This window comes from Dongia deserti (genome assembly GCF_003574735.1).
Lineage (GTDB): Bacteria > Pseudomonadota > Alphaproteobacteria > Dongiales > Dongiaceae > Dongia_A > Dongia_A deserti.
Window position 1 is genome coordinate 1 of sequence record NZ_QORW01000022.1, and the last position, 56621, is coordinate 56621.

General features: G+C 64.8%; 53 protein-coding genes. 22 read left to right on the forward strand and 31 right to left on the reverse strand.

Going from position 1 to position 56621, the window contains the following annotated elements; translation table 11 throughout:
• Positions 1 to 168: 168 nt before the first annotated feature.
• The 6 genes from DTX69_RS25345 to DTX69_RS25370 all read right to left on the reverse strand — a co-directional run bounded on the left by DTX69_RS25345 (position 169) and on the right by DTX69_RS25370 (position 7068).
• Positions 169 to 1575, reverse strand: coding sequence for an FAD-binding oxidoreductase (locus DTX69_RS25345; protein ID WP_119304384.1), 1407 nt, complete (start codon positions 1573 to 1575; stop codon positions 169 to 171).
• A gap of 18 nt (positions 1576 to 1593) precedes the next feature.
• The gene (locus DTX69_RS25350; protein ID WP_119304385.1) at positions 1594 to 2067 is read right to left on the reverse strand and encodes a DUF992 domain-containing protein; all 474 of its coding nucleotides are present in this window, start codon (positions 2065 to 2067) and stop codon (positions 1594 to 1596) included.
• 144 nt (positions 2068 to 2211) lie between these two features.
• A complete protein-coding gene (locus tag DTX69_RS25355) occupies positions 2212 to 3165 on the reverse strand; it encodes an L-threonylcarbamoyladenylate synthase (protein ID WP_119304462.1) in 954 nt (317 codons plus the stop codon).
• A complete protein-coding gene (gene cysQ / locus DTX69_RS25360) occupies positions 3158 to 3925 on the reverse strand; it encodes a 3'(2'),5'-bisphosphate nucleotidase CysQ (protein ID WP_119304386.1) in 768 nt (255 codons plus the stop codon). Before cysQ ends, DTX69_RS25355 begins: the two co-directional genes overlap by 8 nt.
• Before the next feature lie 4 nt (positions 3926 to 3929).
• A complete protein-coding gene (locus DTX69_RS25365; RefSeq protein WP_119304387.1) occupies positions 3930 to 6254 on the reverse strand; it encodes a xanthine dehydrogenase family protein molybdopterin-binding subunit in 2325 nt (774 codons plus the stop codon).
• A gap of 28 nt (positions 6255 to 6282) precedes the next feature.
• The gene (locus tag DTX69_RS25370; RefSeq protein WP_119304463.1) at positions 6283 to 7068 is read right to left on the reverse strand and encodes an enoyl-CoA hydratase-related protein; all 786 of its coding nucleotides are present in this window, start codon (positions 7066 to 7068) and stop codon (positions 6283 to 6285) included.
• Between the two features lie 79 nt (positions 7069 to 7147).
• On the opposite strand from DTX69_RS25370, the gene DTX69_RS25375 reads away from it, so the two are divergent.
• The 8 genes from DTX69_RS25375 (at position 7148) to DTX69_RS25410 (ending at position 13162) form a co-directional block, all read left to right on the forward strand.
• Positions 7148 to 7525 carry a DUF423 domain-containing protein gene (locus DTX69_RS25375; protein ID WP_284736066.1) on the forward strand — a complete coding sequence of 126 codons (378 nt, stop codon included), beginning with the start codon at positions 7148 to 7150 and terminating at the stop codon, positions 7523 to 7525.
• Positions 7522 to 8280, forward strand: a complete 759-nt coding sequence (locus tag DTX69_RS25380) for a lysozyme inhibitor LprI family protein (RefSeq protein WP_162917552.1) — start codon at positions 7522 to 7524, stop codon at positions 8278 to 8280. Before DTX69_RS25375 ends, DTX69_RS25380 begins: the two co-directional genes overlap by 4 nt.
• The gene (locus DTX69_RS25385) at positions 8281 to 9213 is read left to right on the forward strand and encodes a histone deacetylase family protein (protein ID WP_119304390.1); all 933 of its coding nucleotides are present in this window, start codon (positions 8281 to 8283) and stop codon (positions 9211 to 9213) included. It abuts the gene before it with no gap.
• Positions 9214 to 9342: 129 nt separating this feature from the next.
• Positions 9343 to 9609, forward strand: coding sequence for an exodeoxyribonuclease VII small subunit (locus DTX69_RS25390; protein ID WP_119304391.1), 267 nt, complete (start codon positions 9343 to 9345; stop codon positions 9607 to 9609).
• Between the two features lie 24 nt (positions 9610 to 9633).
• Positions 9634 to 10527: a polyprenyl synthetase family protein gene (locus tag DTX69_RS25395; RefSeq protein ID WP_407643999.1), complete on the forward strand. Its 894-nt coding sequence runs from the start codon at positions 9634 to 9636 to the stop codon at positions 10525 to 10527.
• Between the two features lie 33 nt (positions 10528 to 10560).
• Positions 10561 to 11961 carry an MATE family efflux transporter gene (locus DTX69_RS25400; protein ID WP_119304392.1) on the forward strand — a complete coding sequence of 467 codons (1401 nt, stop codon included), beginning with the start codon at positions 10561 to 10563 and terminating at the stop codon, positions 11959 to 11961.
• Positions 11961 to 12731, forward strand: a complete 771-nt coding sequence (locus DTX69_RS25405; RefSeq protein WP_119304393.1) for a TlyA family RNA methyltransferase — start codon at positions 11961 to 11963, stop codon at positions 12729 to 12731. The genes DTX69_RS25400 and DTX69_RS25405 overlap by 1 nt, the downstream gene beginning before the upstream one ends.
• Positions 12728 to 13162, forward strand: a complete 435-nt coding sequence (locus tag DTX69_RS25410) for an EamA family transporter (protein ID WP_119304394.1) — start codon at positions 12728 to 12730, stop codon at positions 13160 to 13162. Before DTX69_RS25405 ends, DTX69_RS25410 begins: the two co-directional genes overlap by 4 nt.
• 4 nt (positions 13163 to 13166) lie before the next feature.
• Here the strand turns inward: DTX69_RS25410 and DTX69_RS25415 are convergent, their stop codons facing one another.
• Complete coding sequence (locus DTX69_RS25415) at positions 13167 to 14948, reverse strand: S49 family peptidase (RefSeq protein WP_119304395.1); 1782 nt, start codon at positions 14946 to 14948, stop codon at positions 13167 to 13169.
• Between the two features lie 85 nt (positions 14949 to 15033).
• On the opposite strand from DTX69_RS25415, the gene DTX69_RS25420 reads away from it, so the two are divergent.
• Positions 15034 to 16311, forward strand: a complete 1278-nt coding sequence (locus tag DTX69_RS25420; RefSeq protein ID WP_119304396.1) for a class I SAM-dependent RNA methyltransferase — start codon at positions 15034 to 15036, stop codon at positions 16309 to 16311.
• Between the two features lie 46 nt (positions 16312 to 16357).
• Here the strand turns inward: DTX69_RS25420 and aroC are convergent, their stop codons facing one another.
• From aroC to DTX69_RS25440, 4 genes are all read right to left on the reverse strand, one after another.
• The gene (aroC, locus tag DTX69_RS25425) at positions 16358 to 17452 is read right to left on the reverse strand and encodes a chorismate synthase (protein WP_119304397.1); all 1095 of its coding nucleotides are present in this window, start codon (positions 17450 to 17452) and stop codon (positions 16358 to 16360) included.
• An 8-nt stretch (positions 17453 to 17460) separates the two neighbouring features.
• Entirely contained in the window at positions 17461 to 18303 is an 843-nt protein-coding gene (gene fabI / locus DTX69_RS25430; protein WP_119304398.1) for an enoyl-ACP reductase FabI, read from the reverse strand.
• A gap of 117 nt (positions 18304 to 18420) precedes the next feature.
• The gene (locus DTX69_RS25435) at positions 18421 to 19341 is read right to left on the reverse strand and encodes a DnaJ C-terminal domain-containing protein (RefSeq protein ID WP_119304399.1); all 921 of its coding nucleotides are present in this window, start codon (positions 19339 to 19341) and stop codon (positions 18421 to 18423) included.
• Positions 19342 to 19415: 74 nt separating this feature from the next.
• Entirely contained in the window at positions 19416 to 19892 is a 477-nt protein-coding gene (locus tag DTX69_RS25440) for an RT0821/Lpp0805 family surface protein (RefSeq protein WP_162917553.1), read from the reverse strand.
• Between the two features lie 138 nt (positions 19893 to 20030).
• Between DTX69_RS25440 and pdxH the strand changes: the two genes are divergently transcribed.
• From pdxH to DTX69_RS25460, 4 genes are all read left to right on the forward strand, one after another.
• Positions 20031 to 20621 carry a pyridoxamine 5'-phosphate oxidase gene (pdxH, locus tag DTX69_RS25445; protein ID WP_119304401.1) on the forward strand — a complete coding sequence of 197 codons (591 nt, stop codon included), beginning with the start codon at positions 20031 to 20033 and terminating at the stop codon, positions 20619 to 20621.
• Between the two features lie 5 nt (positions 20622 to 20626).
• Positions 20627 to 21532 carry a cation diffusion facilitator family transporter gene (locus DTX69_RS25450; RefSeq protein WP_162917565.1) on the forward strand — a complete coding sequence of 302 codons (906 nt, stop codon included), beginning with the start codon at positions 20627 to 20629 and terminating at the stop codon, positions 21530 to 21532.
• 11 nt (positions 21533 to 21543) lie between these two features.
• Entirely contained in the window at positions 21544 to 22287 is a 744-nt protein-coding gene (locus DTX69_RS25455; protein WP_119304466.1) for an SDR family NAD(P)-dependent oxidoreductase, read from the forward strand.
• Between the two features lie 161 nt (positions 22288 to 22448).
• Positions 22449 to 23933, forward strand: coding sequence for a phospholipase D-like domain-containing protein (locus DTX69_RS25460; RefSeq protein WP_119304402.1), 1485 nt, complete (start codon positions 22449 to 22451; stop codon positions 23931 to 23933).
• A 137-nt stretch (positions 23934 to 24070) separates the two neighbouring features.
• Here DTX69_RS25460 and DTX69_RS25465 read toward each other — a convergent pair whose 3' ends face one another.
• The 6 genes from DTX69_RS25465 to DTX69_RS25490 form a co-directional block, all read right to left on the reverse strand.
• On the reverse strand, positions 24071 to 24322 hold the full coding sequence (locus DTX69_RS25465) for a hypothetical protein (protein WP_119304403.1): 252 nt from the start codon (positions 24320 to 24322) through the stop codon (positions 24071 to 24073).
• 16 nt (positions 24323 to 24338) lie between these two features.
• Positions 24339 to 24878 (reverse strand): hypothetical protein, encoded by a 540-nt coding sequence (locus DTX69_RS25470; RefSeq protein ID WP_119304404.1) that lies wholly within the window; start codon positions 24876 to 24878, stop codon positions 24339 to 24341.
• Between the two features lie 90 nt (positions 24879 to 24968).
• Positions 24969 to 25838 (reverse strand): ABC transporter permease, encoded by an 870-nt coding sequence (locus DTX69_RS25475; protein ID WP_119304405.1) that lies wholly within the window; start codon positions 25836 to 25838, stop codon positions 24969 to 24971.
• A gap of 6 nt (positions 25839 to 25844) precedes the next feature.
• Positions 25845 to 27086: an ABC transporter permease gene (locus tag DTX69_RS25480; protein WP_119304406.1), complete on the reverse strand. Its 1242-nt coding sequence runs from the start codon at positions 27084 to 27086 to the stop codon at positions 25845 to 25847.
• Between the two features lie 79 nt (positions 27087 to 27165).
• A complete protein-coding gene (locus DTX69_RS25485) occupies positions 27166 to 28224 on the reverse strand; it encodes a polyamine ABC transporter substrate-binding protein (RefSeq protein ID WP_284736067.1) in 1059 nt (352 codons plus the stop codon).
• A gap of 96 nt (positions 28225 to 28320) precedes the next feature.
• Positions 28321 to 29415: an ABC transporter ATP-binding protein gene (locus DTX69_RS25490; protein WP_119304468.1), complete on the reverse strand. Its 1095-nt coding sequence runs from the start codon at positions 29413 to 29415 to the stop codon at positions 28321 to 28323.
• Positions 29416 to 29906: 491 nt separating this feature from the next.
• Here DTX69_RS25490 and DTX69_RS25495 point away from each other — a divergent pair, with 491 nt between their 5' ends.
• The 3 genes from DTX69_RS25495 to DTX69_RS25505 all read left to right on the forward strand — a co-directional run bounded on the left by DTX69_RS25495 (position 29907) and on the right by DTX69_RS25505 (position 33121).
• Entirely contained in the window at positions 29907 to 30785 is an 879-nt protein-coding gene (locus tag DTX69_RS25495; RefSeq protein WP_119304407.1) for a LysR substrate-binding domain-containing protein, read from the forward strand.
• Between the two features lie 184 nt (positions 30786 to 30969).
• A complete protein-coding gene (locus tag DTX69_RS25500; protein ID WP_119304408.1) occupies positions 30970 to 32253 on the forward strand; it encodes a glycosyltransferase domain-containing protein in 1284 nt (427 codons plus the stop codon).
• A complete protein-coding gene (locus DTX69_RS25505; RefSeq protein WP_162917554.1) occupies positions 32237 to 33121 on the forward strand; it encodes a hypothetical protein in 885 nt (294 codons plus the stop codon). Before DTX69_RS25500 ends, DTX69_RS25505 begins: the two co-directional genes overlap by 17 nt.
• 8 nt (positions 33122 to 33129) lie before the next feature.
• On the opposite strand, the gene DTX69_RS25510 is transcribed toward DTX69_RS25505, so the two are convergent.
• The 5 genes from DTX69_RS25510 to DTX69_RS25530 form a co-directional block, all read right to left on the reverse strand.
• Positions 33130 to 34536, reverse strand: a complete 1407-nt coding sequence (locus tag DTX69_RS25510) for a glycosyltransferase family 2 protein (RefSeq protein WP_119304410.1) — start codon at positions 34534 to 34536, stop codon at positions 33130 to 33132.
• A 95-nt stretch (positions 34537 to 34631) separates the two neighbouring features.
• Entirely contained in the window at positions 34632 to 35849 is a 1218-nt protein-coding gene (hemA, locus tag DTX69_RS25515) for a 5-aminolevulinate synthase (protein ID WP_119304411.1), read from the reverse strand.
• Between the two features lie 85 nt (positions 35850 to 35934).
• Positions 35935 to 36771 carry an isocitrate lyase/PEP mutase family protein gene (locus DTX69_RS25520; RefSeq protein WP_119304469.1) on the reverse strand — a complete coding sequence of 279 codons (837 nt, stop codon included), beginning with the start codon at positions 36769 to 36771 and terminating at the stop codon, positions 35935 to 35937.
• A 227-nt stretch (positions 36772 to 36998) separates the two neighbouring features.
• Positions 36999 to 38396, reverse strand: coding sequence for an aspartate aminotransferase family protein (locus DTX69_RS25525; protein ID WP_119304412.1), 1398 nt, complete (start codon positions 38394 to 38396; stop codon positions 36999 to 37001).
• Positions 38397 to 38511: 115 nt separating this feature from the next.
• Entirely contained in the window at positions 38512 to 39492 is a 981-nt protein-coding gene (locus DTX69_RS25530) for a LysR family transcriptional regulator (RefSeq protein WP_119304413.1), read from the reverse strand.
• Between the two features lie 100 nt (positions 39493 to 39592).
• On the opposite strand from DTX69_RS25530, the gene wrbA reads away from it, so the two are divergent.
• The 3 genes from wrbA to dapB are packed head-to-tail and all read left to right on the forward strand — an operon-like array spanning position 39593 to position 42329.
• Positions 39593 to 40228 (forward strand): NAD(P)H:quinone oxidoreductase, encoded by a 636-nt coding sequence (gene wrbA, locus DTX69_RS25535; RefSeq protein ID WP_119304470.1) that lies wholly within the window; start codon positions 39593 to 39595, stop codon positions 40226 to 40228.
• Positions 40225 to 41457, forward strand: coding sequence for an MFS transporter (locus tag DTX69_RS25540; protein WP_119304414.1), 1233 nt, complete (start codon positions 40225 to 40227; stop codon positions 41455 to 41457). The genes wrbA and DTX69_RS25540 overlap by 4 nt, the downstream gene beginning before the upstream one ends.
• A gap of 56 nt (positions 41458 to 41513) precedes the next feature.
• A complete protein-coding gene (gene dapB, locus DTX69_RS25545; protein WP_119304415.1) occupies positions 41514 to 42329 on the forward strand; it encodes a 4-hydroxy-tetrahydrodipicolinate reductase in 816 nt (271 codons plus the stop codon).
• Positions 42330 to 42583: 254 nt separating this feature from the next.
• Here the strand turns inward: dapB and DTX69_RS25550 are convergent, their stop codons facing one another.
• From DTX69_RS25550 to DTX69_RS25565, 4 genes are all read right to left on the reverse strand, one after another.
• Positions 42584 to 43069, reverse strand: coding sequence for a PAS domain-containing protein (locus tag DTX69_RS25550; protein WP_162917555.1), 486 nt, complete (start codon positions 43067 to 43069; stop codon positions 42584 to 42586).
• An 82-nt stretch (positions 43070 to 43151) separates the two neighbouring features.
• Positions 43152 to 45611: a PAS domain-containing sensor histidine kinase gene (locus DTX69_RS25555; protein WP_119304417.1), complete on the reverse strand. Its 2460-nt coding sequence runs from the start codon at positions 45609 to 45611 to the stop codon at positions 43152 to 43154.
• 94 nt (positions 45612 to 45705) lie between these two features.
• Positions 45706 to 46947 carry a flavin monoamine oxidase family protein gene (locus DTX69_RS25560; protein ID WP_119304418.1) on the reverse strand — a complete coding sequence of 414 codons (1242 nt, stop codon included), beginning with the start codon at positions 46945 to 46947 and terminating at the stop codon, positions 45706 to 45708.
• Positions 46948 to 47217: 270 nt separating this feature from the next.
• Positions 47218 to 47586 carry a VOC family protein gene (locus tag DTX69_RS25565; RefSeq protein WP_119304419.1) on the reverse strand — a complete coding sequence of 123 codons (369 nt, stop codon included), beginning with the start codon at positions 47584 to 47586 and terminating at the stop codon, positions 47218 to 47220.
• Between the two features lie 117 nt (positions 47587 to 47703).
• Here DTX69_RS25565 and DTX69_RS25570 point away from each other — a divergent pair, with 117 nt between their 5' ends.
• The gene (locus DTX69_RS25570; protein WP_119304420.1) at positions 47704 to 49287 is read left to right on the forward strand and encodes a zinc-binding metallopeptidase family protein; all 1584 of its coding nucleotides are present in this window, start codon (positions 47704 to 47706) and stop codon (positions 49285 to 49287) included.
• Positions 49284 to 50093, forward strand: a complete 810-nt coding sequence (locus DTX69_RS25575; protein ID WP_119304421.1) for an SDR family NAD(P)-dependent oxidoreductase — start codon at positions 49284 to 49286, stop codon at positions 50091 to 50093. The genes DTX69_RS25570 and DTX69_RS25575 overlap by 4 nt, the downstream gene beginning before the upstream one ends.
• Positions 50094 to 50116: 23 nt before the next feature.
• On the opposite strand, the gene DTX69_RS30400 is transcribed toward DTX69_RS25575, so the two are convergent.
• Together DTX69_RS30400 and DTX69_RS31125 are read right to left on the reverse strand one after the other, a co-directional pair.
• Complete coding sequence (locus DTX69_RS30400; protein WP_162917556.1) at positions 50117 to 50482, reverse strand: hypothetical protein; 366 nt, start codon at positions 50480 to 50482, stop codon at positions 50117 to 50119.
• Positions 50483 to 50758: 276 nt separating this feature from the next.
• Positions 50759 to 51001, reverse strand: coding sequence for a DUF1127 domain-containing protein (locus DTX69_RS31125; protein WP_119304472.1), 243 nt, complete (start codon positions 50999 to 51001; stop codon positions 50759 to 50761).
• A gap of 160 nt (positions 51002 to 51161) precedes the next feature.
• Here DTX69_RS31125 and DTX69_RS25590 point away from each other — a divergent pair, with 160 nt between their 5' ends.
• On the forward strand, positions 51162 to 52802 hold the full coding sequence (locus DTX69_RS25590; protein ID WP_162917558.1) for a TPR end-of-group domain-containing protein: 1641 nt from the start codon (positions 51162 to 51164) through the stop codon (positions 52800 to 52802).
• Between the two features lie 4 nt (positions 52803 to 52806).
• Here DTX69_RS25590 and DTX69_RS25595 read toward each other — a convergent pair whose 3' ends face one another.
• The 3 genes from DTX69_RS25595 to DTX69_RS25605 form a co-directional block, all read right to left on the reverse strand.
• Positions 52807 to 53733, reverse strand: coding sequence for a DMT family transporter (locus DTX69_RS25595; RefSeq protein ID WP_119304423.1), 927 nt, complete (start codon positions 53731 to 53733; stop codon positions 52807 to 52809).
• A gap of 26 nt (positions 53734 to 53759) precedes the next feature.
• Complete coding sequence (locus tag DTX69_RS25600; RefSeq protein ID WP_119304424.1) at positions 53760 to 55286, reverse strand: bifunctional metallophosphatase/5'-nucleotidase; 1527 nt, start codon at positions 55284 to 55286, stop codon at positions 53760 to 53762.
• 72 nt (positions 55287 to 55358) lie between these two features.
• Positions 55359 to 56591 carry an aminotransferase class V-fold PLP-dependent enzyme gene (locus DTX69_RS25605; protein ID WP_119304425.1) on the reverse strand — a complete coding sequence of 411 codons (1233 nt, stop codon included), beginning with the start codon at positions 56589 to 56591 and terminating at the stop codon, positions 55359 to 55361.
• Between the last annotated feature and the right edge of the window lie 30 nt (positions 56592 to 56621).

Sequence of the window (56621 nt, forward strand, 5' to 3'; positions counted from 1 at the left end):
TGGCCCGCGATCAGTCACGATCGCACCAACAGGCCGGACATATGGACGCAAGCGATCGGACCTGCTCAACCATCCAATCAACCTTGCAGGCAAAGGGCCGTCCACATATGGATGGTCGGACCAAGCCCGACCGTGACGGTTATGGGCTAACAGTGGGGGGCATCCTTCTCACACCAGCTTCCCCGGATTCATCAAATCGTCCGGATCGAGCATGCGCTTTATCCGACGCATGAGGTCGAGTTCCGCCGCAGGCTTGCGGTGCTGCAGTTCGGCGCGGCGCAGCTGGCCGATGCCGTGCTCGGCGCTGATCGAGCCGGCGAAGCGCGCGACGAGGTCGTGGACGATGCGGTTCATCCCTTCGGTGCGGGCGAGGAACTGCGCTTTGCTTTCGCCTTCCGGCTGGGTCAGGTTGAAATGGATATTGCCGTCGCCGAGATGGCCGAAGGCCAGCAGGCGCGCTTCGGGCCAGGCGGCAAGGACGGCCTCGAATCCGGCCTTGACGAAAGCCGGCACCTGCGCGACCGGCACCGAAACATCGTGTTTGATGCTGGCGCCCGTTCGGTTCTGGCCCTCGACAATGCCTTCACGCAGCTGCCACAGGACGAGGGATTGCGCTTCGGAGCTAGCGACCGCGGCGTCGATGATCTCGCCCGCGTCCAGCGCGTCGGCCAAGCACTGCTCCATCGCGGCGCGAATGTCGAAGGCGGCGGAACTGGTGTTGGCTTCGATGAGAATGGACCAGTCGGCGAGACGCTCGAGCGGCCAGGCGAGCCCCGGCATGAAGCGCTGCCCCAGCTCGATCCCGAAGCGCGGCAGAAGCTCGAAGCTCACCAGCTGATCGGCCAAACCGGCGCGGCAACGCGCCAGCAAGGCCGGGGCGACGTCGAGGTCCGACAGCGCGACAACGGACGTGGCGCGCGCGACCGGTTTCGGGAACAGCTTCAAGGCCGCGGCCGTGATGATGCCGAGCGTTCCTTCCGAGCCGATGAAGATCTGCTTGAGATCGTACCCCGTATTGTCCTTGCGCAGGCCGTGCAGGTTGGAGAGCAGCGTGCCGTCGGGCAGCACGATCTCCAGCCCAAGGCAGAGGTCGCGCGCATTGCCGTAGCGCAGCACATTGATGCCGCCGGCATTGGTGGCGAGGTTGCCGCCGATCTGGCAGGTGCCCTCCGCCGACAGGCTCAGCGGAAACAGGCGGTCGGCTTCGTTCGCTGCCTGCTGCAGGTTGGCGAGGATGCAACCGGCTTCCGCGATCATGGAGTTGTTGAGCGGATCGATGGTGCGCACTTTGGTGAGCCGCTTCAGGCTCAGGAGAATCGCCCTGCCGCTGTCATCGGGCGTGGCGCCGCCGCTGAGACCGGTATTGCCACCCTGCGGCACGATCGGCGCGTGATGCTGCCGCGCCAGGCGCACGATGGCCTGTACCTCCGCGACCGTGCCGGGCAGCACAACGGCCCGCGCGCGGCCATGATAGATGCCGCGCCAATCGGCAACGAAGGGCGCTTGGGTGTCCGGCTCGATCAGGCAGTGGCGCGCACCGACGATCGCCTGCAGACCCGCGATCAGCGAGTCCATCGGGCGGCCTCGCGATAGCTACTGTGTGTAGGAAAGCGATAGGCGCGTGACACCGACATTGGCGCCAATTCCGACATTGCCTTCGACCTGCAACGGCTGGAGCGAGATCTTGCCGCCGTCGCCACCGAACAACAGATTGACCTTGACGCCGATTCCAGCCGAGCCTCCGGCCCCCGCGCCCGTGTAGTCACCTGCCAGCGCGCCCGGGGCGACGTTGTCGCCCGGTGCGATGACCCCCCACACGATCGATCCCGCATGAAAATAGCCGAGGTCGAAGCCCCAATCGCGGATCTGGCCGTTGTAGCGCTCGACCGCTCCGTTGGCGCGGTTGAACACGCAACTCACATTGCGGTTGGACCCGATCAGATACCCGAAGCCGGAGGATACGTTGCAGACCAGGCTGCCGAGATTGACGTCGGCCCGCGCCGCAGCGGGCAAGGCCAAGGCGGCACACGCGGCCGCAGCCGCGATGGCAAGGCGAGAGAGACGCATGAATGCTCCCCGTTGATGTGTCGATGGCGGATTGCGACTCCGCCCCTGTCCGATGGCTCATGATGGAACAAGTCGCGAAGACGGGGAAACTGTATTTTGATCAGGATATTGTGACCTGAACCACGGACGAACCGGCGAATCCGGCTAGCGCGCTGCGGCTGCGCGACGCAGGCGATCGTTAATGGCGATGCCGAGGCCGGTCTCCGGCACCGGCATCACCGCAATGGCGCAATATTGCGGATCATCCAGGCGGCGCAGCAACGCGAACAGGTTCGCAGCCGCTTCCTGCAGGTCGCCGATGGGGCTGAGATTGAGCGCGTCCTTGGGCGCCGACGGCCCGAAACCGAGCAGTATCTCGCCTGGCTCCGCCGCCGCGGCATTGAGGCGCACGGGTAGCGACGGAGCATAGTGGCTGAGCAAGCGCCCCGGCGAACGCGGCGCCGCGGAATCCTCGGCACCTGTCTCGATCGTGACCGGCTCCTGCAGGACCTCGGCGATCGCTTCCGCCGGCACGCCCCCGGGCCGCAGGATGCGCGGCTTGTCGTCGAGCAGGCTGAGCACCGTCGACTCGACGCCCACCGTGCAGGCGCCGCCGTCGATGACGAACTCCACGTTGTCGCCAAGGTCTGCCAGCACATGGTCGGCACTGGTCGGCGACAGGCGTCCGGAGGGATTGGCGCTGGGTGCTGCCAGCGGCAGTCCTGTCATCGTCAGCAGCGTTTGCGCGATCGTGTGTGCCGGTACGCGGATCGCGACGCTGTCGAGTCCCGCGGTCGCCAACAGCGAGATGCGGCAATCGCGCCGCCGCGGCAGAACCATGGTGAGCGGCCCCGGCCAGAAGCTGCGCGCCACCGCCTGTGCGTTCGCCGACACCTCGGCGAACTGGACCGCGTCGGTGGCGCTGGCAACATGCACGATGAGCGGGTTGAAGCTCGGCCGTCCCTTGGCGGAAAAGATCGCGGCGACCGCGCGATCGCTGGTGGCGTCACCGCCTAGGCCATAGACCGTTTCCGTGGGGAAGGCGACCAGCTTGCCCTGGCGCAAGGCACGGGCCGCGTCGCCGATCTCAGTCAAGGTCGGCTGCAGTCGTCTAGCCACGGCGTCCGCGGGCAATGAAATGCGGATTACGGAAACCCGGCTTGCCGTAGGTGAGAGGCCCGCCTTCCACTGTCGCCACCGATCCGCCCGCCGCCGCAAGAACGGCGTGGCCGGCGGCCGTGTCCCACTCCATGGTCGTGCCGAAGCGTGGATAGAGGTCGGCCACGCCTTCCGCCAAGCGGCAGAATTTGAGCGACGAGCCCGCCACGATCGTGTCGTTCACGTGCTCGCCCAGCGCCTCGGCTTTCACCCGTTCGTCCGCAGCGTGCGAGCGGCTGATGGTCATGGTTGCGCCCTCTGCCGGCAGATCGCGTGCCGCAACGCGTTCGAACGCGGACCCATTGAAGCTGCGCTCCGCGATGCCGGAATGGCCGCGATAGATTTCATTGAGCGCCGGCAGGTAGACGATCCCCAGCACGGGTTTCGTTCCGTCCACCAAGGCGATGTTGACCGTGAACTCGCCGTTGCGTGCGACGAACTCCTTGGTGCCGTCGAGCGGGTCGACCAGCCAGAAGCGCTCGGGCGCGTGCTCCGGCAAGCCATGGGCATGCGCCTCTTCTTCGGCGACCACCGGAATGTCGGGCGTCAGGCGGCGCAATGCGGCGACGATCACCGCCTCCGCGGCGACGTCCGCCGCCGTGACCGGCGACTTGTCCGCCTTGCGCGCGGCGGTGAAATCCCCTGCGTACACCTTCATGATCTCGTCGCCGGCGAGGCGGGCGATCTGCGTCAGCTCTTCTGCGAGTTGTGCGTGGGTCAATGGCCTAGACCTTTCGTGCCGTTTGTAGTGCTTGCCAAACCGCCAGCGGTGTTGCGGGCATATCTATGTGCGCGACGCCGCGCGCCGCTAGTGCATCGACCAGCGCATTCATGACGGCAGCCGGCGCGGCGATGGCGCCTGCTTCCCCCGCGCCCTTGATGCCGAGCGGATTGGTGCGGCAGGGCACTTCGATGAACTTGCATTCGATGTCCGGCAGATGATCGGCGCGCGGGAGCGTGTAGTCCACGAGCGAGCCGGACAGAAGCTGGCCGCTTTCCGGATCATACACCACATGCTCATGCAAGGCCTGGCCCAGGCCCTGCGCAACGCCGCCATGAATCTGACCTTCGACCAGCAGCGGATTCACGATCTTGCCGAAATCATCGATCACGTTGTAGCGGAGCACATCTATGATGCCGGTGTCGGGATCGACCTCCAGCTCACAGATGTGGCAGCCGTTGGGATAGGTGTTGGCGGGTGGCTTGAAATGCGCGCGCTCGGCAAAGCCGAACTCGCCCAGCTCCTCCGCGACATCGCTGTCGTAGGCTGCCGCCGCGACCTCGTCAAAGCTGAGCGCACGGTCCGTGCCGGTCACCGAAAAACTGCCTTCCGCGAACTCGATGTCCGCTTCCGCGGATTCCAGCAGCACCGCAGCGATGCGCTTGCCCTTGGCGATCACCTTGTTGGCGGCATTCACGATCGCGTGGCCCCCGGCATTCAACGAGCGCGAGCCGGCGGTGGCGCCACCATATGGCATCTGATCGGTGTCGCCCTGGATCAGGCGCACGCGGCGTGGATCGATGCCGAGCTGCTCGGCAACCAGCTGCGCATAGGCCGTGGCATGGCCTTGGCCGTTGGATTGCGTGCCGATCACGATGGCGACGCCGCCATCGGATTCGATCCGCAGCTCCGCGATCTCCTCCTCGCCGCCGGCGCAGGATTCGATATAGGTCGCCATGCCGATGCCGCGCAGCTTGCCCTTATCCTTGGATTGTTCGCGCCGTGCCGGGAATCCCGCCCAGTCGGCGAGTTTCATGCCTTCGTTCATCAGGCGCGCGAACTCGCCGCTGTCGTAACTCTCGCCGAGCGCAGTCTCGTACGGCATTGCCTCGGGCGGGATCATGTTGCGGCGGCGGATTTCGTCGGGAGTAAGGCCGGTCTCGCGCGCGCAGGTGTCGACCAGCCGCTCGATGAGATAAGCGGCCTCGGGCCGGCCGGCGCCGCGATAAGCCTCGACCGGAACCGTGTTCGTGAAGGCGCCGCGGATGCTGAGATGCGCCGTCGGAATCTTGTAGATTCCGACATTCATCGGCGCGCCGACGAACGTCGGGATGTAGGGCGCGAAGTTCGAGAGCGATCCGCCCATGTTGGCGATGGTCTTCACGCGTAGAGCGAGGAAGTGCCCGTCGCGATCCAGCGCCATCTCCGCGACGCTGACGTGATCGCGGCCATGGGTGTCGGACAAGAATGCCTCGCCGCGCTCGGCGATCCACTTGATCGGCCGGCCGGCCGTCTTCGCCGCCCACAGCAGCGCGCCATATTCCGGATAGTTGACGGCCTTCATGCCGAAGCCGCCGCCGACATCATTGGTGATGACGCGCACGCGGTCGCGCGGGAGGCGCAAGACATCTTCCACCAGCCAGCGCTGGATCCAGTGGCTGCCCTGGCTGGAGACATGGAGCGTGTAGCGGCCGTCATAGGCGTCATAAGCGCCGACCGCGCCCCGCGGTTCCATGGAATGCACCACCACGCGGTTGTTGATGAGCTCCAGGCGCACGACTTTCGCCGCTTTGGCAAAGGCCGCCTCGGTCGGCGCCTGCTCGCCGAGCTCCCAGTCGAAGCACAGGTTGCCCGGTGCCTCCTCGTGCAATTGCGGTGCGTCCGGCTTCAGCGCGGCGACCGGATCGGTCACGACCGGCAGCGGATCGAAATCGATCTGGATCGCTTCCAGCGCGTCCTTCGCCTGCTCGACGGTTTCAGCCGCCACCAGCGCGATCGCCTCGCCCACATGGCGCACGCGATCCTTGGCCAGCGGCCAGCGCACAGGGCGCGCGCTGTCGGTGCCGTCCTTGTTCTTCAGGCCCGCGTCGGCCGAGATGCCGCCCAGCTCCTTCATGTCCGCGGCGGTCGCGACCAGGACGACGCCCGGCATCGCGCGCGCGGCGCTCACGTCGATGCTCTTGATCTTCGCATGGGCATGGGGCGAGCGCAGGAACAGGCCATGCAATTGGCGCGGCAGGTCGATGTCCCCGACATAGCGCCCCGCGCCGGTCAGGAACCTGCCGTCCTCCATGCGTCGCATAGGTTGTCCGATGCCGAACTTCGCCATCGACTCTGTGTCCTTCAAGTCAGGTCAGTTACCGGCCGATGAAACGCGGCTTGCGCTTCTCAAGGAAGGCGGCGCGGCCTTCCTGGTAATCCTCGGTCTCGGCCGCTTGTGCCTGCAGCTCCGCTTCGACCGCCAGCTGCTGTTCCAGCGAATGATGGCCGCTGACATTGATCGCATGCTTGATGAGGCCGATCGCCGCCGTCGGCATGTCGGCCAAGCGCCTAGCCAGCGCATCCACGTCCTTCGTGAAATCCGTATCGGCGACGGACCTCCAGATCAAGCCCCACTCCGCCGCAGTCTTTGCCTCGATCGGTTCGCCCAGCAGCGACAGCCCCAGCGCGCGCGCCTGGCCCACCATCCGCGGAAGGAAGTAGCTGCCACCGCCATCTGGGATCAATCCGATATTGACGAAAGCGTTGCTGAACTTTGCGCTCTCTGTTGCAATGGCGATGTCACAGGCGAGGGCCAGCGAGCAGCCCGCACCCGCGGCGACGCCATTGACCGCCGCGATCACCGGCTGGGGCAACGATCGCAGCTGCCGTATCACAGGATTGTAATGACGCTCGACCACGGATCGCACGGCGCGCGTGTCGTCCATCGCTTCGTGATCAGTGAGATCCTGCCCCGCGCAGAACCCGCGTCCCGTGCCCGTCAGAATGACGGCGCGCACCGTGTCGTCGCCGTCGATATCCGTCAAAGCCGCGCTCAGATCCACGAGCATCCCCAGCGTCAGGCTGTTGAGCTTGTCCGGCCGGTTGAGGATCAGGCGCGCAACGGCGCCGTCGCGCTGGAGCAGAATAGGTGTTTCCGTCATGGTCTTTTCCGGGCGATGGCTTTGCCATAGATAGACGACGCAGCATGCTGCGACCAGCATGAAAAGTGTGGAGGGGTGGTTGCACAAATTTCTGGCAGCGGCTGGACTGAATGGCGCGATGGGCGTCGCATTTGGAGCCTGGGCCGCGCACGGGCTCGAGGGAAGATTGTCACCGGCGGCGCTGGACTGGATTCGTACCGGCGCCTCCTATCAGTTGTGGCACGCGGTGGCGCTGCTCGGTCTCGCGGCGCTTGCCACGCGCCATGCCACGCGCCTCATTGCGGTGGCGGGGACCGGCTTTGGCGTGGGCGCGCTCCTGTTCGGCGGCTCCCTCTATCTCTATGCCTGGACGGGGCAAGGATGGTTCGCGACCATCACGCCAGTGGGCGGCGCCATGATGATCGGCGGCTGGCTCGCGACCCTTGCGGCCGCCTTTCGCGTGGGTGCAAGATCGTGAGACGGGTTCTGAAATTCTGGCTGGCCGCTTGCGCCTTTGCGATCGCGGCGTGGCCCGCGGTGGCGCAGGATGCGGATGTGCAGCCGAGCTTCGATTGTGCCGCCGCCACGACGCCGATCGAAGTGCTGATCTGCGCCGATGCCACCTTGGCCGATCTCGACCGCGCGTTGGCGGACAGCTATCATGCAGCGCTGGCGACGCGCGTGGGCGAAGCGCAGCTCCTGTTGCGTGAGGAGCAGCGTGCCTGGGCGCGAAGCCGTTCGGGTACCTGTGGGGTCGACCGCGATCCTGCGATCGAGGTCGGTGCGATCGGCTGCCTGATTGCGCTCTATCGCGCGCGCATTGCCGAGCTGCAGCCTGGCAAGGGCGGCGGCAACGCCGCTTCGCCATCCGGCTACGGCTGGCTCATGGGGGATTGGACGGTCGCTGCCATTCGCAAGCCGCCGGCCGATGTGGTGCGCGCGGCTGCGGCTAAGGCGCAGCTTGGCCGCACCCTGCACTTGGCGGAGGGGCCGATCACGACGCTCGGCGGTGCCGCCTGTTCCTTTCCACGCTACAGCGCCGAACCCGCACCCAGGCCGGAATTCGGCGATTTGAGCGACTATCCGGCCGCTGTGATGGTGCGGCTGTCTTGCGTAGGTATTGCGTTGTTGGATTTTGTGCGGTTGACTGATGAAAAGATCCTGATCGGGAGGGTGAGGCCGTTTTCGAGTTGGAGCGCCGGCGCTAGCAGCGCCGGAAGAAGGAGAGGATGAATGACCACCGCCTTCTTCACGCATCCCGCCTGCCTTGAGCACGATACCGGGCAGGGACATCCGGAACGCCCCCAACGGCTCGAGGCCGTGTTGCTGGCGTTGGGTGAACCGGAATTCAGCAAGCTGGAGCGGCGCGAAGCGCCGCTGGCCGAGATTTCGCACATCACGCGCGTCCATGACAAAGCCTATGCGCAGGACCTGCTTGCGCGCACGCCGCAGCGCGGCTGGGTCGCGCTGGATGGCGATACGCTGATATCGGCCGGCTCCGGCGAAGCGGCGTTGCGTGCGGCCGGGGCGATGATCGCGGCGGTCGATCTGGTGCTGAAGAACGGCGCCGCCAACGCGTTCTGCGGCGTGCGTCCCCCCGGTCATCATGCCGAGAGCGACATGGCGATGGGCTTCTGCCTGTTCAACAATGTGGCGATCGGCGCGGCTCATGCGTGCGCGGCGCATGGCCTCAAGCGCGTCGCGATCATCGACTTCGACGTGCATCACGGCAATGGCACGCAGCACATGTTCGAGCATGATGCGCAGATCTTTTACGCATCCACGCACCAGATGCCGCTCTATCCCGGCACCGGCGCGCGCAGCGAAAAAGGTGTCGGGAACGTCTGCAACGCGCCGCTGCCGCCCTTCGCAGGCAGCGATGAGTTCCGCGATGCGTATGAGGAGATCGTGTTGCCGGCGCTCGACCGGTTCAAGCCGGAACTGGTCATGATCTCCGCCGGGTTCGATGCGCACCGCGCCGATCCGCTGGCGAGCCTCGAGCTGGAAGCGGAGGATTTCGGCTGGGTGACCGAGCGGCTGTGCGAGGTGGCGAAGACACATTGCGGCGGCCGGCTGGTCTCAACGCTCGAAGGCGGCTACGACCTGGAAGCCCTGGCGGAGAGTTCGGCCGCCCATGTGGCTGCCCTGCTCGCGGCAAAAACCTGATCTTTTCAGCCACTTGGCTCGATTCCGCCGGCCTTGCTGAGGGGGAGGGGCGTCGATAGAATGCCGCCCCGAATCATGGAATGGACCCCGCGTTCGCCGGACGCGGGGCAATCGTTTAGAGGCAAGGGAATGGCCCAGGACCAGGCGACCGGGACGAGCGTTCCGGCCGACATCGCAGCCTTGAGCTTTGAAGAGGCGCTGGCCGAGTTGCAGGAGCTGGTGAAGCGCCTGGAGCGCGGCGACAACAAGCTCGAGGACGCGATCAAGGCATACGAGCGCGGGGCGGCTTTGAAGCGCCATTGCGAGGCGAAGCTGCGCGAGGCGCAGCTCAAGGTCGAGAAGATTGTATTGTCCCAGGACGGCTCGGTGGGCGTCGAACCCACCAAGCTGGACTAGCCGTCGGAATTTCTTCTTCAGGGGATCTCACATTTGTCGATCGAACGTGCATTGAACGAAGCCGCAGCGGCGGCCAATCGCATGCTGGACCAGCTGTTGCCGCCGGTGATGGGGGCGGAGGGGCGCGTGGTCGATGCCATGCGCTACGCCACCATGGGCGGCGGCAAGCGCATCCGGCCCTATCTGGTGATCAATAGCGCGGGCTTGTTCGACGTGCATAGCGATTATGCGCTGCGCACGGCGGCCGCCGTCGAGATGCTGCATTGCTACAGCCTCGTGCACGACGATCTGCCGGCGATGGACAACAGCGACCTGCGCCGCGGCCGCCCGACGGCGCACAAGGAGTTCGACGAGGCGACGGCGATCCTGGCCGGCGACGGATTGCTCACCATGGCGTTCGAGGTGCTGGCCGATCCGGCGACCCATCCCGATGGGCACGTGCGCGCCGACCTCGCGCACGCCCTGGCGAAGGCTGCCGGCGCGGCTGGGATGGTGGGCGGGCAGATGATCGATTTGCTGGCGGAGCATGAGCGGCTCGATATCGGCGCCATTACGCGCCTGCAGCGGTTGAAGACGGGCGAGATCATCGCCTTCTCCTGCGAGGCCGGTGGCATCCTCGGCCACGCCCCGCCGCATATGCGCCAGGCCCTGGTGTCCTATGCCCACGATCTGGGCCTCGCGTTCCAGATCGTCGACGACCTGCTGGACGCCGAAGGCACCGCGGCCGAGACTGGCAAGCCGGTCGGCGCCGACGCGGCCGCGGGCAAGGCGACCTTCGTGTCGATCCTCGGGCTAGAGCGGGCGCGGGCGCAGGCGCGGCTGCTGGGTGATCAGGCCAATGGCCATCTGGAGATTTTCGGCGCCAAGGCGGATCCCCTGCGCTGGATGACCGACTTCGTGATCACCCGCAAGAGCTGATCCTCAAGGGTCGTAAGCCGGAATGATGGACCCATGTCGAGCGATATCACACACGCGGCCGTTGCTGCCGACACGCTCGCCGTGGCGCCGAACTGGCGCCGTGAGGTCTGCGAGACGCTGATTCTGACCATCCCCATCGCGGGCGGCCTGCTCGCGGAAATGGGGATGGGTGTCATCGACTACAAAATGGCTGGAGAGCTGGGCGACGTTGCGCTCGGCGCCGCGAGCTATGGCCTGCAGCTGATCTTCACGGTGATGTTCTGGGGCATGGGGGCGATCGCGGCCACGGGTGCGGTGGGCGCGCAAGCGCATGGTGCCGACGACGCGGCAGCCGTCTCGCGTTCCATGCAGCAGGGCTTTGTGATGGCAACTCTTCTGAGTGTGCCCATCATCGGCCTGCTGCTCATCGCGCGTGAGGTGCTGCCCTATGTGGAGGACGATCCCGAAGTCGTGCGCCAGGTGCGCGCCATCGTGCTCTACGGCTTGGGCTGGGTGCCGCTGGCTTTCTGGTTCACCGTGCTGCGTAATTTCGTGACGGTGATGAGGCGGCCTACCATCGTCACGGTCTGTGCGATCGCCGGCCTGCCTCTGGCCGTGCTGCTGAACTACATCTTCATGTACGGGAACTGGGGTGCGCCGGCGATGGGCGCGGCGGCGGTCGGCATGAACGGAACCATCATTGCCGTTCTGCACCTAGTCATGATCGTCGTGTATGTGCAATTCGTCCCGCGCCTGCGCCATTACCGGGTATTTTCCGGGCTGCTGTCGGTCAACAAGGAGATGATGCGCGAGCTGTTCCATGTCGGCATCCCGATCGCGCTCGCGTACCTGTTCGAGACTGGCCTGTTCTTCGTATCGACAGTGCTGATGGGTATCATTTCCACCCAGGCCCTCGCGGCGCACAGCGTTGTCCTGAATGTCTGCGCGGTCAGCTTCATGGTGCCATATGCCTTGTCGCAGGCGGCAACCGTGCGCGTCGGCTATGCCGTCGGTGCCGGGCAGCTGCGGGCCGCGCGCCGGGCGGGCGACGTGGCGGTCGCGCTCGGGATCATGTGGATGCTGCTGGCGGCTGCCATCATGTGGTTCTGGCCACGCCTGCTGACCGGCTTTTACCTCGATTCCGCCGATCCGGCCAACCAGGCGGCGATCGTCATCGCCATCGAGCTGTTCGTGCTGGCGGCGATCTTCCAGGTGGTGGACGGCACTCAGGTGACGACACAAGGCGCGTTGCGCGGCCTCAAGGACACCAAGGTGCCGATGATCATCTGCGGCCTCGGTTACTGGGTCTTCGGCCTGGGCAGCGGCGTCGCCTTGGCTTTCCTGTTCGATCTGGGCGCAATCGGGTTGTGGTACGGCTTGGCCATCGGGCTAGCTGTTTCCGCGGCCCTGCTCTTGCTGCGCTGGCGCCGCCTGTCGGCGCGCCTCGTTGCCTGATGGCGAGGGAACGCGCCGACAAGCTGCTGGTCGAGCGCGGCCTGGTCGAATCCCGCGCGAAGGCCCAGGCGCTGATCATGGCGGGCAAGGTCTTCAGCGCCGACCGCCGCATCGCCAAGGCCGGCGATCTGGTTCCCGATGACGCGCCGCTGGATGTGAAGGGCCAGGACCATCCCTGGGTCTCGCGCGGCGGCTTGAAGCTGGCGCATGCTCTTTCCCATTTCGCGCTCGATCCCACAGGCGCGATCGCCATCGACGTGGGTGCCTCGACGGGCGGCTTCACCGACGTGCTCCTGGCTCATGGCGCGGCGAAGGTTTATGCGGTCGATGTCGGCCACGGCCAGCTTGCCTGGAAGCTGCGCAACGATCCGCATGTCGTGGTGCTGGAGCGCACGAACGCGCGCCATCTTTCGCCCAAGGAGATTCCGGAGCCGACCGATTGGGTGGTATGCGACGCGAGCTTCATCGGCCTGGAGACCGTGCTGCCCACCGCCTTATCCTTGACCAAGCCCACTGCAATGGCGGTTGCCCTCATCAAGCCGCAATTCGAGGTTGGCCCCGATCGTGTCGGCAAGGGCGGCGTGGTGCGCGACCCGGCCCTGCATCAAGAGGTGTGCGAGCGCATCCACGCCTGGTTCCAGCGTCAGCCGGGATGGTCGGTGCTTGGCATCGTGGAAAGTCCGATCCTGGGTCCCGAAGGGAACAAGGAGTTCCTCATCGCCGCGCGCAAGTCGCCAGTCCAACCGACATCCACAAAGGAGGAACCATGAAAATCGCGTTCGCATCGTGGCAGTTCTGGGCTGCGCTGTCCGCGATCTCTGCTGCGCTGACTGCGATCTTCGCCAAAGTCGGCGTCGAGGCGGTCAACTCGGACTTCGCGACTTTCATCCGCACCATCGTGATCATGCTGGTGCTGGCAGCCATGCTTACCGCAGCGGGCGAGTGGCAGAATCCGGCCTCGATCTCGAGCCGCACGTACTTGTTCCTTGTCCTCTCCGGTCTCGCGACTGGCGCGTCGTGGCTGTGCTATTTCCGTGCCCTGAAGCTGGGCGACGCCGCCCGCGTGGCACCGATCGACAAGCTGAGCGTCGTCCTGGTCGCCGTGTTCGGCACCTTTTTCCTGAGCGAGAAACTGTCGCTCGCCAACTGGCTGGGCGTCGCCCTCATCGCCGGCGGCGCGATCCTGGTGGCGACGAAATAGCTCCTTACTCGACTCCCCCATTCACCACCAGCGGCGGCGACCACAGCAGGACCGCATCGGGCTGCTCGATCAGCGGGCGGAGTGCGCGCGCCAGTTCGCTGGCTCCTGGAACTAGCGCGGCGTTCTCCCTCAGCGCAGGCGCCGCCGCTCCGCCGCGCATGAACTCGCTGACCAGGCTCTCCCAGCGCTGCTCCTCGGACGGATAGCTGACCAGTGCGACGCCGGTCTCTTGCGCGATCTTGGTCTCCTGCTTGGCGAGGCGGATCGCCGTGCTGAGCCCGCCGAGTTCATCCACCAGGCCGCGCGCCTGGGCATCGGCCCCCGTCCAGACCTGGCCCTTCGCGGCTTCCTCGACCTCCTCCGGCGAGAGCTTGCGGCCGCTCGCGACCTTGCCAATGAAGTCGGCGTAGATCTCGTCCAGCCGGCTCTGCAGCTTGGCCCAGGCCTCCGGCGAATAGTCGCGATTGACGCTATTGGTGCCGGCGGCGGCCCCGGACTGCACGCCCTCGAAATTGATGTTGAGGTTGCTCCACAGCTCGGTCAGCACCGGCTTGCCCGCGAACACGCCGATCGAGCCGGTAATGGTTCCCGGCTGCGAGACGATCTTGGTGGCGGGCGCGGCGATGAAATAGCCGCCTGACGCTGCCTGCCAGCCGAAGCTCGCGATCACCGGGATGCCGAGCTCGCGCGCCCGCGCCACTTCACGCCAGATCGCATCGGCCCCGACATACGAGCCGCCCGGCGAATCGATCCGGAAGATGATGGCGCGCACGCGGTCGTTGATGGCGTCGGTGAAGGCCTGGACGATGGTGTCGGAGCCGAGGGCGCCGGCATCGCCGAACGGATCGGTCTCGCTGTCGCCCAGGATCACCGGCCCGTTGCCGCGGATGATCGCGAAGCGCGGCGCCGAGGCGGAGGATTCCGGAATCTGCGCGGCATATTCCGCGATGTCGACGGACGCATCCTCGCCCAGCACGCCATAAGTTACGGCCGCAGCCTGGTCCCAGTAGCTGAGTTCATCCACCATGCCTTCGTTCTTGGCCTCGTCGGCATTCCATGGCGAATTGTCGATCCAGCGGCGCACGATGCTGACATCCTTTTTGCGGTCGCCGGCGATGCCGTCCACCACCTGCGTCAGCCACGAATCCGTCAGCTGCTGCAGATTTTCGCGTAACGGCACAGGCATGGCGGTTTCGGTGAAGAGGTCAGGCGCGCCCTTGTACTCCTTGCGCTTGCTGACCCGCGGCTGGATGCCGAGCCAATTGAGCGCGGCGCGCATGAACGGCTGCTCGAGTATGAAGCCCATCAGCCCGACTTCGCCCGACGGCTGCAGGAAGATCCGGTCGGCACTAGCCGCCGCGTAATAATGTAGGGTGCCGTCGCCGGCTTCGCCAAAGGATTCGGCGAAGGCATGGATCGGCTTGCTGCTAGCGTGGAAACCGGTGAGGGCATCGCGGATCTCCTGCGCTTCGGCGATGTTGAGCGGACCGCGGCCGACCTTGAGCATCACGCCTTTCACGCGGCTGTCGGTGGCGGCGGCCTCCAGGCCCAGCACAATATCCTCGATGGTCGGCTTGCCGATCGGTGCAAAGGGCAGCGTGATATGTTCCTTTGCCAATCCTTCACTGAGATCGATGGTGAGGACGGCCTGATCGGGAACCTGGATGCGCGGCTTCGCCAACTCTTCGAAGAAAAAGAAACCGACCACGACCATGGCGACGATGGCGATGCCGATCAATGCCAGAAGCCAGAATATGAACCGCACAACAAAGCGGAGAAAGCCCATTTCACCAATCCGTCTTTTTTGTTGCCCCGGAACCGGGCGCCATCATAAGCCAGCTATATCGCCTGTGTCTTGATGATCAAATGGCATGAGCCGAACAGATAGCGCGACCGACGACAAAGTGGAACTGGTCACCACCGCCATGGGCGGGCAGGGCGACGCCATCGCAGCGTGGCAGGGCAAGCGGGTGTTCGTGCCCAACGCCTTGCCGGGCGAGCGGGTGCGCGCCCGCCTGCGGTCGGCAACCGGCGGAGACCTGGCCGCGACCGCGGTCGAGATTCTCGATCCCTCGCCGGATCGCGTCGGCCCGTCACGTGAAACCTGCGGCGGCTGCGCCCTGCAGCATTGGGCGGAGCCGGCGTATCGCATCTGGAAGATCGATCTGGTGCGCCAGGCGCTAAGCCATCGCGGCCTCGGCATCCCGGCGCGCATGGAGACGGTGTTCGTGCCGCCGGCGACACGCCGGCGGGCGGAGTTCGCTGCGGCAAAGCACGGCGGCGCGATCCGGCTCGGATTCCACGCGCGCGGCAGCAGCGACATTGTCGACCGGCACGAATGCCCGATCCTGGTGCCGGCGCTCCGCGCGCTGATGACGCCGCTGCGCAGGGCTTTGGGCGAGATTCTGAACGCGGGGCAGAGCGCGGACATTCTGGCGACCGAGACCCTCACGGGCATCGATCTGCTGATCACGGCTGACGAGCCGCCGAACGCCGCAGGGCGCGCGACCCTGGCACGGCTCGCGGCGGGCAGCAACATTGCCCGCATGGGCTGGCAGGGACAACGTGGCTCGCCGGAGCCGATCGTATTGTTGCAGCCGCCGCAGGTGCGGTTCGGCGACGTGCTGGTCGACCTGCCGATGCCGCCCTTCTTGCAGCCGAGCGCGGAGGGCGAGGCGGCACTGAAATCGGCGGTGCTCTCCATGATCGGAAAACCCAAGAAGATCGCTGAGCTCTATGCCGGTGCCGGCACCTTCACCTTCGACCTGGCGAAGATCGGGAAAGTGCACGCCGTCGAAGGGAGCAAACCGGCGCTTGCCGCACTGGAGCAGGCAGCTAACCGTGCCCAGCTTGGGCACCGCATCACCACGGAAGCGCGGGACCTGGAGCGCGCACCGCTCACCTTCCAGGAACTGAAGAACGTCGATGTCGTCGTATTCGATCCGCCGCGCGCTGGCGCCAAGGCGCAATCGGAGATGCTGGCGAAGGCGCGCGTGAAGCGGATCGTCGCGGTCTCCTGCAACCCCGCCACCTTCGCGCGCGATGCGCGGGCGCTGGTGGATGGCGGCTACGACTTTACCGCAATCACCATCGTCGACCAGTTCATCTGGTCGCCGCATATCGAGCTGGTGGCGGAATTCCGGCGGTGATGAACGCGCGCTTCAGATAATCGGAGTGGAAGAACGTGAAGCGCCGCTAATCCACCCCGCACTGCGCGCGGTGGCGCAGCAGGTGGTCGGCGAGCACGACCGCCATCATGGCTTCTCCGATCGGCACGGCGCGGATGCCGACGCAGGGGTCGTGGCGGCCGGTGGTGACGACGTCGATCTCCTCGCCGGCGGTGTTGATGCTCTTGCGCGGCTGGCTGATCGACGACGTGGGCTTGACCGCAAAGCGCACGATGACGTCTTGACCGGTCGAGATACCGCCCAGGATGCCGCCCGCCATGTTGGAGAGGAACTTGAGCTTGCCGTCCTCCCCGATGCGCATCTGGTCGGCGTTCTCCTCGCCGCGCAGCGCCGCGGCCGCGAAGCCGGCGCCGATCTCCACGCCCTTGACGGCGTTGATGCCCATCATCGCGCTGGCCAGGTCGGCATCGAGCTTTCCATAGATCGGCGCGCCGAGGCCGACCGGCACGCCGGACGCAATCACCTCGACCACGGCCCCGATCGATGAGCCGGCCTTACGCGTCTTGTCCAGCAACGCCTCCCATTGCGGCACGACCTGCGCGTCAGGGCTCCAGAAACTGTTGCGTTCCGTTTCCGCCCAATCCCAGCGCGTGCGGGCAATGCTGAGGCTACCGATCTGGATCAGCGCGCCGCGGATCTCTACCGGATCCGGCAGCAGATACGCCAGTACCTTGCGCGCGATCGCGCCCGCCGCCACGCGCGAGGCGGTCTCCCGCGCGGAGGATCGCCCGCCGCCGCGGTAGTCGCGGATGCCGTGATACTTGGCCCAATAGGTGAAGTCGGCGTGGCCGGGGCGGAACTGGTCCTTGATCCCGCTGTAATCCTTGCTGCGCTGATCCTCGTTCCGGATCATGAGCGAGATCGGCGTGCCGGTGGTCTTGCCCTCGAACACGCCCGAGAGAATCTGTACCGTGTCGCTCTCACGCCGCTGCGTGACGAAACGCGACTGGCCGGGCTTGCGCTTGTCGAGCCAAGTCTGGATGTCCGCCTCCGCGAGTTCGATGCCGGGCGGCGTGCCGTCGACCACGCAGCCGATCGCCGGCCCGTGGCTTTCGCCCCAGGTGGTGAAGCGGAACAGATGGCCGAAGCTGTTATGCGACATCCGCTCGCCTAACCTTTGCGCTCGGCAAAGTCCGTCAGCATCTTGGCCAGCTCGCCCGCCGCATCGGTGCGCATCATGCCGACCACGTTGTAGCCGCTGTCGACATGGTGCAGCTCGCCGGTCACGCCGCGCGACAGATCGCTCAGCAGATAGAGGCTGGCGCCGCCTACATCCTCGATGGTGACGTTGCGCGCCAGCGGCGAGTTGAGCTCGTTCCAGCGCAGGATGTGCCGGAAGTCGCCGATGCCGGACGCCGCCAGCGTCTTGATCGGCCCGGCGGAGATCGCATTGACCCGGATCTGCTGCTCGCCGAGATCGGCGGCGAGATAGCGCACCGAGCATTCCAGCGCGGCCTTGGCGACGCCCATCACGTTGTAGTGCGGCATCACGCGCTCGGCGCCGAAGTAGGAGAGAGTGAGGAGACTGCCGCCGTTCGGCATGAGGTGTCGCGCACGCTCCGCCACCGCCGTAAAGGAGTAGCAGGAGACGTCCATGGTCTGCTGGAAGTTGGCGCGGCTTGTCGTGACGTATTGGCCCTTCAGCTCCTCCTTATCGGAGAAGGCGATGGCATGCACCACGAAATCGAGACTGCCCCAAGCCTGTTTCACGGCCGCGAAGGTGGCGTCGAGGCTGGCATCGTCGGTGACCTCGCACGGTAGCACGAGGGACGAGCCGAGCGATTCCGCCAGCGGTTTCACCCGCTTCTGCAGCGCTTCGCCCTGGAAGGTGAAGGCCAGCTCCGCGCCGGCCTCGTGCGCGGCCTTGGCGATGCCCCAGGCGATCGAGCGATCATTAGCGACCCCCATGATCAGGCCGCGCTTGCCGGCCATCAGGCCGCTCTTGGAGTTCATTGAAGTACCTGCCACAACATCTTGATATCTTTACCGGAATCACAGGCATCCTACACCAATGCCGGGGTGGGTCAATGAACCCCGGCGCGGTGTGGGAATGGGTCGCAGAACAGGGGTTTAGTCGGTGCCGAACTTGCCCCGGACCTTGTACGGATGGTTCCGGGCAGATTTCTCGATCGCGGCCTTGAGCTCGGAATCGACCTCCTTCGGCAGCATCACTACCAGGCGCACGTACTGGTCGCCGCGCGCCCCGCCTTTGCCGACTTGCACGCCCCTGCCGCGCAGGCGCAGCTGCGTGCCGCTGTTGGAGCCCGCCGGCACCTTGAGCGAAACGCGGCCGTCGATGGTCGGCACGTTGATGATGGCGCCAAGCGCCGCTTCATAAAGCGTGATCGGCAGCTCGACCAGGATGTCGTTGCCGTCGCGGCTGAAGATCGGGTGCGCCTCGACCGTCACCTCGATGAAAGCATCGCCCGCCGGCGCGCCGCCGCGGCCCGGCAGTCCTTGCCCTTTCAGCCGTAGAGTCTGGCCGCTGTCGGTGCCGGGCGGCAGCTGCACTTCCAGCGTCTTGCCATCGGCCAGCTGCAGCCGCTGTTTGGTGCCGAGCACGGCTTCGAGGAATGGCACGCGCACCTGATAGCTGACGTCCGCACCCTTGAGCCGGACGGAATCGCGCGCGTCCTTGCCGAAGCCGAAGAAGTCGCCGAACAGGTCCTCGGTGAAATCCGCATCGTCCTCGAGCCCGAAGCCGCGGGTCGTCCGGCGCTGCTGCGTGCCGCCGCCGGGGCGGCTGTTGGAATATCGGAATCCGCGCGGCTGGCCGCTCTCGTCGATCTCGCCGCGGTCGTATTTACGCCGCTTCTCGGGATCGCTCAGGAAGTCGTAGGCGGCGGTCGTCTCCTTGAACTGCGCCTCGACCTTCTTGTCGCCGGGATTGAGGTCGGGATGCAGCTTCTTGGCGAGCTTGCGGTACGCGCGCTTGATCTCTTCATCGCTCGCGTTCCGAGTGACGCCCAGGACTCTGTACGGGTCGGTCATGCCGCATTACCCTCCGGGCCCCAAGGTAGGTGCGCCCGGGGGCGGCGACAAGAGCGGCTCGGCGGCCGCGTCGCTCAGTTCATCAGCTTCCAGGTGCCGTCGGGCTGGCGGCAGGCGGTGCCGGTTCCGCTCTGGCTTTGGCCGCCCGCGGAAACGCCGGTCTGGTAAGTGCGGCACGTGCCGGTGGCGGTCTGCTGGGTGCTGGTCGGCGTAGTATAGCCGCTGGTGTTGTTCTGCGGGTTGGACCATTTGGACGTCTGGCCGTCCGCATTGTTGTCGAGAGCGTAGCGCGCCGTGCTGTAGGCCTGCTGGCGGTCGCGCTCATCCAGGTAGTTGCCGACCCGGTTGCCGACCAAACCGCCCACCAGCGCCCCGGCGCCGATCGCCCACCATTTGCCATCGCCGAGCGCTGCGCCCGCGGCGGCGCCACCCAGCGCGCCCAGGACTGTTCCGCCTTGCTCCTTGGTGATGCCGCCACCGCCGCCGGAGCTGGCGCAGCCGGCCACCAGCGACAGGGCCAACAAAGCCGACAGGACCTTCCGTAACATCATGCGTTCCCTTGCGTTTCTTCCCTGCAGGCCGCGTTCGAACCGCAGCCGACTGCAGCGAAAATGAGGCCGCCGGTCCGTGGAATCAATGCTATAGAAGGCGCTCTCGGCAATGTGACGAAAGTCCCGGAAGTCCTTGAAATGTCTCAGCATCCGAACTCCGAACCATACGAACTGTTCCAGCGCTGGTATGCCGAGGCGGAAGCCAAGGAACCGAACGACCCGAATGCCATGGCGCTCGCGACGGTTGGTGCCAACGGTCAGCCTTCGGTCCGCATGGTGCTGCTGAAGGACGCCGATCCGCGCGGCTTCGTGTTCTACACCAACTATGAAAGCCGCAAGGGCCGGCAGCTCCTGGAGATGCACAAGGCTGCGATCGTGCTGCATTGGAAATCGCTCGGCCGGCAGGTCCGGGCGGAAGGCGCGGTGGAGAGCGTGACGGACGAGGAGGCGGACGCCTATTTCGCCTCGCGGCCGAAAGCCAGCCAGATCGGTGCCTGGGCTTCACAGCAATCGCGCCCGCTGGAAAGCCGGTTCGAGCTGGAAAAGCGCATCGCCTCCTTCAGCGCGAAATACGCCATCGGCGCCGTACCGCGGCCGCCTCACTGGTCGGGCTTCCGCATCATTCCGCATTACATCGAGTTCTGGGAGAACCGGCCGTTCCGGCTGCATGACAGGCTCGTCTATCATCGCGCCGACGACGGTTGGACGACGGAGAAGCTTTATCCGTGACGGCGATGGCGCCATCGGAGCAAGCACGGCTGATGCGGCTCGCCAGCCTCGCATCGGTCGGGTCGGCGTTGCTGTTGATCGTGCTCAAGCTCGGCGCCTTCCTGCAGACCGGATCGGTGAGCCTGCTGTCGACCTTGTTCGATTCCGCGCTCGATGCCGCTGCCTCGATCGTCAGTCTGATTGCCGTGCGCCAGGCGCTCGTTCCCCCGGACGCGGAGCATCGCTTCGGCCACGGCAAAGCCGAGCCGCTGGCTGGCCTCGTCCAGGTCGCTTTCATCCTCGGCACGTCGGTCCTCCTGCTCACCGAGGTGATCGATCGCTTTGTCACGCCGCAACCGATCGAAGCGCCGGAAGTGGGTGTCGCGGTGATGATTATTTCGCTGCTGGTGACGGGATTGCTGATCCTGTTCCAGCGCCACGTCGTGCGCCGCACCGGTTCCATCGCGATCAGGTCGGACCAGGCGCATTATGCGACCGACTTCCTGGTCAATTGCAGCGTCATCGCCGCTCTTGTGCTGAGCGCGGCGCTCGACTGGTGGTGGATCGACCCGGCGATCGGCCTCGCCATCGCAATCTTCATCGCCGCCACGGCCGTGCGGATCGGCAAGGACGCGCTCGACATGCTGATGGACCGCGAGATGGATGAGGCCGATCGGACCCGCATCAAGGAGATCGTGCGCGGCCATCCCGAGGTGCTGAACCTCCACGACCTGCGCACCCGCGCCGCAGGCCGCGACAGGTTCATCCAGTTCCATCTGGAGCTGGAAGGCTCGCTCAACCTGTCGGACGCGCATCGCATATCCGACGCGGTCGAGACCGACGTGCGTGCGGCGTTTCCCGGTGCGGAAGTGATTATCCACGAGGATCCGGCCGGCGTGGTCGAACGGCGCGCCTCGTTCCGCTATCATTGAGGAAGATCAAGATGAGTGGAGAAGCCAGAAAAACCGTCGTCCTCACCGGCGCCAGCCGCGGGATCGGCCATGCCACGGTCAAGCGCTTCAGCCAGGAGGGTTGGCGCGTGCTGACCTGCAGCCGCGACGTGATACCGGATTCCTGCCAATACGATCCCAACTGGACCAATCACATCACGGTCGATCTGGGCCGACCGGAGGAAACCGACCGCTTCGTGGATGAGGCGCTGCAGATCCTCGGCGGCCAGCCGGTTCACTCGCTGGTCAACAACGCGGCGATCAGCCCGAAGACCAGCTTCAAGGAGCGGCTCGGTATCCTCAACGGCGACGTCGATGCTTGGCGTGAGGTGTTCGAGCTCAATTTCTTCACGCCGCTGAAGCTGGCGCGTGGCTTTGCCAAGCCCCTGCACCAGGGCAAGGGCGTCATCGTCAACATTACCTCGATCGCCGGCCACGCGATCCATCCCTTCGCCGGCTCGGCCTATTCGACCTCGAAGGCCGCGCTATCGGCGCTCACGCGTGAGATGGCGGTAGAGTTCGCCGCCCTCGGCGTGCGCGTCAATGCCGTCGCCCCGGGCGAGATCGAGACCGCGATGATCGGCCCGGAGTACGAGGCGCTGATCCCGCGCATCCCCATGGGCCGAATGGGCACGACCGAGGAGGTCGCGGGCGTGGTGTTCCAGCTGTGCGGCCGGGATTTCGGCTATGTCACCGGCACGGAGATCTTCCTCACCGGCGGACAGCATCTCTTTTAGGCGGCGGTCTGGCGCGCCCACACGCGGCCGGTACGGTGCATCTCCGGGGCACGGAACGGACCAGCCTCTCCCGCGTTTTGCCTTGATCTCGATCATGCAGATGAGCGGGTGCGACGGTGCCGCAACCAATACCGTTCCAAACCGGTCCGGATCGCCGCGCGATGACAGAAGATGGACGGGCATTGGTTCCGAGTCAGACGTGCTGGCGGCGCGAACAGGCAGACCGCTTCGCGCTGATCGTGGATGCTGCGGATTACTTCCGTTTCGCCAAGGCGGCGATGCTCGAGGCCCAGCACAGCATCATGCTGATTGGATGGGACTTCGACACGAGGATCAAGTTCGAGCCTCAATCGCCGACTATGCACGGGCCCAACCGGCTGGGCCGGTTTCTCATCTGGCTGCCGAAGCGGCGCCCCGGCTTGCAGATATATCTCCTCAAGTGGGATCTGGGCATGGTCCAGGCATTGGGACGTGGGATGACGCCGTTGTTCGTGCTGGATCTGATCACAACCGCACGCCTCCGGCTGAAGCTCGATGCCGCCCACCCGGCGGGCGCTGCGCATCATCAGAAGATCGTCGTGATCGATGACAGCCTGGCGTTCTGCGGCGGGATCGACATGACCGTGGATCGCTGGGACACGCGCGAGCACCGCGATGGCGATCGGCGCCGGAGAAAGCCGAGTGGCCGCGCGTATGCGCCGTGGCATGACGCCACGGCGGTGGTCGACGGTGACGCCGCCCTCGCGATCGGAGATCTCGCGCGCGAACGATGGCGCCTCGCCACCGGAGAACGCATCGCACCAGCGTCGAGCCGGAGGCCTGCGTGGCCTCGCGATCTTACTCCCATCTTCGAGCGGGTCGAGATCGGCATCGCCCGCACAATCCCCGAGTTCGACGGCAACCCGGAGGTCCGGGAGATCGAGAGACTGTATCTCGAGGCATTCGCCCGCGCGCGCCGGACCATCTATATCGAGACCCAGTACCTTGCATCGCGCAAGCTGGTAGAAGGACTGGCGCGGCGGCTCGGCGACCGCGAGGGGCCTGACATCGTCATCGTCCTCCCGGAGAGCGCCGGGGGCTGGCTGGAGCGCAAGGCGATGGACGGCGCCCGGCGCAAGCTGCTGCGGCTGCTCTGGCGCGCCGACCGGCACCAGCGCCTTGGCGTCTATTATCCGGTCACGCAATCCGGCGAGCCGATCTATGTCCACGCCAAGATCATGATCGTGGACGACTGGCTGCTCCGCGTCGGCTCGTCCAACCTTAACAACCGCTCTATGGGTTTCGACACGGAATGCGATCTCGCCCTCGAGGCCGCGCCGGATGAGATCGAGGGGACGAAAACGCGCGGGGCCATCAACTCGATCAGGCGCGATCTCTTATGCGAGCACCTCGGTGTGGAGGTCGATGTATTCATGGCCGCGTTCGACCGTTCCGGTGGGTCGCTACTCAAGACAATCGAAGCCCTGCGCCGGCCGGGCAGAACGCTGAACGCCTTCAAGGTGGAGGACATCGCGGAGGATGAGAGCATCCTGGCCGAGAACGAGCTTCTGGACCCGGAGGGCGCCGCACCGAGCCTGAAGGAGCAGGCCATCCGGGGCCTGAGAGACCTCATCTCGCGCATGCGCGTGCGCAAGCAGACTTCATGATCGGGTCGGTCGTCAGGCGGTGTTCTATGCCTGCTTGGCCAAACCTTGTTTTGACGCTGCAACGTCCACGCGCCAATCCAAATCTCCTGTGGACAACGCACACACTCGCAGCAACTAGGCCAGTACTGCTCGAGGAATTAGGTTCTTCGGTTGATCAGGGCCGCCTGCGCCTCTACGAGGTCGGGGGAGGGCAGGTCCATGTCGTGCGAGACGTCGACCAGCCAGCTATCGCCGTGCCTGGTCGCGATCCAGTTCAGCAGACCTTCGCGCCTTGGCCACGGATCGTTGGCGAAGATCGATGCCAAGGGCTGGGCATCATGGCGGTTCCAGGCCTCGACCAGTTTGGCGGCAAGGCCTTCGATTGCGGTTATCGCTATTTGATCGATCATGGGACACCTCCCTGATCTAGACCGCTTCCCACAATTTCTGGAACCATTCGCGCCGCCCCTGCACTTCCTCGATCTCGTGGTCGAGCCAGGGGAGCATGGCGCTGTCGGTGTCGGTGTGGTGATCGCGCAGGTCGTTCAGGCGGATGAGCTCGCGGTCGCACACTTCCATCAGCATCTCGAGCTGCTGGCGGCGCTGCTCCGGCGTCAGCAGATCGAGAAAATGGAGCTTGAGCGCGACGATCAGCTTGTTCACTTCGCCCATCGGGCCGCGCAGATTGGCGTTCATCAGGCGCTGCAGCTCGGCCTCTCCGTCCTTGGTCAGGCGCACGGTCTGAGTGTCGTGCGGCGCCTGGGGACCGGTGGCCTCGATCAGCCCCTCGATCTTCAGCAGCTCCAGCGATGGACCCAACAGGTCGAGCGAGGGGCCAACGATGCGGGCGGTGAAATGCCGGATGTCCCGCGCCAGTTCGGCATAGACGCGCGGCCGCTTCGCCAGCAGGCCAAGGGCCGCTAGCCGCACCGCTTCGCTGGGAATCAGGCTATTATCCTTGTACATCCGAAGCTTAAGTGTTCAGCACGCAGCCCATTGTAGCGGGCCGGTGAGACTCTGTCCATGTCGATTGCGAACGATTCGCAACAAGGCGAATCAGCGCAGGCCGCGCAGCCGCTCCGAGCGTCGGCGCAGCAATTCGACCGTCACCAGCATCAGGACGGCGATGGTGATGAGGACGGTGGCGGCCGCCGTGATGGTCGGGCTGATCATCTCGCGGATGCCGCTGAACATCTGGCGGGGCAGGGTGCGCTGCTCGGTGCCGCCAACGAACAGCACGACCACGACTTCGTCCCACGAGGTCACGAACGCGAACAGGGCGCCCGAGATCACACCGGGTGAGATCAGCGGCAGGATCACCTTGCGAAACACGAGCGTAGGCGGCGCGCCCAGGCTGGCGCCGGCGCGGATCATCGACTGGTCGAAGCCGGTCAGCGTCGCCGTCACCGTGATGACGACGAAGGGTGTCGCCAGCAGCGTGTGCGCAAGGATGACCCCGACATAAGTGTTGTTGAGGATGATGTTCGATTCGCCCGGCAACATCAGCGGGTTGGCGTAGAAGAAATAGAGCGCAGCCGCGGTGATCACCACCGGCACGATCATGGGCGAGATCAGCACCGCCATGATTGCGGCGCGGAATGGAATGTTCGGACGCGATAGGCCGAGCGCCGCGATCGTGCCAAGCGTCGTCGAAAGGATCGTGCTGAAGAAGGCGATGATGACGCTGTTCTTGACCGCCGTCGTCCAGCGGTCATTGAAGAAGAAGTCCTCGTACCAGCGCAGCGACCAGACATCGCGCGGGAAGGACAGGAACTTGGAATCGTTGAAGCTGATCGGAATCACGATCAGGATCGGTGAGATCAGGAACAGCAGCACCAGGCCGCAGAAGATATAGAAGAACAGGCGCCAGACGCGCTCCTGCGTCGAAGCATACGGCGGCAATCCGAGGAGCGGGAGCTTGCTCATCCAGTCCTATCCCAGCTTCATCTTGTCGATGCCGACCAGCTTGTTATAGGCCCAGTACAGCACCATGGTGATGATAAGCAGGATGGCGCCGAGCGCTGCCGCCTGCCCGAAATTGATGATGTTGTTCATGTAGTAGGCGACGTAGTAGCTGACCATCTGGTCGCGCGGCCCGCCGACCAGCGCCGGCGTGATGTAGTAGCCGAGGCACAGAATGAACGTCAGCAGGCAGCCGGCGGCGATGCCTGGCACGGTCTGCGGGAAATAGACCTTCCAGAAGGCGTGGAACGGCCCGGCACCGAGCGAGCGCGCGGCACGCACGTGGCTCGGCGGGATGTTCTTCATCACGCTGTAGATCGGCAGTAGCGTGAACGGCAGCTGGATGTGCGTCATCGCCACGATGGTGCCGAAGCGCGTGAAGATCATCTCGAACCGCTGGTTGACGATCATCTCCGCCAGGTCGTTGAGCGGCCCCTCGCTGCGCAACAGCACGAACCAGGCCGTGGTGCGCACCAGCAGCGAGGTCCAGAACGGCAGCATGACGAAGATCATCAGCAGGTTGGCGCGGTGCGCCGGTTGAGTCGCCAGCAGATAAGCAACCGGGAAGCCGAGAATCAGGGTCAGCACGGTGACGACACCGGCGATCCAAAAGGTACGGCCATAGACATCGACGAAGACGGCCTGGTCGGGTGGCACGGACTCGAGGCCCTCGGCGCCGTGGCGCAGGTCGATCGAGGACAGCCAATAATAGGACGTGTAATGGCCTGAGGCGTTCCTGATGGTGCGCCAGAGCCGGGGATCTCCCCAGACCTTGTCGGCCTCCAGGAACACCTCCTTGTAGGGCCCGGTTTCCATCTTGCTGACGGTGCGGGTGATGCTCTTGAACTTCGAGATCGCGCCGGCGTACTCGTAGTTGATGCGCTTGGCGATTTCGCCGGCCTGGCGTTGTTCCTGCGCGGCTTTCAGGTCGGCCGCCAAGGCGGCGAAGGCCGCTTCATCCGGGACGCTCTGCCCGTCCCACTCAGAGAGCGCTTGGTTGGTGTGGTCCAGGCGACCGAACGTCTCTTCGTTGACGACGCTTTTGTAGCCCATGCGGCCGAGCGGGATGAGGAAGGTGATGAGGACGAAGAGGAAGAGCGGCAGGATCAGCCCCAGCGCCTTCAGCTTCCGGGACCGTTCGGCCCGCGCCAGTCGCGCCCTCAGCGAGACGCCGTCGATGGTGAGGAGAGGCGCCCTGTCCGCAATGGCCATGTGATGTGAATGCCTTCGTTGCTTCGAACGGGCGCCGGCAAGAGCGAAACCGGCGCCCGTTCGGTCTGCTACGCGGTGGTTACTGAGCCAGCCAGGCGTTGAAGCGCTTGGTCAGCTCTTCGTTGTTATCCGCCCAGAACACGAGATCGGTCGTGATCGCTGTCTTCATGTTGTCCGGGTAGGTAGGCAGCGTCGGCGCGATGGCCGGATCGACCAGCTTGATCGCATCGACATGAGTCGGCGCATAGGCGATGTATTTCGACTGCTGCGACATTTGCTTCGGATCGCTGGCGAACTTGATGAAGTCGTACGCCAGATCGACATTCTTGGTCCCTGCCGGGATCACCCAATAGTCCCAGTCGAACTCCTGGTAATCCCACACGATCTTGAAGTTCTTGCCTTCCTTGATCGCGTTGCCGATGCGGCCGTTCCAGGCGCTGGTCATCACGACTTCGCCGTTGGCAAGCAGTTCGGGCGGCTGGGCGCCCGCTTCCCACCACACGATGTCCTTCTTGATGGTGTCGAGCTTCTTGAAGGCCTGATCGACTCCTTCGGGGGTGCTCAGCACGTCGTAGACCTTCTCAGCCGGCACACCGTCGGCGATCAGGGCCCATTCCAGGTTACCGAATGGCTTCTTCAGGAGGCCGCGCTTGCCGGGATACTTCGTCGTGTCGAAGAGGTCCATCAGCGTCGTGGGCGGGTTCTCCTTATAGACGTCGGCGTTGTACGCGAAGATCGTCGAATAGGCGATCGTGCCCACGGCACAATCGAGTGCGGTACCGGGCAGGAACTTCGACTTGTCGCCGATCTTGGAATAGTCGAGCTCTTCCAGCAGACCTTCGTCGCAACCCGCGAGCGCATGCCCCGAATCAACGTCCATCACGTCCCAAGTGACGTTGCCGGCTTCCTTCATGGCCTTCAGCTTGCCAAGCTCGCCGTCATATTCCTCTTCGACGATCTTGACGCCCGTCTCCTTCATGTACGGCTCGTAATAGGCCTTGCGCTGGCTTTCCTGGTAGGCGCCGCCCCACGAGACGATGGTGAGCTGGTCCGCGGCCACCGCTTTGGGCACGTCGACCACGCTGAATACAGCAGCGACCGCCAGGGCGCTGACTGTAAGACTGAGTAACTGCTTCACGCGAACCTCCATGTTTTTCAGCAGCCCGCTTGGTGCGCCATCGCTGGCATCCATCCCCCAACGGTTCCGGGCTGGTGGAACCGCAGATGGTCGAGTTTAGAAGGCATCGAGCGCGCGGCAATCCTCCGCCCGCCACCCTATACGGATGGTCGAACCGGGTTCGAGGTCCGGCACGCCCTCCGAGTTCGGCACCTTGATGACGAAGTTGGCGTGGCCCAGCACCTGGACCCGTGCGCGCGTGTGGTCGCCGAGATAGATCAGCTCTTCCACCCGCGCTTCGAACTGGTTGGCGCAGGCGCCGTCGCCGGGATTGATGCGCACCCGTTCCGGCCGCAGCGAGAGCGTGGTCTTGGCCCCCACATTGCTGATGCCGACGGGCAGGGCGCGGATCTCGCCCGCGTCGCCGACCTTCACGCGGCAGTGGCTGCCGTTCAGCTCGGTCACGATGCCGCTCAGGCGATTGTTCTCGCCGATGAACTGGGCGACGAAAGAGTTCTGCGGATGCTCATAGAGATCCGCCGGGCTCGCCAGCTGCTGGATCGCGCCGTCATTGAAGACCGCGACCCGGTCGGACATTGTCAGCGCCTCGCCCTGGTCGTGCGTCACATAGACGACCGTGACGCCCAGGCTCTGGTGGATGTGCTTGATCTCCAGCTGCATGTGCTCGCGCAGTTGCTTGTCGAGCGCGCCCAACGGCTCATCCATCAGCACCAGCTTGGGATCGAAGACGAGCGCGCGGGCAAGGGCTACGCGCTGCTGCTGCCCGCCGGAAAGCTGTGCCGGCCGGCGCTTGCGCATCTGGGAGAGTTGCACCATGGCCAGGGCGTTCTCGATCTTTCTGTCTATATCGGCCTTCGACAGCTTCCGCACGGCAAGCGGAAACGCCAGGTTCTCCTCCACCGTCATGTGCGGGAACAGGGCATAGTTCTGGAACACCATGCCGATGTTGCGCTTGTGCGGCGCGACATTGTTGATCTCTCGCCCGTCCAGTTCGATGCGGCCGTGGGTCGGCACCTCGAACCCCGCAAGCATCATCAGCGTGGTGGTCTTGCCGGACCCGGAGGGCCCGAGCAGTGTCAGGAACTCGCCGCGCCGGATGGGAAGGTTCAGGTCCTTCACCACCAGCGTTTCGCCGTCATAGGATTTCTGAACGTCGATGAAATTGACGAACGCGCTGCCGCTCGTGCTCATGCGCTTTAGACCGACCCCTTCCCTGTAGGCCGACACCTTCGACGATCGGCGGAACGTTTCATTCGCTCTCGCCTCGACATGCCGGACTTTTTTGTAGGACCCCAATTCGGCCTTCGAGTCAATGCGGAAATTGAATGGTTTCATCATTCTGGCAAAAAGTGTGCCGCACCTGACCATCTGGTTAGGATGCCGCGCGGGAGTGAATGGCGCCGCGCAATGGGCGCACGCGGGACCGAATGGGAATTTGATGATGAGTCGGTGCCGATCTTCGCGGCATCGGCGCACAAAACAGAGGCACACAGCGACGCGCAAACGACGAGTGCGTGACCACGGCGCGGCGGCGAAGCGCAAGTCGGTACAGCCCGGCCCATGGCCATGCGCTAGTACGGAAGGCATAGGTCAGAGGTGTCGCGACACCGTAACGTCTTGCCGCATAATAACAAAAACAAACTATGTGAACGCCGAGACAACGAATTGGTAGGGACGCGCTGGTGCGCCACGTCGACCTTGATTTATTGCGTACATTCCAAGCGGTGGTGGAGACCGGAAGCTTCGCCAGCGCCGCGGAACAATTGGGATGCACGCAACCCGCGGTGAGCCTACAGGTGAAGCGGCTGGAGACCTTGTTCGGCCAGACGCTGGTCGAGCGGGCGCGTCCGGCGCGCGCAACGGAATCCGGGCAGACCGTTCTCGGCTATGCCCGGCGCATGCTGCGCCTCAATGACGAATTGCTCAGCCGCTTCGACCACGGGCGCGAAGGCATCACGCTGCGCGTCGGCATTCCCAACGATTTCTCCGTCGCGATGCTGCCGATGGCGCTAAGCCGTTTTGCGGCGACCGAGCCGGGCGTCATCCTCGACCTGCAATCCGACCTCAGCAGCGCGCTGCTCGAGGGATTGCGCGCTGGTCAGTACGATCTGGTCGTCGCCATGACCACCGAGCGCGTCAGCGACCTTGCCGTGAAGAACTGGAGCGAGCGGTTGGTCTGGATCGCATCGCCCGATGTGAAACCGAGCGCCGACAAGCCGCTGCCGTTGATCTGCTATCCGGAAGGCTGCGTCTATCGCGCACGCATGTTGCAGCGCCTGGCGGAAGACGGGATCAACTGGCGCATCGCCATGACCAGCTCTTCCTTCACCAGCATCGTGGCGGCCGTCGAATCCGGGCTCGGGGTTTCCGCCTTCGCGGAGAGCACCGCGCCGGCGCAGCTGGTGGTGGAGCGGCGCAAGCCCTGGCCCGATCTCGGCACCGTCAGCGTCGGGCTCTATCGCCATCCCGACAGCGCCAACGGTGCCGGCCAACGCCTTGCCGACTGCCTCCTGGAAAGCCTCGATACCACCGAGCGCAGGCCCCGCCGCCGCGGGGAATAGAAGCCATTGGTGCCTTCCGCCGCGCCCCCAGCATCGACTCATTGACTAATTCCCCAGCAGTCCCTGTCGCCTCGCGTCAGCTTGGCATGAGCCAAGAGCATGAACTATACAGTGCGCGGGGATAGATCGCGGGGTAGGTCAGTTGGCTGGGTCTGGTAGACAGAAGCGGGCGGCAGCCAGATCGATGCTTGGCGCTGAGGCGGAATTGCGTGCGGTGCGTATCGAGGCGGCTATCCTGCTGGACCGGGCGCTCCGGCTGGAAAGCCTGGCCGTCGCGGCCGAGGATTCAATCGGATCACGCATCCTTCGCAGCATCGAGACCTGCGCATCGGCGCTTCGTTCCACGGTCAAGCAGTCCGATTCCAAGCCGCGCAAACGGAATCCGGATGCCGGGCGTCATGCCGCTGTGCTGCTGAAATCCGGGCTATTCGATCCGGAATACTATCTTCGCCGTAATCCTGACGTCGCGATCGCAGGTGCGAATCCCGTCATGCACTATCTGGCGCATGGTGCCTCGGAGCTGCGCGACCCCGGGCCCTGCTTCTCGACTTCGTGGTATCTTGCGCGATATCCCGACGTCGCGGAAAGCGGCGATAACCCACTTTACCATTTCATCCTTCGCGGCTATTCCGAGGGTCGCCTTCCCGTTCCATCAAGCGATGCCGATCGCCGCCTCATCAGTGCACAGAGCTGCCCTGGCAGTGCTGCGTCGGCCCCGGTCGGTGTCGCGGGATCGAAGGAGACGGGCACACGCGAGAAAGGCGGGCGGCTCGTCGTCTACACGGCGTTGTTCGGCGACTACGACGACCTTTTCGTGCCATCTCCCGAGCAGGCGGAACGCTGCGACTTCGTCGTGTTTACCGATCGGCAGGATGTTCCCGCGCCATGGCGCCGCGGACCCGTCTGCTATGCGGCGCCCAACCGGTTCAAGCAGAATCGATTCTACAAGCTGCTGCCGCATAGGCTGTTCCCGGACTATGAATGGAGCCTCTATCTCGATGGCAATATCGATCTTCGGATAGATCCGGTGGAGTTCCTGGAGCGCTATTGCAGCGCCGGTCCGGATTTCTTCGTCTTTCGGCATCCCAGGCGCCAGAGCATACTGGAAGAGCTCGCGGCCTGCATCGAGTTGAGGAAAGACGACGCCGAACTGATGGTTCGACAGGTCGCTCGATACTTCGAGCACGGATTCCGCCACGCGTTCACGCTGACCGAGAACAACGTTCTGTTGCGCCGGCACAATGATCCGGAGCTGGCCGCGCTGGGCGAGGCTTGGTGGGAGGAGGTCAGGTCCAAGTCGCAACGCGATCAACTCTCGCTGTCCCATGTCGTCGAGAAGCAGGGTTACAAGGGGATTGCCCTGTTCGAGGACGGGCGGGCGACAGCGCGCTACTATCCCGGTCTGACGCTACGGCCGCACCGCGCCCAGTCCTGCTCGCTCGACCAGGCCGATGACAGCGTCGTCTAGGGCACTGAGCTTCGTCTGCGCAGAATTGTACCGCAGGTCCGGCAGCACCTATCTCCGTGCCGTCCAGCTTGCCGAGTTGGCCACTCGGCGGCTCTCTTCCGTGCGGGTGCGCAATCTCGCGGAGTTGAATGGGGATGTCCGAGACGAGGTCTTGGTATTCAACAAGTCATGCCTGCAGCCCCAGTTTCTGGCCGGTGTTCTGGAACGGCTGCCGGCTCTGCGCCGGCATGCCCTCTGCGTTGCCGATCCTATCGATCTGCTGATTGCTGATGAGGTCCTGGCGAACTTCGACGGCGTGATCGCCGCATCGATCGGGCAGGCGGAGCATCTATCATCCCGCCTCTCCAGTCCGGTGTTTCTCGTTCACCACCACGTCGACCTCCGTCTTCGCACATCGGCGAGGGAGTGGGATGGCGCCCGCGCGGCCTATTTCGGCGAGTTGGTCAATACCTGGCACGTCGGTACTCTGAATGACCTCGTCGATTTCTTCTCTGTCGACACCACAAACGCCGTCGATATTCCCTGGGCACGGCACGTGCCGTTCTACAACGTGCACTATTGCCTGCGCCGGACTCGTTCCATCGACGGATTCAAGCCGGCGACGAAGCTCTTTCTGGCGGCGTCGTTCGAGGCACCCGTCGTGATCGAGCGCTCCAACGACGAAGCGCGTCGTCTGTTGCCGCGCGACTATCCGTTCTTTGCCGAATCGACCGAGCTGGCCGAGATTCGCGCGCTGCTCCATCGGATGGCCGATGCGTTCGGGAAGGACGAATGGCTGTACGCCAAGAAAGTCATGGCGGCAATCGACTGCTACCGTCCGGATCGCGTCCTCGATGCGATCGAGGAAATGATGCGGAAGTTGGGCTAGAAGGCGCGCTAGGCGCTCTGCAGGTCGTCGTTTTCCGTGAGCCGGCCGACGATGCGGCGCAGCCGCGCCATTTCCTCCTTTACCGCCGGCGCGAGCGGCAAGGCGTCGCGCAGCTCCACCTCGCCCGCACCATAGCGGTCGAACGCATTGAAGGAGTAGGTCTCGTTGAGTGAAGCAACGTCCCTGCGCAAGCGCTTGTAGACGAATTCCTCCCACGAGCGATTGAAGTAGTGATTGATGCGCGCGGCGGAGGGCGCGGTGCGGGGATTGTGGAGATCGAGCGGCAGCCCCTGGAGGTCGGTGACGCGGCCGTCGATCTGCTTCGGAACATGGATGCCGATCCTTCGCGCGTCGCGCAGGCGCACCAGCGATTTCACCAGCCGGTGGAACGTCGGTGCCGCCTTGGTGAAGCGCTCGATAACCAGCTCGGTGCCGCGGTTCCGCTGGCCGGCGGATCCGAATATGCGCCATGGAATTCCGATTGCGCTGATCCCGGGATCGGATGGCAGGAGATCGTCAAGGGTGAGGCCGGGATCGAGCACCAGGAACTCGTCTAGATCGGCGAACAGGCACCATTCGACACGGGAACGCAGACGGCGCAGCGCATTGTTATAGGCGCGGCGCTGCCTATCCTCGCAATCCTTCCAGAAGACGGCATTGATGATCCCTGCGCGGGCGAGAGGCGCCAGAATACGGGGCGTACCGTCATTGCTCTCGTTGTCGTAGATCGTGATCTGCTCAAAGCCCAGGACCCGATAGTGAGCGATCCACTGCAGCAGATAGGGCGCCTCGTTGCGCACGATCGCCATGATGCCAAACTTCGCGGGGCGCGGCGCGAACCGGTACCAGGGACGCTTCGTCGTCCGCGTCTCCATTGTGGGCAAGAGCACGGGGACGCCCTTTGCCTTCCGCCCGATGATCCAGCCGGCCATCGGCCCGCCGCCGGTCTCCAGCGCGCAGGCCTGCGGAAACAGCGGCGCCAAGGCCCTTGGTGTCAGCCTGCGTCCGTCGGCCGGCACGTCCAGGGCGAAATCCAGGCAGGACGTGGTATGAACGAAGCATCCGCCCAGCCGCAGGACGCGCATGGTTTCGTGGGCGGCATCGCGCAGGTCGTCGCAGCGATGGAGGGCTCGGTCGGCGATGACGAAATCGTACTCATCGCTGAGCAGTGCCAGGTTCTCGAGCGTGAAATCCGGATAATCGAGGATGAGTAGCTTCGTCCTGGCTAGGCCCAGCCATCGCGCCAGCCAGACGGAACCCGTCATCACGACGGCCTTCTTGTCTTCGGAATCCTCGACCGCGAGGCGGCCCCTCAGGTCGTGCCGGATTGCGGAGCGGATGAACTGGAAATCAGGCCGGACCTCGAACGCGAGGCGCTGCGTCAGATGCGCCCGCAGTCTCTTCAGCCGATTCAACGCACTTTCCCCCAACCAGCATGCGGAACGCGGCTCTTATAGCATGTTCGGCTGGCTTGCCAGCGGGGGGCCGATATGTCGCCGGCCGGGAGCGCCTAGACGGCGACCGGCAGCGACAGCTCGCGCCAGCACGCGTCGAGCGCGTACGCCAGGCTGTCGATCATCGCATCGTCATGCAGCGGCGAGGGCGTGAAGCGCAGGCGCTCGGTACCCTTGGGGACGGTCGGATAGTTGATCGGCTGGGCATAGTGGCCGTGGCCGCGCAGCAGCCGGTCGCTGATGGTCTTGCAGGCGCCGGGATCGCCCACCTTCACCGGCACTATGTGACTGTCATTCGGCATCACCGGCAGGCCGATGGCGGTCAGCCGCGACTTCAACGTGCGGGCGCGCTCCTGGTGCCGCGCCCGCAGATCCTGCGCGCCGCGGATGACGGCGAGGCTCGCGCGCACGCCGGCAACGATGGCAGGCGGCAGCGACGTGGTGAAGATGAAGCCGGGCGCATAGGAACGCACGAAATCCACCAGGGCCGATGAACCTGCGATGTAGCCGCCGATCAGGCCGAAGGCCTTGGCGAACGTGCCTTCGATCACGTCGATGCGCTGGGCGACGCGGTCGCGTTCCGCGATGCCGGCGCCGGCCGGGCCGTACATGCCGACCGCATGCACTTCATCGAGATAGGTGAGGGCGCCGAACTCCTGGGCGACGTCGCAGATCGCGGCAATCGGCGCGATGTCGCCATCCATCGAATAGACCGACTCGAACGCGATGATCTTCGGACGCTTGCGGTCCGCCGCCGTCATCAGTTCCCGCAGATGCTGCGCATCGTTGTGGCGGAAGATGTGATATTCGGTCCGGCTGTTGCGGATGCCGGCGATCATCGAGGCATGGTTCTGCGCATCCGAATACACAATGGCGTTGGGCAGGTGCCGCGCCAGCACGCCAAGCGTCGCCTCGTTCGACACATAGCCGGAGGTGAAGAGCAGAGCCGCGTCCTTGCCGTGCCAGGCGGCGAGTTCGCGCTCCAGCATGACATGACCGTGGGTCGTGCCGGCGATGTTGCGCGTGCCGCCTGCACCCGCACCCTGGTTGGCGATGGCCTCCTGCATGGCCGCGATGACGTCCGGATGCTGGCCCATGGCGAGGTAGTCGTTGGAGCACCAGATGGTGACTTCGCGCGCCGGGCCGTCCGGCCGTTCGCGCCACAGGGCGCGCGGATAGCGGCCAGCCTGGCGCTCCAGATCCGCGAAAATCCGATATCGGCCCTCTGCTTTCAGCTCGCCCAGTCGTTCGCGAAAAAACCGCTCGAAATCCATCGCTACCGAAATCCCACCCGGACCCTGTCCGGGCCATTGTCGAACCAATCGATTCACAAACTATGAAGAGCTTTTGCTCCCATGGCTATGCGTTCTTTGGGCGCATATGACGGTGCACTTCGGCGAACGGCATGGCCTCCGACGCAAAGGAAAAGGTGCCATTTCCCTTGATTTCCCGCGCCGCCCGCATCAGAGCACCAAGCGCCGCCCGTGCCAGGGACGAGCCAAGGCTGATTCGCTTCACCCCTGCTTCTGCCAATTGTTGCACCGTGAAGGTGCCGCCAACCAGCCCCATGACGACATTCACTGGTCTCGAAACGCTGGCGCAGACCGTACGGATCTGTTCCAGGCTGGTGAGGCCGGGCGCATACAGCACCTCCGCGCCCGCTTGTTCGAAGGCCTGGAGCCGCCGGATCGTGTCGTCGAGGTCCGGCCGCCCGTGCAGGAAATTCTCCGCCCGCGCGGTTAGGACAAACGGGATAGGCAGCGATCGCGCCGCCTCGACCGCGGCGGCCACGCGCTCCACCGCCAGGGTGAGGTCATAGATAGGTTTGGCCTCGTCCCCGCTCGCATCTTCGATCGAGCCGCCCGCCAGCCCGATGGCAGAGGCCGCGCGGATGGTCTCGGTGCAATGCTCCGGATCATGGCCGAACCCGTTTTCCAGATCGGCCGAGACCGGCAGATCCGTCGCCTCGACGATGGCGCGCGCGTTGGCCAGCGTCTCGGCGCGGCTGAGGCTGCCCTCGGAATCCCGGCGCCCGATCGAGAAGGCGAAGCCCGCACTGGTGGTCGCCAGCGCCTCGAAGCCGAGCGAACTCAGCAGTAGCGCCGAGCCCGCATCCCACGGATTGGGAATCACGAACGCACCCGGGCGCTCATGTAGGGCGCGGAAGGCGAGGGCCTTTTCGAGCTGGGTGGACATGCTGATCTCCTCTCCCTTCAAATAAGGATCTCTTCCCCTTGTGGGGCAAGGATGCGGAGCCTTAGCGAGGCGCAGCCGAGCTTAGGCGGAGCCGGATGGGGGGTAGCACGGCGAGAGCCGGCGCGCTCTATAGAACGCAATTTGTCGAGGCCGCAGCGCGGCATTGCCCCCATCCCGACCTTCCCACTTTAGTTTCAGGGAAGAAGGCGACGGAGTTTGGCAGCAGTCTACGCCGCCGCGCTCAGGTGCCCTTCGCGCTTCAGCCATGTCTCGGTATCCTCGAGCGCCCTGGCGAACCGGTCGAACGTGCTGTCGATCTCCGCCTCGGTCGCCACCATCGGCGGGCAGAAGCAGAGCGCGTCTGCCACCGGCCGCACGATGAGGCCGTGATCATGCGCCATGCGTACCAGATTGGCGCCGACCAGCAATTTGGGATCGAAGCTCTCCTTCGTCTTCTTGTCCTTCACCAGCTCGATCGCGCCGACCAGGCCGACGCCGCGGCATTCTCCCACCAGCGGATGATCGGCGAAGGAATGGAGGCGCTTCAGGAAATGCGGCGCAAGATCGCGCACGCCGTCGATGATCTTCTGCTCCTCGTAGATCTTCAGCACCTCGACCGCGCAGGCTGCGGAGGCCGGATGGCCGGAATAGGTGATGCCGTGAGCGAAGGCGACGTTCTTGGCGCTATTGTCGCGCAGGGCCTCGTACACGCGCTGGTTCATCATGATGGCGGCGATCGGCATGAAGCCGGCCGATAGTTGCTTGGCCATGGTCATGATGTCCGGCTTCATGCCGAAGGTCTGCGACCCCCACCAATTGCCGGTGCGCCCGAAGCCGCAGATGACCTCGTCGGCCACCAGCAGGATGTCGTATTTCTGGAGCACCGCCTGGATCTTCTCGAAGTAGGTCCGCGGCGGAACGATCACGCCGCCGGCGCCCATGACGGGCTCGGCGAACATCGCCGCGATGGTATCCGGCCCCTCCGCCAGGATCAGCTTTTCCAGGCTCTCCGCGCAGCGCGTCGCGAACTGCTCTTCCGTCTCGCCGGGCTGGCCGAAGCGGTAGTGATGCGGACAGTCGGTATGCAACGTGCCGGCGATCGGCAGGTCAAAATCCTTGTGGATCGCGGGCAGGCCGGTGAGCGACCCTGCTGCGACGGTGACGCCATGATAAGCCTTCACGCGCGAGATGATCTTTTTCTTCTGAGGACGCCCGAGGCCGTTGTTCATGTAGCGCACCATCTTGATGACAGTGTCGTTGGCCTCGGAACCGGAATTGCAGAAATAGGCCTTGGACATCGGCACCGGCGCCAGGCTCACCAGCTTCTCCGCCAGCTCGACAGTGACCGCCGCCGTCTTCTGCGTGAAGGTGTGATAGAAGGGCAGCGCCTGCATCTGCTTGGCGATCGCCTGGGTCAGGCGCGGCACCTCGCCGAAGCCGAGCGAGCAGCACCACAGGCCCGCGAGCCCGTCCATGTATTCCTTGCCGTCCTCGTCATAGATGTAGACGCCCTTGCCGCGCGTGACGACGAAGCCGCCTTCCTTCTCGTTCTTCAAGGCGTTGGTGTAGCCGTGGAAGTGAAACGCGGCATCCTTCGCCGCCAGTGAATTCGGCCTCGGGCTCATGGTCTCGCATCCTCAGACAAAGCGAAGGCCAGCGACGAGGCTGGCCAGCATCCAGCGATACTATCCACGCTACGCCAAGCGAAGTCAAAGGCATGGCAATGTCACGGTACAACGACTAGCGTCTGGGCGCGTTCTTGCGTTCTCGGCGGCTCTGTGCGGTCTTGCGCGTCACCTGGCCCACTCGCTGCTCGCCGCAGTGCCGCGCAAGCGCTTCCCGCAGGCAAACGGCGGCCGGCCCAAGCGGCTCATCAGTGCGGCGCGCGAGGTAGCCGTTCACGATGCTGTCGCCGCGGTGGCCGAGCGCCGCAGTCGGTACACGCACCAGCCTTCCCTCGGCAAGATCCTGCTCCACCTGCCACAATGGCAGCCGGCCCCAACCGACGCCTGCCAGGATCAGCGCGTGCTTGGTATCCTGGCCGCGCACGCGCCAGGTTCCCGGTGAGAGCACCCCGAAATCGCGTCCCCCCGACAACAGCGTCGGATCCTCCTGCACGATCTGCAGATGATCCGCGAGCTCGATCGTGCCAAGCGGCTCCTTTCGCCGTGCGCGCTCCGCGAGCGGATGGTCGGCCGCCACCACCGCCACGAACGAGAACGACATGAGACGCTCGAGCTCGATGCGTGGATCGCGGAAGTCCTCGCCGGCCATGATGGCGAGCGAGCAACGGCGTTCGCGCAAGGCTGCGAGCGGGCCGCCAAGCGGCTCGAGCGAAAGGCGCGCGCTCACCGTTGGATAGGCATCGCGCAGATCGCGCAGCGCGGCGCCGACAATCGGCAGCGGAAACAAGGTGTCGACCACGAACGACAGCGTGCGCTCGATGCCGGCGCGGAAACCTTGCGCCCGCGCCCGCATGGCGTCGACCTTCAGCAGGATCGCGCGTGCGTCCGCGAGCAGGGCGTCGCCCTCAGCGGTCAAGGTCGGCCGATGGTTGGTGCGATCGAACAACGCGGTGCAAAGTTGGGCCTCGATGTTGCCGATGGCGTGGCTCACCGCCGATTGCGCGCGGGAGAGGCGCTGGGCAGCCGAGCGGAAGCTGCCGCTTTCCGCCACAGCCACGAATACGCGCATCTGGTCGAGAGTGAGGGCATCCAACATGATCTACTCCATAGATCAAACCGAGCTATATTTTGCCAATTCCTTAGAACGATTGAAAGGCGCCACATAGCCTCCAGTGTCGGCCAATGGAGAGGTGCAGATGACGAAGGTGCTGGTGCTCTATTACTCGTCCTATGGGCATATCGAAACGATGGCTCGTGCCGTTGCCAACGGTGTGCGCGAAGCCGGCGCGGACGTCACGGTGAAGCGTGTGCCGGAGCTGGTGCCGGAAGGCTTCATGCGAAGGTCCGGCTACAAGCTCGATCAGTCGGCACCAATCGCGACCGTCGCCGAGCTGCCCGACTACGATGCCATCATCATCGGCACGCCGACGCGCTTCGGCAACATGGCCGCGCAGATGAAGAACTTTCTGGATCAGACCGGCGGCCTCTGGGTCAAGGACAGGCTGGTCGGCAAGGTCGGCAGCGTCTTCACCTCGACCGGCAGCCAGCATGGCGGGCAGGAATCGACCATCCTCGCGACCCACGTCGCGTTGATGCACCTGGGCATGGTCACGGTGGGCCTGCCTTACAGCTTCAAAGGACAGATGCGCATGGACGAGATCACCGGCGGCTCACCTTATGGCGCCTCGACGCTGGCCGACGACGGCAAGGGCGGCAGCCGCCAGCCCAGCGCCAATGAACTGGCCGGCGCGCGCTATCAGGGCCGCTACGTCGCCGAAATCGCTGCCGCGGTCGCGAGCCGCCGCGACCGTCTGCTGGAGATCGCACAATGATCGCGGCCTCGCGCTGGCCACTCATTCACCTGATCGTCGGTGCCGGCATTGTCTCGGCGTTGCAGGTCGGCAAGGCGCCGGCGGCGCTCGCCACGGTGCAGGCCGATCTTGGGTTGGATCTGCCGACGGCATCATGGCTGCTCTCTGCGTTCGCTCTGGTCGGTGGCATTGCCGGAATCGCCATCGGCATCGCCGTCGACCATGTCGGCGCACGCCGCATGGCGATTGGCGGTCTCCTGCTGCAGGGCGTCGCGTCGGCCGCGGGCGCGCTGATGAGCGGCGCGGCACCGCTGCTGGCATCCAGGCTCGTGGAGGGTGTCGGCTTCCTGGCGGTGGCGGTTGCCGCCCCGGCGCTGATCGTCGCGGTGGCGCGGCCGCGCGACCTGAGCCGCGCGTTCGCGGAGTGGGGCACGTTCATGCCGGTCGGCATGGCCATCGTGCTGCTCGCGGCACCGATCTTGTCCGCGATCGGCTGGCGCGGTTTCTGGCTGGTGAATGCCGCGATCCTCCTCGGCTATGCCATAGTACTGGCGGTGGGCACGCGCGCGATCGCGCCGGCTGCCGGTTCGCGTCGCAGCATCGCCGCCGATATCAGAGACACCTTGGCCGCGCGAGGGCCGTGGCTCCTCTGCGGCCTGTTTGCCGCTTTCTGCGCCGGATATTTCGCGGTGTTTGGCTTCCTGCCCGTCATTCTGTCGGATCGCCTGGGCGTCAGCGCGGGAACCGGCGGTGTGCTGTCCGCCTTCGCCATCGCGGTGAACGCCATCGGCAATCTCGTGTGCGGGATCCTCTTGTCGCGTGGCGTCCGCCGGTCGCACCTTCTGCTGATCGGCTTCATCACGATCGGCATCTGCACGTTCGGCATCTTGAGCACGGATGTGCCCGGTCTTGCCGCCTATGCGCTCTGTGTCCTGCTGTCGCTAATCTGCGGCATCGTCCCGGTGGCACTGATCGATGCAGCGCCGCGCTATGCTCCGCGTCCCGATCTGGTCGGCGCGACCGTGGGCTTCCTGATGCAAGGCAACAACATCGGCCTGATCATCGGCCCTGCCGCTGCCGGGTACATTGCAGGCGCCTTTGGTTGGCCGGCGGTTTCGTTCGCCGTCGCGCTCATCAGCGCAGTCGCGATCTTCGGCGCCCTCGCACTCGCGCGAAGCGCCGCAGGACCGCGGTCAGCCGGCGAAGCGGCACGTAGCAAATCGGCTGGCCTCCAGCGTCAATGTCGCTAATATCCCCTGCATGGCAGGCGACCAGAAGGCGCCGCGCTCTGGCAAGGGAAGTAGTCATGACATTGGGCATCTGTGTTGGCGGCGTGTCCGGTTGGACCGGCAGCGCCATTGCGCAAGCGGTTCTGGATGATCCGGAGCTCGAACTCTCCGGCGCCGTTGCGCGCAGGTGCAAGGGCAAGGACGCCGGGCAAGTGATCGGCCGCACCGCCATCGGCCTGCCCGTTGTCGACAGCGTCGAGGCTGCGCTCGAGGCCGGCACCAGCGAGGTCTACATCGACTACACGCACCCGAGTTCGGTGAAGGTGAATGTACTTGCAGCACTCAATCGCGGCGTGCCTGCGATCGTCGGCACGTCCGGCCTCTCCGCCGCGGATTATGCGGAGATCGCCGAGGTGGCGGAGGCACGCGGCCTCGGCGTGGTGGCGAGCGGCAACTTCTCGATCACCGCCGCTTTGCTCCAGCATTTCGCGGTGATCGCCGCCCAGCATGTGCCCGATTTCGAGATCATCGACTACGCCAAGTCCACCAAGCCGGACGTGCCGAGCGGCACCGCGCGCGAGCTGGCGGAGCGGCTTGGCGCCATCGCGCCCAGCAATCCCGGCGTGCCGCTCGACAAGATCATCGGCCCCAAGGAAACCCGCGGCGCCAACATCAGTGGGGGCCGCGTCCATTCCGTGCGCCTGCCCAGCTATGTGCTCGCGGTCGAGGCCATCTTCGGCAAGGCGAGCGAGCGGCTCGCCCTGCGGCACGACGCCGGCACCAGCGCTGAGCCCTATGTCAGCGGCACCCTGCTCGCTGCCCGTCGCGTGCGCGAGATCAAGGGCTTGGTGCGCGGCTTGGACACGCTGTTGTTCGGCGAAGCGCAGAAGTGACGCTGCGGCCGGATTACCTTGGAGCCTATGATAACTGAGTCAATCTGGTACGGACTTCGAAACACCGTCTATGCGAAGCGACTGATCTGCTTCGCGAACACCCTGATTTGGTGTCGATGCGCAATGGCATTGGAGAGACGGCGTTGCATTCCTCGCTGTCGAAATTGATGCCGAAGGTGCAGCCTGGCTGCAGGCTAGGGGATTTGATCTGAACGTGAAGAATGAGTTTGGCACTCGCACGGCAGTACTCGCCCCTAGATCACCACCTTCCCATCTTCGCGGTGCGGCAGGTTGCCGGGGATGACGGCGACCATCAGCATCTCGACCTTGGGCGGACTATCGCCGAGGGGGAGGATCAAGGTTTCTTCGGAGAAGTGCTGCCGATCGAACAGGCCGTTCTTGCGGTAGCGGTAGGGCTCGCCGCTGTCGACCACGCGGTCATAGGTCTCCTTGATGAAGGCGACATATTCTTCGCCCGGCAGCTCGTCGAGATAGCGGCCGGTGTAGTCCGTGCCGGAGAGCTCGACGAGGATCGAGCCATCGAGCCGAAAACGATAACGCCGCGGGTCGCGCTCGACGTCGACCAGCGTCACGTAGCCGAGCACGTAGCGGAACTCGACCGGGTCGATCTCTGCCTTGCTCGGGAACAGCCGCGCGCCGCGCTTCTCCAGCCAGTAATCGAGCAGCCGGCGCAGCCGGTCATCTTCGAGCTGCAGGTCAGGCGCCTTGCTCTTCGCCAATGGAGAGAGCCTTCTGGTCTTGCGCAACGACTGAGAGTAGCGCAACGCCGTCGACCCTTAAAGGTGCACGAGACCTGGCTGGCTAAATCGCCACTTCCAGGGAGCAGATCAGGCCATTCGGGTTGTAGTCGAGGTTCGCGTTTCCGCCGCCACCCTGCAACGCACGCTCGATCAGGAAGGAGCCGAAGCCCTTGCGCTCCGGCGGGACCACCAGCGGTCCGCCAAGCTCGCGCCAGGTCAGGCGGACCACTTGTGCATCCTCCTCGCCTGCAACCTCCCAAGTGAGCCTGACCACGCCATAGGCGTTGGAAAGCGCGCCATATTTGACGGCGTTCGTGGCCAGCTCGTGCAGTGCCATGGTGAGCAGGGAAGCGTCCCGCGCGCTGACCCAGATATCCTCTGGCCCTTTGGTGAGGAAACGCGCGCTGTGCTGCGCCTCGAACGGCCGCAGGGCCCGGCGCACGACCTCGTGCAACTCCGCTCGGTTCCATCGTTCCAAGGTCAGCAGGTCCTGGGCGTTGGCGAGTGCCATCAACCGGGCGATGAACGCATCGCGCTCCGCCGCCGGAGCGCCCGCTAGCGTCTGCCGCGCGATCGCCTGGACAGTCGCCAGGATGTTCTTGATGCGATGCTTGACCTCGCCCACCAGCAGCTCTTGTTGCTGCTCGCCGCGCTTGCGCTCGGTTATGTCGCGCACGATTTTCGAGGCGCCAATGATCTTGCCGTCGGCATCCTTAATCGGAGAGACGGAGAGAGAGATATCCACCAGGCCGCCATCCTTGCGCCGGCGCACAGTGTCATAGTGCTCGATCTGCTCGCCGCGGCGGATGCGCGCCAGAATGCCCGGTTCTTCGTCCGCGCGCTCCGGCGGCATCAGCATCGTGACCGGCCGGCCGATTGCTTCCTGCGCCGTGTAGCCGAACAGCCGCTCTGCACCACGGTTCCAGGTTGTGATGACGCCATCAAGGTTCTTGCTGATGATCGCCTCGTCGGAGGATTCGATGATGGCGGCTAAGCGCCGGGCGTTCTGCTCTGTCCGGGCCCGCTGCAGGATCTCTATCTGCGCACTGCGCAAGAGTCGCGCGTTGTCGATAGCAATCGCGGCATGCGCGGCAATGCCGGCGACGATGTCTTCCGCCTCCTGCGTGAATATGCCGGCCTCGTCGTGGCCGAAGAACAGCCCACCCTGCGGCTGGCCGGTTTTCGAAACCACCGGCACCGCCAGATAGCTCGCGACCCGCAATTGGGCCACCTGGGCGCCGAAATCGGGCGCGTCATGCCTGTAGCGGGCATCTTTCCGGATGTCGTCCGACCGGACGGGATTGAGGCCGAGGGAGCCGGGATCGAAGAGTGTGGAATTGCGCAGCAGCTCGATCTTGGCAAATGCCTCACGCGGTGCGCCGCTAACGGCATAGAGCGTGTAGGAGTCGGAATTCCCATTGTCCAGCTTGTAGAGGAACGCGCCGAACCTCGCCCCGACGGCCTCTGTTGCGATGTCGGTTACGGTTTGAACGACATGCTCCAGGTCAAGATTGCTGGAGATCGTCTTGGCGACCCGGTTCAGGAACCTCAGCCGGTCCTGCTGCTCTCGCAAGTCGCGCTGAGCTGCTTTCAAACCCGAAATGTCGAGGATGCTGACCAAGGTGCGCGCGCAGCGCTCGCCCTCGAACGCGATGGTGAGCATTACATCCAGAGGCCGGCCGTGCAGCGTCTGCATGGTCCCTTCGCCCTCGAACCGCCGTTTCCCGTCCCACAACGCCGCCAGTTCTTCGACGAACACGGCCTGCGTCGCCGGCAGGAACACCCGGTTCAGGGACGTGAGCAGGTCGCGCTTCTCAGCCGCTCCAAACAGCTCGAGCGCGTACTCATTCACGTCGGTGATGCGCACAAGCTCCATCGCCCGCATCAATGCATCGGGATCGGCAGCGAAGTGGCCGCGCAGATCCGTCACGCCGCGGCCGCGCAGATCATCGAGCAGCGCTAGGACGTCGGAGAAATCCTCCTCCCACAGTGCCACGCGCGCGCCTTCGAAGATGCCGTGGTAGCGGCTCTCGCTGTCCGCCAGACGCTGCTCGGTTAGCCGCCAGTCGGTAACATCGACCAGCATATTGACGGCGCCGATCAGCGTCCCGCTTTCGTCGCGCAACGGTGTCGGGAACGGCCTGAAGCGAACGCGGCTGCCGTCCGGACGTTCGGCCAGTGCTTCCACGCCTCTGATCGCCCGGTTCTCCTTAATCGCCAGGGCCATGGGGCACTGGTCGTGTGGCATCGGCGTGCCGTCCAGCTGATAGAGCCGCCAAGACCCGCACCAGTAGCTGGAGCCAAGCGGCGGGCGATGGCCCCAAAGGTCAGCGGCTGCATCGTTGTAGTACGTGAGGCGCCCCTGGGCGTCGGTGATATAGATCGCGGCCGGTAGGAGCTCGATCACCTTGTAGAAATCGGCATGGAACGTTGTCGGAATCGCGCTGGCGGTCGCGGCGATGATGGCCCGGTCGAGCGGCTGTTGTCCCTTGACTTTCAAGCTCTTGGCACGGCCACTCATGCACGGATCTCCGGAAGCGCGCCTTCACGACAACGCTTCACGGTAGGTTGGGTTCCGTCAATTCAGCGGCTTCCGCGAAGGCCGCGAACTGTCGTCACTCGCCGCGCAGCGCTGCCAACGCGGCCTCCGCCGCCGCTTCGCCGGTCAGATGCGCGCCGTGGACATCGCCCATGTAGCAATGGTGAACGGCCTCGCCGGCGAAGAACAGGCGGTGCTCGATCGGCAGTCCCAATTCCGCGCGCGCAGCATAGCGTCCAGGTTTGGCGGCGGCATAGCAGCCTCTGATCCAGGGATCGTGATCCCAGTCGGCAAAGACGATCCGATCCGTCACGCACGCCTTCACGTCGTTACCGAAGATTGCCGCAAGCTGCGTCAGTGCGTAATCCGCCGTGGGGCGCGCGCCTTGCGCAGCCAGTTCTTTGGCGAACGGACCATTGAGCATGGCCGTGACGATGTTATGGCCGCCTTCGCGCACCACGAATTCGACCGATTCGGTGGCGCCGAGATCCGGCATGAGCATCATCGAGTCGACATCGCCGAACGGATTCCGCGTAAAGCCGAGCGCGACCTTGTTGCAGCTGCCGAGCGGCAAATCGGCGATCGCCTGCTGCTTCCGGTCGGGCAGTGATGGACTGAAACGGATCACCTCGTTCGCCAGCACGCCGGTGGAAACCGCGATGATCACCGCGCGCGCTTCGATCGTGCCGCGCGGCGTTTCCACCGCAACCCCGTTCCTGCCGCCCCAGGCGATGTGCGTTGCCGGTGTTTCCAACTCAACCGGAATGCCCTGCGCATGGCGCACAATCAGAGCGCCGAAGCCATCCAGGATCGGCCAATCGTCGCCCTCCCAGACATAGCGCGCGAAATCTAGAGCCGAGGATTGCGCAAGCGTCACGCCTTGCTTGGCGATGAAGTTCGCCTCGAAGAAGTCGTGCCATTTGCCGCGGACGGGAAACAGCGCGGAGGCGGGGCAATCATGCTCTCCGTCACCGATCGCGGCGATCTTAGCGAAGCAATCGTCGACATAGGCGAAGCATTCATCATGCTCGGGGCCGGAAAGGATGGCCCGGTTACGCGCGACGCGAAAATCCTCCGGCCCTTGTTTCACGTGGAACAAATAGCGATCGACCAGCGGAGTCAGTGGGTTGAGCGCCGGCGAGTGCAGCCAATGCCCACCGAGATCAACCGGCGCGCCGAGCGTGGCGCTGTCCGTGACGACGCGGCCGCCGATGTGCGGCTTGGCCTCGAGCAGGCGGAACGAGGCGCCCTTGTCCACGAGGCGCCGCGCCGCAGCCAATCCGGCGGCACCTGCGCCGATGATGACGATATCCAGCATAATGAATCTCCCGAATGCATGACGGGCTGCCGATGAGCGGCACCTCCGCCATGCGTCTTGTCCCAAGAAACGCAAGGAGCCGTTCCCAGCGAGGCGCGCCTCGTTCAGGGAATCGCTGCGCGGGAGATCAGGAGATGGACCAGTACAAGGAAGCGGCCTTTTGCTGAGTGGAGCAGTATCTTGGCCAGCCACCGGCGTAGAATCAAGTCATCTGGCAGTACGGCGAGCGGCGCTCAGGGGGCACAAGTCCGTGGCCTTGATGGATCCCGGCTATTGGTGGACCGCTTCGAGCTTGTGGCCGTCGGGGTCGGTCACGAAGGCTGCGTAGTAGGTCGGGCAGTAGTGCGGCCTCAAGCCGGGTGCGCCACTATCGCGGCCGCCCAGACGCAAGGCCGCCGCGTGAAAAGCATCGACTGCGGCCTGGCTCGGCGCTTCGAACGCCAGATGGAAACCATGACCCGGCGGCGATGCCGCAGCAGCCGGGAACAAGGCGAGCTTGTCATTGCCACCGGCTGTGCCGTAGCCGACGCCGTCCGCATTGCTCCAGACGCGGACGTACCCCAACGCCGACAAGACGCCGTCATAGAACGCCGCCGCCAGGTCGAGATCGGCGACGCCGAGTGATACATGGCTGAGCACGTCTGCTCCCCGCGATCTGTCCCGACATTCTTTGCGTGATGGCGAGATGGGTCAATCCCCGCCACTTGTCGCCGCTGACGCAACTCGCCATGCTGCCCACGGACAGGAGATCAGCATATGGACCGATACAAGGAGGCCGTGTTCGCTTGGGTAGATCGCCACATCGGCAATCTCTCGGACTGGAACCAGATCATCTGGCACTACGGCGAAACGGCGCTGCGCGAGTACAAGTCCGCCGCCTGGTATGTCGCACGCCTTAAGGAAGCGGGTTTCGAGGTCGAGGCCGGCACTGGCGGCATGCCGACTGCCTTCCGCGCCACCTGGTCGAACGGCGAGGGCCCGCGCATCGCGGCTTATGCGGAGTACGATGCGGTGCCGGGCAACTGCCAGGCGGCCGCCACCAGCAAGATGCCGCGTGCCGGCCTGTCGCCCCATGCCGGCGGCCATACCGATCCGCACTCCGCATTGGGCATTTCGGCGCTGGGCGGCGTACTGGCCGCCAAGGCGGCGATGACGGAGATAGGGCTCAAAGGCACGATCGTGTTTTTCGGCGAGCCGGCCGAGAAGCTGCGCCTGTCGAAACCGGTCCATGCGGCTAAAGGCTATTACGAGAACCTTGACGCGGCGATCAGCTTTCATCCGACCTACATGCTGCCGCTGGTGAACACGGCGCGCTGGGATACCCATTGCGGCGCCGGGTATGCCTGCATCTACACCTTCGAATGTCCGGAGCCGGAAAGCTGGCTCAGCGACTCGAGCTCGCCGATCCCGGCCAGCCACGTCGCGGCGCGGGCGCCGGGAGCGACCGACGCCTTGTTCCACATGTTCGGGCTAACGAAGCAAACCCAATCCAACATGCTGCCCTTCACCCAGGGCTGGTCGTTGAGCGAGGCGATCCTGACGGCGGGGCAGGCGACGGCGGACAACCTGCCGGCCCAGATCGCCGAGATCCAGTATCTCTGGCGCACGCCCACCATTGAAATGGCGGAGCAGGTCGCACGCGTGCTCGACAACAATGCCGAAGCCGCCGCCAAAGCCGCGCACTGCACCTGGAAACGCACCTGGGTGACCAAATCGCGGCCTGGCCTGCCCAACCATGCGCTAGCCGAGGCGACCTATCGCAACATCGTGCTGGCCGGCGCGCCGAAATGGGGCGAGGAGGCGATTCGCTTGGCGCGGGAGATCCAGAAGGAACTGGGCCTTACGCCGATGGACAAGCCCTATCTCAGCGCCTGCGAGACCACCATCCCTCCTATGGAGGCGGAGATGAAGCTGCGGCAGGATTTGCCGCCGTCGCAGCTCAATTCCACCTCGGACGATTACACCGAATACTGCTGGCACTGCCCGACGGTGCGCTTCTACATCGCGCGACCGATGCTGAAGGCGCCGAAAGGATTCAGCTATCCGGCCTGGGCGATGAATGCCCTGGGCGGCCTGAGGCCCTGCATCGATCCCATGATCCGTACCGCCGCCAAGACCGTTGGGGCGACCATCACGGACCTCCTGTCTAACAGCGAGCTGCTGCGGAACGCCCAAGGGGAATGGCGTCACCGGACCGGCGGCATCAGCGGCAAGGATTGGGTGGCACCCCTGCTGCCCAAGGACTTCCGTGTGCCGCTGGATTTCCGCTGGCCGGAATATGTGACGACAGCGCGCGGCGAAGAATGGTGGATCCCGACGAGAGGGGAGGAACGGTTATGAGCAGCGCAAGCGATCATGGGGGCGACTACGCACCGAACTTCGATCTGACAGGGGCGGTCATGCTGGTCACCGGTCCGGCCCGCGGGCTGGGGCGCGCCAGCACGCTGGCCTGCGCGGCGGCCGGGGCGGACATCGTGCTCGGCCTTCGCGACTTGAGCACCGATGGCGGCCTTGCCGCCGAGATCGAGGGGCTGGGGCGGAAAGTGCTGCCCCTCCAGCTCGACGTCACCAGGATGGATCAGATCAGGGACGGCGTGGCCCGTGCGCTGGACCGGTTCGGGCGGATCGACATCCTGCTCAACAATGTTGGCGTCGGACCGGAAAACCCGGCGGAAAAGGTGATGGAGGCGGACTTCGACTTCACCGTGAACGCCAATCTCAAGGGTACGTTCTTCGTGACCCAGGCGGTCGGCCGGAGCATGATCCAGCGCAAGAAGGGCCGGATTATCAATATGAGCTCCCAGGCCGGCAGCGTCGTCCTGCATGGCGAATCGATCTATTGCATGACCAAGGCGGCGATCAATCACCTGACCCGCTGCCTCGCCTCGGAATGGGCGCCGTACGGCATCACCGTCAATAGCATTGCCCCGACCTTCATCAATACTGACGGGACCGCGCCAGCGTTGTCCGACCCGGACTTCAAACGCAGGACCCTGGCCCACATCCCCCTTGGCCGGATCGGCGATCCCAAGGACGTGGCCGCCGCGATCGTCTTCCTGGCATCGCCGGCAGCATCGCTTATCACCGGCACCAACCTGCTGGTGGATGGCGGATGGTCGGTCGCCGACATGCGATCTGCGCTCTGATCGCGAATCCGGCTTGCCGAAAGTCATAAGAGAGTTTTGAATCCGCGCTGATCTGGGACTCGAAGGCATACCGGTCCAACGGGAGGGGTGAAGATGGCTGCTAAGAAGGCAACGAAGAAGCACGCTGGCAAGAAGGCGGCAAAATCCAGAAAGGCGCGCGTGAAGTCGAAGGCCAAAGTCGCGCGTAGGAAGGTCTCGCGCAAGAAAGTCGCCAAGAAGACCGCGCGGAGGAAAGCCGCCCGGAAAGCGACGCGCAAGTCGGCGCCGAAAAAGAAGGCTGCGAAGAAAAGGGTCGCGAAGAAAAAGACGGCGCGGAAGAGCGCCCCCAAGAAGAAGGCAGCGGCCCGCAAGGCCCCCAGACGGAGAAGGCCGACGCCCAGTCCGGTCATGGCGCCAGAAACGCCCGTGAGCTCGCTGGAACCGACGTCAGGCCCATCTCCCGAAGGGGAGTCCTCGTCGGGTGAAGGCTCCAGCGGCGAGAACACCGCGGGTTAGTGGCTGGGCACTCGGCTAGAGCCATCCATCCGCGACTCGGTCGTGCACAGCTCGCCGAAGGCGATTCGGCGAGCTGTGCGGTAATTCCGGAACTTCGAGGCGGTGCATCCGTCCGACGGGTGGTGTAGCATGTGGCTCCCTCACCAAACCCCGTTTCCCTGCTTCGCCCGTCAGCCATGCCATCTGCCCCCGCGGACGACCATGTCGATGTCGCTGCGGGTGATCCCTATGTCCTTCAAGAGGTAATCGCTGAGGCTCGCCAGATGCTCGGCTTCGCGCCGCGACCGATGGGCGTGCATCAAGCCTTCAAGAAAGGCAAAGATCCTTGTAATCGCCCGTGGGCCTTGCCTGTTGCAAGCGGTTCCCGGCCCTTGTGACGCTGTTGCGTTGAGGTTCGTCATTGTTTCCTCCATCCAAGTTGGAGGCAGGGTAGCGAACCCCCGCAACACTCGCTTGGGCGCCAGTGGGTTATTTCCTGACGGTTTTCTGGTTTTTTGCAGACGAGATCGGGCTTCATCCTTGCCGGTCCGGGCTCCCGGCTCCGATAATCGGCGACCCGACGGGAGGCGGTCAGTGATCTACCGGTTTGCCGATTGCGAGCTGGATACGGGGCGGTACGAGCTGCGCTGCCAGGGCGTCCTTAAGGCTGTCGAGCCGCGGGTCTTCGACCTCTTGCAGTATCTCCTCGAGAACCGCGATCGCACCATCACGAAGGATGAGCTCTACAAGGCGATCTGGCAGGGGCGCTTCGTATCGGAATCCGCCCTCAGCAGCCGGATCAAGGCCGCGCGACAGGCGGTCAACGACACCGGGGAGGACCAGGGAATCATCCGCACCGTGCATGGCCGCGGCTTCCGTTTTGTTGCGGAGGTGGAGCCTGCCGATGGTGATCGGCAGGAGCGCGGTCAGCCTCCTCGCGGGGAGACCAAGGTCTCGGTCGCTGTCCTGCCCTTCGCCAACATGAGCGGCGATCCGGAACAGGAGTATTTCAGCGACGGAATCACGGAAGATCTCACCACCGACCTTTCCAGGATATCGGGCCTGTTCGTGCCCGCGCGCAACTCGACATTCCGGTACAAGGGCGCGGCGGTGGACGTGCAGCAGCTCTGCAAGGATCTGGGCGTCCGCCATGTGCTGGAGGGGAGCGTTCGCAAGGCCGGCGGCCGCGTCCGGATCACGGCCCAGCTGATCGACGGCGAGACCGGTGGGCATCTATGGGCGGATCGCTATGACCGGGACCTTACGGATGTCTTCATCGTCCAGGACGAGATCACGCACCGCATTGTGGAATCGCTGCGGGTGACGTTGCTGCCGAGCGAGCGCAAGGCGATCGAGAAGGTCCCTACAGAGAACCTCGAGGCCTACCAGTACTATCTACGCGGCCGGCAGTTCTTCCATCAGCAGACCAAGAACAGCATGGAGATCGCGAAGCGGATGTTCGAGCGGGCGATCGCGCTCGACCCGAACTATGCACGCGCCTATGCGGGCCTCGCTGACTGCGAATCCGAGCGTTACATGGGCAGCTACGCGGACGTGACGCCGGAAAGCATTCTAGCGGCGAGCGCGCGGGCGCTGGAACTCGACGCGGACCTCGCCGAGGCCCACGCCTCGCGCGGCCTCGCTCTCTCCACCTTGGAGCGCCATGAGGAGGCCGAGCGCGAGTTCAAGGCGGCGATGCGCCTGGACCCGAACCTGTTCGAGGTGCTCAAGTTCTATGCGCGCGCGTGCCAGTCGCAGGGACGGTTCGCCGAGGCCGCCGAATACTTCGAGCGAGCCTGTGCAGCCAGTCCGGACGACATTCGATGCCCGGTCTTGCTGGCTCAGAATTACCGGGACCTCGGCCGTCGCCACGAGGCGGAGGTTGCACTGCGACGCAGCCTTGAAAAGATCGAGCGCGAGCTGCAACGCAATCCCGAGCGCTCCAATGCCGCCGCGCTCGGCGCCGTGGTCCTGGCAACACTCGGCGAGACGGCGCGCGCCAGGGACTGGGCGTCCATGGCGCTGTCGCTGGACCCGGACGATCTGCTCACACAGTACAACACTGCCTGTGCCTATGCTCTGATGGGCCAGGCTGAAGCAGCCATTGATCTACTGGAGCGCGCGATCCCGCGCATCCGCGGCCGGCTCCAGACACGAATCCGGTACGACAGCGACTTCAACTCGCTGCGTTCGCTGCCGCGGTTCCAGGCGCTGTTGAAGATTGTGGGCGGCTGATCACTCACTGCGCTGGTCTTGCCTTGGCGGATTTGCGCAGCTCCGCCCCGATGTTCCACAGGATTGCGGCCAGCACCAGGCCGCCGCCGAAAAAGGTTTCCGGCGCCGGCACTTCGTTGAAGAAGATCCAGACCCAGAGCGGCGACATCGGCACTTCGCTCGCACTGAGCAGGGCGGCCTGGGCGGAGGGCAGGCGGCGCGCGCCCATCGTATAGAGGCCAAGCCCACCGCCCTGCGTCACGATGCCAAAGGCCGCCAGCCAGAGGATATCGGTCACGGTGGCGGTGAACGGGTCGACCATCGGAAAGGCGATGATCGCGGCGGCAATGCCCGACAGCGCCGCCGCTTCCAGCATCGGCACATCGCGGTGGCGGCGCATGATCACCGTCATGACCGCCATGGTGAAGGTCATGAACAAGGCGGCGAGGTCACCCAGGATGTGGCCGCCGCCGAGGCCAGTGGAGCCGCCGACCGTGACGATGACGCCGGCGCCGGCCACCAGGCTACCGATCAGGGTGCGCCGGCCAGCCCGCTCGCGGAACCATAGCCAGGCGAAGATCGCGGTGATGAAGGGCAGGGTGGCATAGATCACCGTCACGTTGGCGACGGTGGTGTTCTGCAGCGCGTAAATGAACGCGATTTTGCCGGCCGCGGAGATCAAGATGAGCGCAATGCCGGCCAGGCTGAAGGCGCGCTGCCAGTCGAAGCCGAAGCGGCGCCGCTCGATCATCGCCAGCACTGCGATCGAGAGGCCGCCGAAGATGCCGCGCCAGAACACGACCACCCAGATGTCGATTGGGACCGTCCGCGCAAAGAAACCGGCGGTGCTCCAGGCCAAAGCGGAGCTCAGCACCAGGGCGATGCCGATTGTGGTGCCTCGGTCGGCGCTGGCGGGGGAAATGGGGTCGGCGGCGCCGGTCTGGTTCGTCATACGAGGGCTTCAGGCTTCCTTGCGCTTTACTGGACCAGCTTGACCCGCCCTTCGACCTTCGGCGCGATCGTGCCGGCCTTGGCGATGTAGGACATCACGTGGTCGGCCAGCAGCGTACCATCCAACTCGCCCAGGATGACGTTGCCCTCGGCGAGCATCGTATAGCCGTCGCCACCCCGCAGCATGAAATCATTGGTCGCGAGCCGGTATGTCGCCTGCCTGTCGAGCGGCTTGCCGGCCACCTCCACCGCGACGACGCGGCTGCCGCCGGGCTTCTTCAAGTCCACCTGCATGGTCAGGCCGGACACCTGCGGGAAACGGCCGGCGCCTTCCTCGACCTGCGCCACACCGTTCTCCAGCGCGGCCAGCAAGGTCGCGCCGGTCACCTCGACCAGCACGGTCTTGTTGCCGAAGGGCAGCTCCGTCAGCACGTCGCGCCGCAGCAGCCCAGTCCCGGCCGGATATTCCTTGTTGCCGCGAATGCCGCCGCCATTGACGATGGCGATATCGGCGCCGATCGCCGCGCGCATCGCGTCGGCGATCAGGTTGCCGATGGCTGCCTCGCCGCCGCGCACGGTCGGGCGCCGGCTGTCGAGCGGCGTCTGGGTCGTGCCGATGGCGACATCCAGCTCCTTGGACAGCTGGGCCTCGAGCTCCTTGGTCTTGGCTGCGGCCGCCGCGCTTGGCTCCACGTTCGCGGTATCGATCAGGCGGAAGTTCGGCCACCACGTGACGCTGCGCCGGCCATTCTCCTCCTCGACATCGATGGCAAGATCGATGGCGGTCACGAACTCGGCCTGTTCCTTGGATTCTGCCAGCAGGGTCTTGCCGTCAAAGAAGATATTGAGGTCGTGATCGTCAGCCGACAGGATCACGTCGGCGGCGCGGCTGTCGAACAAGGCGCGATCCTTGGAGCGCGCCGCATGGGCGACGGCGATCACCAGGTCTGCGCCATTCTTGCGCAGCTGGCCGGCTTCCGCGATGCCGGTTTTGACTGTCGGCAGAAGCACCAGGTCGCCGGGCGAGGACTTTTCCTGCGAATCGTCTGCGGCGAGGCCGACGACGCCCACTTTCACACCGCCGAATTCGAAGACCTTGGTAGCGGCGAAGCCGGGGAGGGGCTTGCCGTCGGGGCCTTGCAGGTTGGCGGCGAACAGCGGGAACTTGGCCTCGCTCATCCGCTGCCGGAAGACATCCGGTCCGAAATCGAATTCGTGATTGCCCGGCACGAAGACATCGGGTGGCGCGATGTTCAGCAGCTCGATCACGTGGCGGCCATGATCGAAACCGGACATCAGAGAGGGCGACAGGGTATCCCCGGCATGGACATAGAGCAGATGCCCGCCCTTCGCACGCTCCTGCTCAACCACGCCGGCCAGCCGTGCGAAGCCGCCGCGCGGGCCGGCGCCTTCCATCTTGTCGATGTCGTTGACCAGCAGGAGTGTGAGGTTGACGGTCTCGGCTTGCGCGGGAACTGCCGCCAGCACAAGCAGGATCGGGCCTACGATCAGGCGCCCGGTGCGACGAAAGATGTGATGTCCATGGTGAAACATGCATCCCTCCCATCGTGATATCGCGATGGGAGTCTTACCCCGGCTGTCGTGACACGCGCAATGTCAGGCTGATTATGCGAGCGCCTGATCCAAAGCTGTCAGCAGCCGATCGATATCGCGATCGTCGTTGTAGTGCGCCAAGCCGATGCGCACCACGCCATCCTCCGCCGTCAACCCCAGCGCCTTGATCAAGCGCGCGGCCCAGAAATCGCCGTGGCCGATGGCGATCTGCCGCGCGTTGAGCTTGGCGACGATATCGGCGGACGAGCGGCCGGGCACATGGAATGCGATGACCGGCGCAAGACGACCGTCGCTGCTCGGCTGGCGGCCGACAATGCGTACCTCGCGGCGCGATCCCAGAAAGGCCGTGATCTTGTCCGCGAGCTTTGCCTCATGCGTACCGATCAATTGATAGACGCGCTGCAGCCGTGCGTGGAAGCGATTGGCCGGCGTCAGCTTATGATGGGCGTGCAGCTTGTCGAAATAGTCCGCAATGCCGACGCACCCGGCCGCGAGCTCGTGATTGGGCCCGCCGGGCAGGAACTTGTACGCGACGTTCTCGTCAGTGATGAAATGGTGGTTCTGGTTGCGCAGCTGCTTCAAGACCTCGCGCTTGCCATAGAGCACCGACTGATGCGGGCCGCACACCTTGTACAGGCTGAAGACATAGAAGTCGCAATCGAGTGCCTTGACGTCGACCGGGAAGTGCGGCGCATAGGCGGTTCCATCGACGAAGGCGAGAGCGCCTGCCGCGCGGATTTTCTTCGCCAGCGCGGGCACGTCATGCACGATCGAGGCGACGTTGGAGCAGTGGGTGAACGCCACCAGCTTCGTGCGCGCGGAGAGAAGCTCGTCCAGAATCTCGTAGCGCAACGCGCCGGTCTTGCGATCCACCGGCCATTCGCGGACGACGATGCCGAACTCCTCCAGGCGGCGCCAAGCGCCGACATTGGCCTCGTGATCCTGCTCGGTCACGATGATCTCGTCGCCCGGCTTGAACTGATGCCGCAGCGCCTGCGTCATCAGGTAGACATGCATGGTGGTGGAGGGGCCGAGCACGATTTCGTCATGATCAGCATTGATGAACTCCGCCATCAGATGCTTGCCGTGCTCGATCCGCTCGGTCGCACGACGCGAGGACGCGAAGTTCCAGTTCGGCTGGACCTGCGTCTCGCTCATATATTCGCGCGTGCTCTCGATCACCTGGCGCGGCACATAGGTCCCGCCGGCATTCTCGACGAACACCCAGCCATCGGCGAGTGGTGGGAACTGCTCGCGCACGAAGGCAGTGTCGAGAGCGGTCATGCCATGGTTTCGATCTGATTGCACCGCTTC

Excerpts from the sequence above, each read along its gene's own strand:
- DTX69_RS25345 (WP_119304384.1), bottom strand. The coding sequence starts at position 1,575 with ATGGACTCGCTGATCGCGGGTCTGCAGGCGATCGTCGGTGCGCGCCAC.
- DTX69_RS25350 (WP_119304385.1), bottom strand. The coding sequence starts at position 2,067 with ATGCGTCTCTCTCGCCTTGCCATCGCGGCTGCGGCCGCGTGTGCCGCC.
- DTX69_RS25365 (WP_119304387.1), bottom strand. The coding sequence starts at position 6,254 with ATGGCGAAGTTCGGCATCGGACAACCTATGCGACGCATGGAGGACGGC.
- DTX69_RS25370 (WP_119304463.1), bottom strand. The coding sequence starts at position 7,068 with ATGACGGAAACACCTATTCTGCTCCAGCGCGACGGCGCCGTTGCGCGC.
- DTX69_RS25385 (WP_119304390.1), top strand. The coding sequence starts at position 8,281 with ATGACCACCGCCTTCTTCACGCATCCCGCCTGCCTTGAGCACGATACC.
- DTX69_RS25390 (WP_119304391.1), top strand. The coding sequence starts at position 9,343 with ATGGCCCAGGACCAGGCGACCGGGACGAGCGTTCCGGCCGACATCGCA.
- DTX69_RS25400 (WP_119304392.1), top strand. The coding sequence starts at position 10,561 with ATGTCGAGCGATATCACACACGCGGCCGTTGCTGCCGACACGCTCGCC.
- DTX69_RS25405 (WP_119304393.1), top strand. The coding sequence starts at position 11,961 with ATGGCGAGGGAACGCGCCGACAAGCTGCTGGTCGAGCGCGGCCTGGTC.
- DTX69_RS25410 (WP_119304394.1), top strand. The coding sequence starts at position 12,728 with ATGAAAATCGCGTTCGCATCGTGGCAGTTCTGGGCTGCGCTGTCCGCG.
- DTX69_RS25415 (WP_119304395.1), bottom strand. The coding sequence starts at position 14,948 with ATGGGCTTTCTCCGCTTTGTTGTGCGGTTCATATTCTGGCTTCTGGCA.
- DTX69_RS25420 (WP_119304396.1), top strand. The coding sequence starts at position 15,034 with ATGAGCCGAACAGATAGCGCGACCGACGACAAAGTGGAACTGGTCACC.
- aroC (WP_119304397.1), bottom strand. The coding sequence starts at position 17,452 with ATGTCGCATAACAGCTTCGGCCATCTGTTCCGCTTCACCACCTGGGGC.
- fabI (WP_119304398.1), bottom strand. The coding sequence starts at position 18,303 with ATGAACTCCAAGAGCGGCCTGATGGCCGGCAAGCGCGGCCTGATCATG.
- DTX69_RS25435 (WP_119304399.1), bottom strand. The coding sequence starts at position 19,341 with ATGACCGACCCGTACAGAGTCCTGGGCGTCACTCGGAACGCGAGCGAT.
- DTX69_RS25440 (WP_162917553.1), bottom strand. The coding sequence starts at position 19,892 with ATGATGTTACGGAAGGTCCTGTCGGCTTTGTTGGCCCTGTCGCTGGTG.
- pdxH (WP_119304401.1), top strand. The coding sequence starts at position 20,031 with ATGTCTCAGCATCCGAACTCCGAACCATACGAACTGTTCCAGCGCTGG.
- DTX69_RS25450 (WP_162917565.1), top strand. The coding sequence starts at position 20,627 with ATGGCGCCATCGGAGCAAGCACGGCTGATGCGGCTCGCCAGCCTCGCA.
- DTX69_RS25455 (WP_119304466.1), top strand. The coding sequence starts at position 21,544 with ATGAGTGGAGAAGCCAGAAAAACCGTCGTCCTCACCGGCGCCAGCCGC.
- DTX69_RS25460 (WP_119304402.1), top strand. The coding sequence starts at position 22,449 with ATGACAGAAGATGGACGGGCATTGGTTCCGAGTCAGACGTGCTGGCGG.
- DTX69_RS25465 (WP_119304403.1), bottom strand. The coding sequence starts at position 24,322 with ATGATCGATCAAATAGCGATAACCGCAATCGAAGGCCTTGCCGCCAAA.
- DTX69_RS25470 (WP_119304404.1), bottom strand. The coding sequence starts at position 24,878 with ATGTACAAGGATAATAGCCTGATTCCCAGCGAAGCGGTGCGGCTAGCG.
- DTX69_RS25475 (WP_119304405.1), bottom strand. The coding sequence starts at position 25,838 with ATGAGCAAGCTCCCGCTCCTCGGATTGCCGCCGTATGCTTCGACGCAG.
- DTX69_RS25480 (WP_119304406.1), bottom strand. The coding sequence starts at position 27,086 with ATGGCCATTGCGGACAGGGCGCCTCTCCTCACCATCGACGGCGTCTCG.
- DTX69_RS25490 (WP_119304468.1), bottom strand. The coding sequence starts at position 29,415 with ATGAGCACGAGCGGCAGCGCGTTCGTCAATTTCATCGACGTTCAGAAA.
- DTX69_RS25500 (WP_119304408.1), top strand. The coding sequence starts at position 30,970 with ATGCTTGGCGCTGAGGCGGAATTGCGTGCGGTGCGTATCGAGGCGGCT.
- DTX69_RS25505 (WP_162917554.1), top strand. The coding sequence starts at position 32,237 with ATGACAGCGTCGTCTAGGGCACTGAGCTTCGTCTGCGCAGAATTGTAC.
- hemA (WP_119304411.1), bottom strand. The coding sequence starts at position 35,849 with ATGGATTTCGAGCGGTTTTTTCGCGAACGACTGGGCGAGCTGAAAGCA.
- DTX69_RS25520 (WP_119304469.1), bottom strand. The coding sequence starts at position 36,771 with ATGTCCACCCAGCTCGAAAAGGCCCTCGCCTTCCGCGCCCTACATGAG.
- DTX69_RS25525 (WP_119304412.1), bottom strand. The coding sequence starts at position 38,396 with ATGAGCCCGAGGCCGAATTCACTGGCGGCGAAGGATGCCGCGTTTCAC.
- DTX69_RS25530 (WP_119304413.1), bottom strand. The coding sequence starts at position 39,492 with ATGTTGGATGCCCTCACTCTCGACCAGATGCGCGTATTCGTGGCTGTG.
- wrbA (WP_119304470.1), top strand. The coding sequence starts at position 39,593 with ATGACGAAGGTGCTGGTGCTCTATTACTCGTCCTATGGGCATATCGAA.
- DTX69_RS25540 (WP_119304414.1), top strand. The coding sequence starts at position 40,225 with ATGATCGCGGCCTCGCGCTGGCCACTCATTCACCTGATCGTCGGTGCC.
- dapB (WP_119304415.1), top strand. The coding sequence starts at position 41,514 with ATGACATTGGGCATCTGTGTTGGCGGCGTGTCCGGTTGGACCGGCAGC.
- DTX69_RS25555 (WP_119304417.1), bottom strand. The coding sequence starts at position 45,611 with ATGAGTGGCCGTGCCAAGAGCTTGAAAGTCAAGGGACAACAGCCGCTC.
- DTX69_RS25560 (WP_119304418.1), bottom strand. The coding sequence starts at position 46,947 with ATGCTGGATATCGTCATCATCGGCGCAGGTGCCGCCGGATTGGCTGCG.
- DTX69_RS25570 (WP_119304420.1), top strand. The coding sequence starts at position 47,704 with ATGGACCGATACAAGGAGGCCGTGTTCGCTTGGGTAGATCGCCACATC.
- DTX69_RS25575 (WP_119304421.1), top strand. The coding sequence starts at position 49,284 with ATGAGCAGCGCAAGCGATCATGGGGGCGACTACGCACCGAACTTCGAT.
- DTX69_RS30400 (WP_162917556.1), bottom strand. The coding sequence starts at position 50,482 with ATGACCGGACTGGGCGTCGGCCTTCTCCGTCTGGGGGCCTTGCGGGCC.
- DTX69_RS31125 (WP_119304472.1), bottom strand. The coding sequence starts at position 51,001 with ATGGAGGAAACAATGACGAACCTCAACGCAACAGCGTCACAAGGGCCG.
- DTX69_RS25595 (WP_119304423.1), bottom strand. The coding sequence starts at position 53,733 with ATGACGAACCAGACCGGCGCCGCCGACCCCATTTCCCCCGCCAGCGCC.
- DTX69_RS25600 (WP_119304424.1), bottom strand. The coding sequence starts at position 55,286 with ATGTTTCACCATGGACATCACATCTTTCGTCGCACCGGGCGCCTGATC.
- DTX69_RS25605 (WP_119304425.1), bottom strand. The coding sequence starts at position 56,591 with ATGACCGCTCTCGACACTGCCTTCGTGCGCGAGCAGTTCCCACCACTC.